This window comes from Pseudomonas sp. LM13 (genome assembly GCF_041381355.1).
GTDB classification, from domain to species: domain Bacteria; phylum Pseudomonadota; class Gammaproteobacteria; order Pseudomonadales; family Pseudomonadaceae; genus Stutzerimonas; species Stutzerimonas frequens.
Window position 1 is genome coordinate 1 of sequence record NZ_JACBXH010000034.1, and the last position, 50,489, is coordinate 50,489.

41 protein-coding genes are annotated in these 50,489 nt (G+C 58.5%); 32 read left to right on the forward strand and 9 right to left on the reverse strand.

Annotation, left to right across the window (positions count from 1 at the left end; all coding sequences use genetic code 11):
• The 8 genes from HZR81_RS18110 to HZR81_RS18145 all read left to right on the forward strand — a co-directional run.
• The coding region (locus HZR81_RS18110) for a recombinase family protein (protein WP_500128898.1) at positions 1–1,312 on the forward strand (1,312 nt) is incomplete at its 5' end.
• Positions 1,312–2,223 carry a ParB/RepB/Spo0J family partition protein gene (locus HZR81_RS18115; RefSeq protein WP_374417227.1) on the forward strand — a complete coding sequence of 304 codons (912 nt, stop codon included), beginning with the start codon at positions 1,312–1,314 and terminating at the stop codon, positions 2,221–2,223. The genes HZR81_RS18110 and HZR81_RS18115, both read left to right, overlap by 1 nt.
• On the forward strand, positions 2,223–3,128 hold the full coding sequence (locus HZR81_RS18120) for a plasmid partitioning protein RepB C-terminal domain-containing protein (protein WP_374417229.1): 906 nt from the start codon (positions 2,223–2,225) through the stop codon (positions 3,126–3,128). Before HZR81_RS18115 ends, HZR81_RS18120 begins: the two co-directional genes overlap by 1 nt.
• A gap of 132 nt (positions 3,129–3,260) precedes the next feature.
• On the forward strand, positions 3,261–4,250 hold the full coding sequence (locus HZR81_RS18125) for an AAA family ATPase (protein WP_374417231.1): 990 nt from the start codon (positions 3,261–3,263) through the stop codon (positions 4,248–4,250).
• A 17-nt stretch (positions 4,251–4,267) separates the two neighbouring features.
• Entirely contained in the window at positions 4,268–6,760 is a 2,493-nt protein-coding gene (locus tag HZR81_RS18130; RefSeq protein ID WP_374417233.1) for a S8 family peptidase, read from the forward strand.
• A gap of 37 nt (positions 6,761–6,797) precedes the next feature.
• Entirely contained in the window at positions 6,798–7,160 is a 363-nt protein-coding gene (locus tag HZR81_RS18135) for a histone-like nucleoid-structuring protein, MvaT/MvaU family (RefSeq protein ID WP_301585705.1), read from the forward strand.
• 109 nt (positions 7,161–7,269) lie between these two features.
• Positions 7,270–7,437 carry a hypothetical protein gene (locus HZR81_RS18140; RefSeq protein ID WP_500128899.1) on the forward strand — a complete coding sequence of 56 codons (168 nt, stop codon included), beginning with the start codon at positions 7,270–7,272 and terminating at the stop codon, positions 7,435–7,437.
• Positions 7,438–7,518: 81 nt separating this feature from the next.
• A complete protein-coding gene (locus HZR81_RS18145) occupies positions 7,519–7,821 on the forward strand; it encodes a hypothetical protein (RefSeq protein WP_404717924.1) in 303 nt (100 codons plus the stop codon).
• A gap of 69 nt (positions 7,822–7,890) precedes the next feature.
• Here HZR81_RS18145 and HZR81_RS18150 read toward each other — a convergent pair whose 3' ends face one another.
• The 9 genes from HZR81_RS18150 to dnaA form a co-directional block, all read right to left on the reverse strand.
• Positions 7,891–10,731: an ATP-binding protein gene (locus HZR81_RS18150; protein WP_500128900.1), complete on the reverse strand. Its 2,841-nt coding sequence runs from the start codon at positions 10,729–10,731 to the stop codon at positions 7,891–7,893.
• Positions 10,728–12,446, reverse strand: coding sequence for a GmrSD restriction endonuclease domain-containing protein (locus HZR81_RS18155; protein WP_143508092.1), 1,719 nt, complete (start codon positions 12,444–12,446; stop codon positions 10,728–10,730). The genes HZR81_RS18150 and HZR81_RS18155 overlap by 4 nt, the downstream gene beginning before the upstream one ends.
• A 15-nt stretch (positions 12,447–12,461) precedes the next feature.
• The gene (locus HZR81_RS18160) at positions 12,462–15,362 is read right to left on the reverse strand and encodes a DUF1156 domain-containing protein (protein WP_500128901.1); all 2,901 of its coding nucleotides are present in this window, start codon (positions 15,360–15,362) and stop codon (positions 12,462–12,464) included.
• Positions 15,363–15,372: 10 nt separating this feature from the next.
• Positions 15,373–15,681 carry an NYN domain-containing protein gene (locus HZR81_RS18165; RefSeq protein ID WP_500128902.1) on the reverse strand — a complete coding sequence of 103 codons (309 nt, stop codon included), beginning with the start codon at positions 15,679–15,681 and terminating at the stop codon, positions 15,373–15,375.
• Complete coding sequence (locus tag HZR81_RS18170; RefSeq protein WP_500128903.1) at positions 15,678–19,214, reverse strand: helicase-related protein; 3,537 nt, start codon at positions 19,212–19,214, stop codon at positions 15,678–15,680. Before HZR81_RS18170 ends, HZR81_RS18165 begins: the two co-directional genes overlap by 4 nt.
• A 273-nt stretch (positions 19,215–19,487) precedes the next feature.
• On the reverse strand, positions 19,488–21,902 hold the full coding sequence (gene gyrB, locus HZR81_RS18175) for a DNA topoisomerase (ATP-hydrolyzing) subunit B (RefSeq protein ID WP_500128904.1): 2,415 nt from the start codon (positions 21,900–21,902) through the stop codon (positions 19,488–19,490).
• Positions 21,899–23,011, reverse strand: coding sequence for a DNA replication/repair protein RecF (recF, locus tag HZR81_RS18180; RefSeq protein WP_500128905.1), 1,113 nt, complete (start codon positions 23,009–23,011; stop codon positions 21,899–21,901). Before recF ends, gyrB begins: the two co-directional genes overlap by 4 nt.
• A 9-nt stretch (positions 23,012–23,020) precedes the next feature.
• Positions 23,021–24,124 (reverse strand): DNA polymerase III subunit beta, encoded by a 1,104-nt coding sequence (dnaN, locus tag HZR81_RS18185; RefSeq protein ID WP_500128906.1) that lies wholly within the window; start codon positions 24,122–24,124, stop codon positions 23,021–23,023.
• A 33-nt stretch (positions 24,125–24,157) separates the two neighbouring features.
• Positions 24,158–25,618: a chromosomal replication initiator protein DnaA gene (gene dnaA, locus HZR81_RS18190; RefSeq protein WP_500128913.1), complete on the reverse strand. Its 1,461-nt coding sequence runs from the start codon at positions 25,616–25,618 to the stop codon at positions 24,158–24,160.
• Between the two features lie 506 nt (positions 25,619–26,124).
• Between dnaA and rpmH the strand changes: the two genes are divergently transcribed.
• The 24 genes from rpmH to HZR81_RS18310 all read left to right on the forward strand — a co-directional run.
• Positions 26,125–26,259, forward strand: a complete 135-nt coding sequence (gene rpmH / locus HZR81_RS18195) for a 50S ribosomal protein L34 (RefSeq protein ID WP_003290924.1) — start codon at positions 26,125–26,127, stop codon at positions 26,257–26,259.
• Positions 26,260–26,273: 14 nt separating this feature from the next.
• Positions 26,274–26,669 carry a ribonuclease P protein component gene (rnpA, locus tag HZR81_RS18200; protein WP_063540256.1) on the forward strand — a complete coding sequence of 132 codons (396 nt, stop codon included), beginning with the start codon at positions 26,274–26,276 and terminating at the stop codon, positions 26,667–26,669.
• Positions 26,662–26,907, forward strand: coding sequence for a membrane protein insertion efficiency factor YidD (yidD, locus tag HZR81_RS18205; RefSeq protein ID WP_133455175.1), 246 nt, complete (start codon positions 26,662–26,664; stop codon positions 26,905–26,907). Before rnpA ends, yidD begins: the two co-directional genes overlap by 8 nt.
• Positions 26,908–26,909: 2 nt before the next feature.
• On the forward strand, positions 26,910–28,580 hold the full coding sequence (gene yidC, locus HZR81_RS18210) for a membrane protein insertase YidC (protein ID WP_500128907.1): 1,671 nt from the start codon (positions 26,910–26,912) through the stop codon (positions 28,578–28,580).
• A 72-nt stretch (positions 28,581–28,652) separates the two neighbouring features.
• Complete coding sequence (gene mnmE / locus HZR81_RS18215) at positions 28,653–30,020, forward strand: tRNA uridine-5-carboxymethylaminomethyl(34) synthesis GTPase MnmE (protein WP_316958737.1); 1,368 nt, start codon at positions 28,653–28,655, stop codon at positions 30,018–30,020.
• Between the two features lie 499 nt (positions 30,021–30,519).
• The gene (gene mnmG / locus HZR81_RS18220; RefSeq protein ID WP_230726630.1) at positions 30,520–32,412 is read left to right on the forward strand and encodes a tRNA uridine-5-carboxymethylaminomethyl(34) synthesis enzyme MnmG; all 1,893 of its coding nucleotides are present in this window, start codon (positions 30,520–30,522) and stop codon (positions 32,410–32,412) included.
• Positions 32,412–33,059: a 16S rRNA (guanine(527)-N(7))-methyltransferase RsmG gene (gene rsmG / locus HZR81_RS18225; protein ID WP_500128908.1), complete on the forward strand. Its 648-nt coding sequence runs from the start codon at positions 32,412–32,414 to the stop codon at positions 33,057–33,059. Before mnmG ends, rsmG begins: the two co-directional genes overlap by 1 nt.
• A gap of 18 nt (positions 33,060–33,077) precedes the next feature.
• Positions 33,078–33,866 carry a ParA family protein gene (locus tag HZR81_RS18230; protein WP_003303699.1) on the forward strand — a complete coding sequence of 263 codons (789 nt, stop codon included), beginning with the start codon at positions 33,078–33,080 and terminating at the stop codon, positions 33,864–33,866.
• Between the two features lie 9 nt (positions 33,867–33,875).
• Entirely contained in the window at positions 33,876–34,748 is an 873-nt protein-coding gene (locus HZR81_RS18235; protein WP_102839106.1) for a ParB/RepB/Spo0J family partition protein, read from the forward strand.
• Between the two features lie 133 nt (positions 34,749–34,881).
• On the forward strand, positions 34,882–35,280 hold the full coding sequence (locus HZR81_RS18240) for a F0F1 ATP synthase subunit I (RefSeq protein ID WP_073865897.1): 399 nt from the start codon (positions 34,882–34,884) through the stop codon (positions 35,278–35,280).
• Positions 35,281–35,294: 14 nt separating this feature from the next.
• Positions 35,295–36,167 carry a F0F1 ATP synthase subunit A gene (atpB, locus tag HZR81_RS18245; protein ID WP_063540249.1) on the forward strand — a complete coding sequence of 291 codons (873 nt, stop codon included), beginning with the start codon at positions 35,295–35,297 and terminating at the stop codon, positions 36,165–36,167.
• A gap of 70 nt (positions 36,168–36,237) precedes the next feature.
• On the forward strand, positions 36,238–36,465 hold the full coding sequence (atpE, locus tag HZR81_RS18250; RefSeq protein ID WP_063540248.1) for a F0F1 ATP synthase subunit C: 228 nt from the start codon (positions 36,238–36,240) through the stop codon (positions 36,463–36,465).
• Between the two features lie 92 nt (positions 36,466–36,557).
• Positions 36,558–37,028 carry a F0F1 ATP synthase subunit B gene (locus tag HZR81_RS18255; RefSeq protein WP_003291825.1) on the forward strand — a complete coding sequence of 157 codons (471 nt, stop codon included), beginning with the start codon at positions 36,558–36,560 and terminating at the stop codon, positions 37,026–37,028.
• Positions 37,029–37,040: 12 nt separating this feature from the next.
• Entirely contained in the window at positions 37,041–37,577 is a 537-nt protein-coding gene (locus HZR81_RS18260; RefSeq protein ID WP_063540247.1) for a F0F1 ATP synthase subunit delta, read from the forward strand.
• A gap of 15 nt (positions 37,578–37,592) precedes the next feature.
• On the forward strand, positions 37,593–39,137 hold the full coding sequence (gene atpA / locus HZR81_RS18265) for a F0F1 ATP synthase subunit alpha (RefSeq protein WP_019405952.1): 1,545 nt from the start codon (positions 37,593–37,595) through the stop codon (positions 39,135–39,137).
• A 50-nt stretch (positions 39,138–39,187) separates the two neighbouring features.
• Entirely contained in the window at positions 39,188–40,054 is an 867-nt protein-coding gene (gene atpG, locus HZR81_RS18270) for a F0F1 ATP synthase subunit gamma (RefSeq protein ID WP_011915192.1), read from the forward strand.
• A 30-nt stretch (positions 40,055–40,084) separates the two neighbouring features.
• Positions 40,085–41,461 (forward strand): F0F1 ATP synthase subunit beta, encoded by a 1,377-nt coding sequence (atpD, locus tag HZR81_RS18275; protein ID WP_003284839.1) that lies wholly within the window; start codon positions 40,085–40,087, stop codon positions 41,459–41,461.
• A 75-nt stretch (positions 41,462–41,536) separates the two neighbouring features.
• Positions 41,537–41,965, forward strand: a complete 429-nt coding sequence (locus HZR81_RS18280; protein ID WP_020308359.1) for a F0F1 ATP synthase subunit epsilon — start codon at positions 41,537–41,539, stop codon at positions 41,963–41,965.
• A gap of 144 nt (positions 41,966–42,109) precedes the next feature.
• Positions 42,110–43,474 carry a bifunctional UDP-N-acetylglucosamine diphosphorylase/glucosamine-1-phosphate N-acetyltransferase GlmU gene (glmU, locus tag HZR81_RS18285; protein WP_500128909.1) on the forward strand — a complete coding sequence of 455 codons (1,365 nt, stop codon included), beginning with the start codon at positions 42,110–42,112 and terminating at the stop codon, positions 43,472–43,474.
• Between the two features lie 124 nt (positions 43,475–43,598).
• Positions 43,599–44,381 carry a DeoR/GlpR family DNA-binding transcription regulator gene (locus HZR81_RS18290; protein WP_458991991.1) on the forward strand — a complete coding sequence of 261 codons (783 nt, stop codon included), beginning with the start codon at positions 43,599–43,601 and terminating at the stop codon, positions 44,379–44,381.
• 2 nt (positions 44,382–44,383) lie between these two features.
• A complete protein-coding gene (glmS, locus tag HZR81_RS18295) occupies positions 44,384–46,234 on the forward strand; it encodes a glutamine--fructose-6-phosphate transaminase (isomerizing) (RefSeq protein ID WP_500128910.1) in 1,851 nt (616 codons plus the stop codon).
• A 468-nt stretch (positions 46,235–46,702) separates the two neighbouring features.
• Complete coding sequence (locus tag HZR81_RS18300; RefSeq protein ID WP_017781026.1) at positions 46,703–47,530, forward strand: heteromeric transposase endonuclease subunit TnsA; 828 nt, start codon at positions 46,703–46,705, stop codon at positions 47,528–47,530.
• Complete coding sequence (locus HZR81_RS18305) at positions 47,517–49,604, forward strand: transposase (RefSeq protein ID WP_500128911.1); 2,088 nt, start codon at positions 47,517–47,519, stop codon at positions 49,602–49,604. Before HZR81_RS18300 ends, HZR81_RS18305 begins: the two co-directional genes overlap by 14 nt.
• A partial coding sequence (locus HZR81_RS18310) for an ATP-binding protein (protein ID WP_500128912.1) occupies positions 49,597–50,489 on the forward strand: 893 nt, incomplete at its 3' end. The genes HZR81_RS18305 and HZR81_RS18310, both read left to right, overlap by 8 nt.

Genomic DNA, 50,489 nt, shown 5'->3' on the forward strand with positions numbered 1-50,489 from the left:
CTTCTCAACCATCCTGGTCTACGACGTGAGTAGGTGGGGCCGATTTCAAGACCCTGATGTCAGTGCCAGTTATGAAGTCCGCTGCCGCCAAGCTGGCGTAACCGTCCAGTACTGCGCGGAACAGTTCACCAATGACGGCTCACCTGTTTCCAACATCATCAAAAGCGTGAAACGAATGATGGCGGGCGAGTACAGCCGCGAGCTGTCTGTCAAAGTGTTCGCTGGTCAATCACGCCTGATTGAGCTTGGATTCCGGCAGGGCGGCCCAGCGGGATTTGGCCTTCGTCGACAACTGATTGATGCCGCAGGCTCAGCCAAAAATCAGCTGGGGCAAGGTGAACACAAAAGCATTCAGACAGACCGCGTTATCTTGGTGCCAGGGCCGGAAGATGAAGTTGAAGCTGTTCAGTGGATTTACCGGCTGTTCGTGGAAGAGGGCAGAACCGAGCGCGAAATCGCTGACTGGCTTAATGGCCGGGGCATACTCACTGATCGCGCCCGGCCATGGTCTCGTGGCACTGTCCACCAAGTACTGATCAACGAGAAATACATCGGCAACAACGTCTGGAACCGCACCTCGTTCAAGCTAAAGCAGGAGCATATTCGCAACCAACCCAACCAGTGGGTGCGGGCCGATGGCGCGTTCCAAGCCATTGTCAGCCCCCTACTGTTTCAAGCAGCCCAAGAAATTATTCAGACGCGGTCGTATCGCCTGCCCGACGAAGAAATGCTTCAGCGGCTCAAAGATATCTACCAGCGTCATGGCTACTTATCAGGGCTGATCATAGATGAAGCTGAGGGCTGTCCTTCCAGCAGCGCCTACCAACATCGCTTTGGTAGCCTTCTGCGCTGCTATTCCCTGATCGGCTATACCCCTGACCGTGACTACCAGTACATCGAAGCGAACCGACGTCTTCGAGAGATGCATCCACTGCTGCTAGAGCAGACCATAACCAAAATCGCGGACGTTGGGGGCAGGGTGGACGTCGACCCAGTGACAGACTTGATACAGGTAAACCAGGAGCTGCTGGTCTCACTTGTGCTGTGCCGGTGCCAGCTATCAACCACTGGCGCTAAGCGCTGGAAGATCCGGTTTGACCTGGGGCTATGCCCAGATATCACGGTTGCCGTTCGGATGGCCCCTGGTGAAGAGGCGGCCCTGGACTACTACGTTCTACCCACTGTCGACATGTCCTCACCGCATGTTCGGCTGGCTGAGAGCAACCAGGCCAGCCTGGAAATTTATCGGTTCAATACCCTGGACATTCTTGCCGAATTATCCCGTCGCTCCGCTTACCGGAGGGCCGCCTGATGCCACGCCATGGATATGCGCGTACAGAGCTTCATGTCGCTGAAGCATCCACTGTTCAGAGAATTCCACTGGAACAGATTCGCGTGCTGAATCCTCGCGTCCGGAACAGGCAGGTTTTTGCCCGCCTTGTGGAAAACATTGCAGCTCTTGGTCTGAAGCGTCCGATAACGGTGACGCCGGCAACGCGTGGGCCTGACGCCGTCTTTGAAATTATCTGTGGCCAGGGCCGATTCGAAGCATTCCAGGCGCTGGGAGAAAAAAGCATCCCCTGCATAGTCGTCAGCGCGAACGAAGCGGATCGCTTTCTCATCAGCCTGGTCGAGAATCTGGCTCGACGGAAGCATTCGAACAAAGACCTCTTGTCATCCATTCAGGTGCTATCAGAGCGCGGCTATTCACCAAGAGAAATCGCAGAAAAGACCAGCCTCGATGTGGCGTACATAAATGGCATCCTCATGCTCTTACGTCAGGGTGAGGAGCGCCTGATTGCTGCGGTCGAGAAGGGCTGGCTACCAATTAAAGTCGCTACCGAAATTGCTCGTGCCAATGACTCTGAAGTCCAACAGGCCATGGTCGAGGCATACGAAACCGGCGTACTCAAAGGTGATCAGCTGATTCGAATTCGTCGGCTGATTGACCGGCGCAAAGCCATGGGGAAGCGCTATGGACAGCAACACCATTCTGAACGGATGACTACGCCGCAAAAGCTGCTCAATGCCTATCAAGCTGAGGTTCGACGCCAGCGGGTCATGATCAAGAAGGCCGACATCAATGAACAACGCCTGCTCATCATGGTGACCGCTTTGCGCCAGCTACTCGCTGATGACTATTTCTGCACGCTGCTACGTACTGAAGACATCCAGGATATGCCCAAGCCGCTAGCAGATCGGATCCATGGAGAGATGAGCTGATGGGCCAGGTGAAGCAGGCGTTCAAGTCCGAGATTCTTTCAATCCCGCTGGATCGAATTTTGCCGACTCGTAAGCTCGATAAGGAAATCCACGGCAGCAAAAAATTCTGCACCATCAAGAGCTCAATCCGCGAGCTGGGCGTGATCGAGCCCCTTGCCGTGCACCCAGAGCCCGTCATGGCTTCGGGGATTCCCTCCTACATACTGCTGGATGGCCATTTGCGTTTGGAGGCGCTCAAGGCTCTGGGTGGGACTGAAGCCCTGTGTCTGATTTCAACCGACGACGAAGGCTTTACGTACAACCGACAGATCAACCGGCTAACCCCGGTACAGGAACACAAGATGATCCTGGCGGCCATCAAGAAAGGAATCGAGCCCTCTCGGATAGCGCAGGTGCTGGGGGTCAACGTTGACCGTATTCATGAGCGCCAAAATCTTCTGAATGGCATTGCCCCTGAAGTGGTGGAAATGCTCAAGGTTCGGATGGTCGCTCATGATGTCTTCCGCGTTCTGCGCAAAATGAAGCCCATGAGGCAAATTGAAACCGTCGAGATGATGATCTCGGCCAACTGCTTCACCCAGAGCTATGCGCGCATGGTACTGGCCGCCACCAGGCCGGAAATGCTCGTCGAAAAGAAAAAGAAAGCCGCCAACGAAGCCAGCAGCATCGACATTGCCCGTATGGAACGGGAAATGGAGAACCTTCAGCATGACTACAAGCAGGTCGAGGATACGCTGGGGGAGACCATGCTTGTCCTGGTCGTCGCCAAAGGCTATCTGGCTCGGGTACTTCGCAACGAGGCAATCGCCGGCTACCTACAGCGTCACCACGCCGACCTACTGGAGGAGCTTGTCTCCATCATGGAGTCCGTCAGCTCTGATGCGCGGCACCTTGAGCGGGAATAGTCATTCGGCCAAGACAGCATCAATATGCTCGCACCAGCTCAAAAGACAGGATCATTGGATGATCGGCATGGCATCAAAAGGAACCGAATCGCCTAAGCGGGTTACACTATCAGCACAAACAGGTAGGTAACCATGGCCAGCGGCGAACATCTCAAAGCACTACTGCGCTCGCATATCAAAGGCGACGACAGCCATTTCTTGGCCGTCGCTATGCAGCTGGCCGCGCATGAGGCCAAACAAGGCCATGGGAAGCTCGCGGATGACCTGCGTGCGCTCATTGACTCTGCGAAATCTCGCTCCAAGCAACTACCCAATAGGCAGCCGGTTCCGATTGGCCAGCCAAAGGGAGAGCTCAGCAGCCTTCTATCCGTTGCCCTTCCCCATACACGCTTCTCTGAAATGATCCTTGATGACGGGACACATCAAAGGCTTGCCCGGATCATCAGCGAACAGCGCAATTTCGAGAAAATCAGAGCTCACGGTCTTTCCCCCAGACGAAAGCTCCTTCTGGTTGGCCCACCAGGCACAGGTAAGACCATGACGGCATCTGCTCTCGCCGGTGAGTTGGGGATCCCTCTCTACATAGTCAGGCTCGACAGCTTGATCACTAAGTTCATGGGTGAGACTGCTGCCAAACTGCGCCAGATTTTCGATGCAATCCGAGACACTCGCGGCATCTACTTTTTTGACGAGTTTGATGCCATTGGCTCCCAACGTGGTTTGGCCAACGATGTCGGTGAAATCCGCCGTGTACTCAATAGCTTCCTTCAGATGATTGAGCAGGATCAGTCGAATAGCCTGATCATCGCCGCAACCAATCACCCGGAAATTCTTGATTATGCGCTATTCCGACGGTTCGACGATGTCATCGAGTATGGGCTTCCCAATCAGGAGCAGATTAAAGCGGTATTGAAGAATCGACTCGTCAATTTCGCGAAGCCCATCAAACGCTGGGACAGTCTGTGTAAAGTTGCTGAAGGCCTCAGCTATGCAGAGCTATCGCGAGCAGCTGACGACACTATCAAAGATGCGATCATCCATGATCGCGCCAGTATTTCGGCAGAGGACGTGGTGAAGAACCTTGAGGAGCGCAAGGCTTTCCACGGGAGACAGCGCTCATAAGGCAGTGAAGCCACACAATGGCAGACCAGAACGCAGGACAGCGTCCACACTTTCTTTTTCAGGGAACTGGCAAGGCTGAGCGATTCCAATCTACCGCAGCTGGTGGTGGGGAAAAGCGCATACCACCGCAAGACAGAGCATCCCATGGTGCCGCGCTACTCGGACAGTTAGGCCACATTCGCCAGGACATCGGGAAAGCTGTTCAACTTCAGCGCCAGGCAGGCATCGAAGCCGGTCTAGGGCTTCAAATTGAATTCAAAAGCCAGCCGAGTATTGAGCTCGCTTTTGAAAGTTTGGCTCGCAGCAGACAGCACATCGAACTGCTCAATGTCCGCCATGACGAGGCAGCACAGACTACATTTGCCACCGTTTTTGTCCCCGATGGCCAACTGAAAACCTTTGAGAATCTGGTTACTCAGTACCTCGAAAATGACACAGGCAAGGGGCAACCCCGCAATGCCCCGCTGTTGAATACTATTCAACAGATCCGAGTTGCGACGTTTGAAGCGCTGTGGACAGATGATAAGTCCGCACTACCAGCAGATGCTGAGCAATCTCTCTGGTGGGAGTTCTGGCTTCCAGTTAGAGACGACCGAGAATCTGTGCTCCAGCGCTTCCGGTCTACCGCCGGGGCATGCGGCTTCAAAATATCCCAGCATGTTCTGTACTTCCCTGAACGCACAGTAATTAACGTTCATGGCACGCTTGCCCAGATCACTCAATCGATGGCGCTGCTGAACGAAGTTGCGGAAATTCGCCGGGCCAAGGAAACGGCTGAGTTCTTCGATGCCCTGGAGCCCAATGAGCAGCGCCAGTGGGTTGATGAGCTGCTCGCACGCACGACCATCGCCGACAACGCCCCGGTGCATATCTGCTTGCTTGATACAGGTGTGAACCCTGGCCATCCCCTGCTCGCACCAGGCATCGATGTACAAGACCTTCACACCATTAACACCGAGTGGGGAGCTCACGACAATCATGGCCACGGGACAGGACTAGCGGGTGTAGCTCTGTATGGTGACCTCGTAGGCCCACTTACTGACAATGGGCCATTGGCGATTAATCATCGATTAGAGTCGGTCAAGGTTTTACCTGCTGCGGCAGGGAATCAGGATGAGCCTTTTGGTGCACTGACCATCCAGGCAATAGCTGAGCCCGAATTTGCCCAGCCAGAGCGAAAGCGCATTTTCAGCATGGCCATCACCAGCACTGACGGTCGTGATCGGGGCAGGCCCTCAGCTTGGTCTGCGACAGTGGATGCTTTGGCGTTCGACGTATTGGGCGAGCGGCTCACACCTCGTTTAATCATCATCTCCGCAGGTAACGCGGATAAAGATGAATACCTGAAGTACCCTGATAGCAACCTCACCGACGCGATTCATGATCCTGGCCAAGCTTGGAATGCACTTTGTGTTGGTGCATACACTCAGAAGGCCAGAATCGATCCGCCGCTCCCCGGATATCAGCCCCTAGCTCCCGCAGGGAGTCTGAGTCCGTTTAGTACCACATCACTTAATTGGACAGGCTCTCCCTGGCCCCTCAAGCCTGATGTGGTATTCGAGGGAGGAAACCTGGCCAAGGATTCTCAGTGGGCTTGTACGCACTCTTCCCTGTGCTTGTTAACCGCCAATCACCTTCCCCATAAAAGTCTCTTCTCGACCACCTGGGCCACCAGCGCAGCCTCAGCTTTAGCTGCACGCATGGCAGCCCAGATACTCGCGGTCTATCCGCAGTTATGGCCCGAAACAGTTCGCGCACTGGTGGTTCACTCTGCGGAGTGGACGGAGCGTATGCAGCAAGATTTTTTGACCGGGGCCAAGAAGGCAGACTATGCCGGTCTGGTTAGAACCTGCGGCTTTGGTGTCCCCGACCTGGGGCGAGCGCTCTGGAGTGCAGCGGACTCACTGACATTGATTGTTGAGGATGAGCTCCAACCCTTCATGAAGCAGGGCCCGAAGAGCCCTACAGCACGAGATATGCACCTGCATCTCTTGCCATGGCCCAAACAGGAACTCCTTGACCTAGGCGAGACAGACGTCGAGATGCGCGTCACCTTGTCCTACTTTGTTGAGCCGAACCCAGGTGTGGCCGAGCGCGGTGTCAAAGGGCGGTATCGCTACGAATCGCACGGGCTTCGCTTCGAAGTCAGTCGTCCAGGCGAAGATGAAACGGATTTCCGCCAACGTATCAATCAGCGCGCTCGGGATGAAGAAGAGGGTATTTACCAGGGGGGCGGCTCTGATACACGCTGGCTACTCGGCACTCGCTCCCGTCATCGCGGATCACTGCATTCGGATATCTGGAAAGGTACAGCAGCCGACTTGTCCGGCCTGGGTATGCTCGCGGTTTATCCCGCCCTGGGCTGGTGGAAAACCTTGCTGAAGGAGGGCCGCGTCAACAATCGCGCCAGATACAGTCTGGTGGTATCGATCAAGACGCAGCAAACCAAGATCGATCTGTACAATGCAATTGAAACCCAGATTGCTGTTCCGGCACTTATTGAAACCTAAGCCCATCGAATGACGACTCAAGGGCCCCGAGGAATTTATGTCCAAACTCGCTGAATACCGTGCTCTCGAAAAATCCCTGCAAGAGCAACTGGCTCAACTTGATGCCTTGAAGAACGACGAAGCCCTGAAGCATGAGATGGCTTTCGAAGACAAACTGCGCAGCTTGATGGCCGAATACGGAAAATCCCTGAAGGACATCATCACGATCCTGGATCCACAAGCTCGCACCTCCCAGGCTAAACCGGTAACCACCAGCGGTCGCCGCGCTCGCCAAACCAAGGTCTATCGTAACCCCAACAATGGCGAGGTTGTCGAAACCAAGGGTGGCAATCATAAGATCCTAAAACAGTGGAAAGAGCAGTACGGGGCTGAAGCTGTTGAAGGCTGGCTTCAACACTGATCTGCGGCTCCAGGGCCTACCTCAACCGAGATAGGCCCCACACAGTGCCACTAGGCGCTGCATCCAGAATGACCTGTAAGGTCGGCTCTTTGCCTCGGGAAACCATTAAATGATCACCCTTGATCTCAGCAGGAACGACGCAGAAGCACTCCTGCACCACTGCAAAGAATTCAAACCCCAGAGCGGCGACCAGCGCCATGACTCTCGGCTAGAGGATGCGCTGGCAGAGTTGGCTGAAGCTATTGAGGCCCACTTCGCTGAGGACAGCCGCACCTAGCCATCAAACCAGGAGCTGCTGATCTTTGTTTACCGTAAGCAGGGTAAACCCTGTCCCAGACACGCCATTACCGTTATTCGAATGAAACTGCTCAATACCTACGACGACCGCGATGAAGCGGAGGCAGCCGCTGAACGGATCTCCGGAGAAAAACGCCTGGCAAGTGAGCGCGACTCAACCGTCGTGATCTACAACCTGTTCGGCATGCCCACTTGGGGGAATTTCCACAGGCTAGGAATGTACAACCTCGGTGAACTGAAGCTACTGCTGGATCGACGCTCTGCCTGGCAACCTGTCGACCAAGCCCGACATGCTGAGATCATGAGTACGCTGAGCATCGTGGCCAAGAACTTCCAGATCGAAATTCCTCCTCACTGGCTCTGATTCCTGATGCAAAAAAACCCCGCTGCTCATCGCAAACGGGGCTTTTTCAGTCTCTCAAGTTGGCGTGTCCTATTCGAACTCCGCCGAACTGAATTTCAAGACGTTGCAGTTTTCCTTAACGGCTCGCTGCAATCCATCATCGAAGCCAGCTTTGCTGGTCGCCTGAATCTCAACAGAGATCTTCACATCCACACCCAGCTTGGCGGTGAACTGCTGTACGACCTCGTCAACAAGCAGCGCAAAGTCCATTTTTGCCTTCACAGGATCTAAGCTGGTGGACGCATAGAACTGCGTGGCCAAGGCTTTGCTGATTTCTTCAACAGGATCATTTGAGCCACTGCTCCCGCCCTGTGGCTCAGGCTCAGCGCCACCATCTCCCTTCGAGTCCGGCTTATGCACATCGCTCTCTTCCTGAGTTTTGCGTCTGGCCAGCTCAGCCTCTTCCTTCTCCTTCCGAAGCTTTTCGGCATAGGCAGCAGCTGTTGATGGCTCAATGATCTCGCAAGCATCCAGGGTAACCAGGGCGGACTTGGCGAAGACAAAGCCCAGGTAGCGATCACCATCCTTACCTTGGGCAACGCCGAAGAAATCACCGCTCTCCAAGCCAACACTCAAGGTGTTAAGAAATACCGTGCTGTCACGCAGTCGGGGGAGATACAAGTAGCAGCAACTCTTCTGCCACACCTCCTGAGCAACCACTTCCTTGGTCTCATCCTTCCAGAACCAAGTCTTCAACATGTTGGCGAGGTGGTAGGGCGCCCACTCAGTAATCAGCAGCTCATTCTCTTTGAGTACGCGCTCAATTTCCTGAGTCAGATTGGCTGCACCTGGATTGACGGGGAAATGCTCCCACTGAATGTCAGACAAACCACGACCTGCCACGGCTGTCTGGACAGGTGCCAGCAACCACTTATAGGTTTCGCGGATCATGCGCTTAAGCGCTTCCTTGGCCTGATCGAGGCTGGCTGTGGCGTTTCTCGCCATCAGGTTATCCAGGGTGATGCGATTGTCCTTGTAGTCGTTGACGATGGACTCCCATGCCAACATGGTGCGCACCTGATCCTTCAGTCGGCTGACGTTGTCCTGCTCAGCGGCCAAGAAAATCAGTCGATTCTGCTTACCACGAGGCTGGTCGCCACGGTTCTTCAGGATCTCACCGGCCTTCACAATGGCTTGGCTTGTACCACTTTTGCTGTACCCCGCATCCGGCGACAGCACCACCAAACGCAGCTGCCAGTCATCCGGTACATCCACGCTGTCGGTGAACACATGGATGCCACCAAACAATCCGCCAGCAAAGCTCTCTTGGGCCCGCTTGCGAATAGCAGGGAAGACATCTTCCTTGTCCTTGTAGCGCTTCTTGCGCTCCTCCATTTCACGACGCAGGTTCGGGCGCGTATCGAACCAGTAGTGGTTATTGGAGTTGTTCAGGTAATGCAGCTTGTCCAGCAGGCTGCGCAGAGCATCCTTGAACAAACCAACCTGTTGGCCTGGTTGTACAGTGCCCAGCATGATTCGCATCAGCTCGATACCACGCAGTACCTGACCTGAAGTAGTCGGAGCGCTACCCAGGAAAATGGTGCGTGCAGTACGGCGGCAGGCTTGAACACTACCAAGGCGTGCGTTTTGATTTTCAATAGCAACGGTCTCGGCACGCGGGCCGTCGATGTCACGCTCCATCACCGGATCCCAGCCAGGCGGGAGGTAATAGGTGACCTCGTTACGCGAATCAGGATCGGCCAACGGCAGACTACCCGGCATGATCAGCGGATCGTTGTTCCCGTCCTTCCACAGGCTGAAGATCATCTTGGCCATCATCTTCAGCACGCCACGGGTACGCTGGAAATTCTCCAGCGTTGACCAGTCCTCGTAGAGGCGGTCAAAGACTTCAGGGTGGATCGGGTAGGCGTGCAGCAGGCGCTCGTAGTAGCGGCTTTCCTGAGTTTCCGCAGGAAACTCAGCGCTGTTCGCAATGTAGTAATCGGCGAAGGTACGGCACACCTTCTCCGCAGCCAGGCGATCCGAGATATTGCTAAACAGCCTGCGCCGAACAATTTCGAAAGCTTCTTCTGTACCAACCGGCTTCCACAGCGCCTGTACACGACCGAAGTAATGGGACAGCGACTCCAAAGCACGAACACCACGCTGGCTGCCCGCCTCTTTTTCTGACTCCGGCAGCGAAGCCAGCATCACCGCAGTGGGCACCGCTTTCAGGGCTTCGGTTAGTGCTTGGATGAAGCTCAAGTTGGAATCGAAGGTGCCACCGCTGAGAGCCTTGCCTTCTTCGAACTGACGAATGTAGGCCACCAGCTCGTCGACCAGGATGACGCAGGGGGAATGGAGCTTCAGCACCTGCTCTAGAACATCTTTACCTGGAGAGGTGCCGGACTGATCTGCACTGGCCACCAGTGCATAACCCTCCTCACCACCCAGCTGCCAAGCCAGATCACCCCACAGGGTATGAACCTGAACGGAGCCATGCTGAACCGGCTGGTTTGGCGAAGCCTTGATCCCATCGAGCACGGCAATACGTGCACGCGGCAATTCGCTGACGCCAGCCTTGTCGATAATGTTGGGGATGCCAGGCATTTCACTGGCGGGCACCTTGCCACTGGCCAAGTGATAAACCGCCAGCATGGTGTGAGTCTTACCGCCACCGAATGCGGTTTGCAGCTGAATGACAGGATCACCGCCTTTGCCAGCCAAGCGCTTAACCACAGAGTCCAGCAACAGCGCCATACCCTCGGTGATGAAGGTGCGCTCGAAGAACAGCGCAGGGTTCTGGTACTCCGGTGAAGCCGTGCCGGTATGCACACGGGTGATGTCAGCCGCGAATTCAGCCTGAACGAAAGTGCCTTTGCGCACATCTTCATGGGGCTCGGCAATCTCACGCCAAGGTTTAAGGGTCATACATGGTCTCCCTGAGCGGTGCGCAGCATGTAGCTGAACTTGTCCTGGATTAACTGCTTACGCGCCTCAATAAACGCTTCGAAATTCTCAAGCTTCCACAGCTCGGGATCCTGAGGGATGAGGTGCATAGCCAGGTACTCCTCATGCTCCTCATCGCTTTTGAACCTGCCACGATCAAACCACTCGTGCGGCGGAATCGCACACTTGCCGTCAAAACCGTTTTCATCCGCTGTCAGCAGCATGCAGTTGGCAATCTGATCCCGATGCTCGGAGCGATAGCGCAGGATATTGCGCTTGCCACTGTCCGGGTTGATGTCCTTGACCGACTTCAGCAGGCTCTGCGGGAAGATATGGTCAACTTGCGGGCCATTGGCGCCCAGTGCCGGCGAGTAATTGAAGTCGCGATACCACAGGTTGAAGAACAGGTGGATCGAACGGGAACCATAGTACTGGTTGAAGATGACTTCCGGTGTGATCTCCAGGCTGCGGCCATCGGCACGAATCACCCCAAAGATCTCACTGACCACAAAATCTTCGTGCTCTTGGATGTTGCGCACGAGCTTGTCGATCAACTGGTCAGGGTTGCCACCAAAGGCGCCACTCACCAGTGAACGCAGCAAGTACTCAGGCAGCCCTGCCTTAGCTTTGAACTGAGCCGGGTACTGGTAACGGAAATAGATCAGCGGAATGAGTGCCAGATAGGAGGGCAGGGCCTTGTCGCTGCGGATATACGTCTTGCTGACTACAAAATCCCGTACGTCCTTAATGGCGTCGGCGATCAGCTGCCATTGGGCAATGATCTCTTCCTTGGTCTTACCATCTCGGAATTTTTCTACCTCGTAGCGGGCGCCTTTGTTCAGGACGGTCAGGCAACACTTGAGGACGAAGTCACGGTCAAAATCAAAGCCGCCCTGGTTCAGGTCTTCCAGCAGTGCTTCGATTTCACCATCAGCTTCATCCCAGCTGGAGGTCAGCAGGGAGAACAGCAGATCCGACTTACCAAGCTTGGTGCCGCCCGAGTTGGCTCGGATGAAAATTTCGACAATGTCATCCACCCGATAAGCGTCCGGGTTATCAATCCCGTCGAGCTCCTGGAAGGTGATGTTGTCGTCGTTGACGAACTCCTTGCGCACACGCCCTACGTTCAGCTGCAAGGTCATCTGCTCATCTGCCGAAAGCTCACCTGGGGCTAGCTTGGCAAGCTCTTGGGCGATCTGGAGATCGAGCTTGTTGTTGATAAACACCATGTCCTTGAAGCGCACCCAAGGCCAGCTGGCGGAACCCTTTTCCTTGAAAGCGAAACGGTAACGAATGTCCTCAGGAGCGGCCATGTCACCCCCGCTGAGCACATCGAAGTACAACTCACGCCCGCTGTAGCTACCTTTCAAGCCGATAAACAGGCTTTGCAGGCGTTGCTGACCATCGAGCACCATCATCTTCGAGCGCGTGTTGTCCGGAACCCGGTAATCGGTCAGCTTGATGTCGCGATGGTAGTTGTCGATGAACTTGCGGTGCTTGACCTCTTCGCGGGTCTTCCAAACCAGCAGGGTGCTGATCGGGTACTCACGCATGATGGAGTCAAACAGGCGACTGATCTGTTCCTCGCTCCATACGAAAGGACGCTGAATATTGGGCAGCCAGAAGCCACCGCCCTCCGATTCAGCATCATTCAGATAGGAAACGATTTTGCGGATCGACAGCTTCCGGTTCTGCATTCGTTACTTCCTTGATCAGATATCCATTTGCACTTGCGTATTCGAATGACCAATTTCTTGGGAGGCCAACTCAATGCCTGCCCAAGCACCTTGGAGTTCATTGTAAGCGCGGGCCTCTTCGGCCCAGCCCTGACGCTCACACAAGGTGTAGAGACGGTACATCAGCGAGTTCAGACTGGCTGTCTTATCGGGCATACGGGCCAGCAGGGCTCCCGCAGCGGATTCGCCATCCTGGTTTAGGGCGCGGATCAGCTGATGAAGACCTTCCCACACAGCCAGGCGGCTATCGTTCTCCGGAGCCCAGTCCCGAGGCATTTCAGCCCACTTCAGTAGTCGTAAATCGCCCCCCGCACTGTCCACTACACCAGCTTCGATCAACCCACCAACGCTGGTGCCCTTAGCCCGAGCCAGAACGTCGGCATCACCATACTTACCTTCGGCCCAGCCATGCTGCTCGAACCAGGCTAGGCAGAATTGGGTGTCATGATCGAAGTCATCCTCGCCGATAAAGCGGTTGATCAGTTGCAGCGCCGTCCGCACGCTCATCGGCTTACCGTTGGCCTCAATCACTGCGCTGTACTTGCTGAATACCTCCATACCAGGGCCAATAATGGCCTGGGACAGATCCACTGGAGCAACCGGCGAGTTAATACCGCCACGGGTCATGTCGGCCAACGCTTCTGGCAGGGTGGCATTTAGCTCTCGGATAAAGTCGCGGCGAGAAACAGTTGGCGCCTCGGTAGCGCGAGGACGGCAGACCAGTACGATGCTGGAGGCTAGAGCATTCGTACCAGCGCCAATCATGCGGTTACTCAGCTCAGTACGCATTGGCCAAGTACCAGTCAGGGCAAAACCTGCCTTGAGCACAGCGGCAAGGAAAGTTTCCCAACCAGTACTTGAAGTACCAGCCTCGGCCTTGGTCTCGGCCTGCTTGAAGGCATAGTAGATGGTCACAGGAAAAGCTGGGTGCCCCTGCTCGGCCAAATTGTGCATGGCGGCAGTCATACCATCGAGGAAAAAGATTTCGGCCTTGTCTTTGCTGCCATGTCGGTGCGTAGTGGCTACCAGCTCCTCAGCCTTGGGTACTGCTAATGTTGCATATAGGCTGGGATAGATAGACCTAAGCGAACGGCGCAGCCACACATAGAAGAAATCGGACAGGTCGGCATAGCCGATATTGTCATAGTAGGGAGGATCGGTAGAGATCAGTTTGTTCTGACTTACGCTTTGGGTCTGAGCATCAGCTTGCATAGCAAGCCCTGCATCTCCGTGAGAAAGTCGATCAAGCACTTCCCAGAGAGAATAAACCGTACCGAAAATGTCTCCGCCGGCTCCCCCAATTGGATTCGTTTCCACATAGTCCCAAACCATCGGTAACGCCTGACGACCGAAGGTGTTTCGCATGCGATCCATCTTGGACTCCCATGCGCATAATGTGGTGTTTCGGTCGGCAGCTTTATCTACCGCAAACGCTAGATATACCCCAACTGCCTGCGCATAAGCCGTCGCTCCCACCCCACCCTGATCCAGCCCCAATCCATCATCGACCATACCTGCGAGCATTGCATCCTCACGAACACGGGCAATGGATTCTTTTACTAGATCGGAGAAGGTATCCAGAGCAACAAGCTGGCGTGAAGTGAACAGATCCCCCCAGGTTGTCATTCCATAAGGCGTACAATTACCTCCAGTCATGCGGGTAGGGATATCTCCAGCGGGCTTCCACTGAGGGGCTACGCCACCTGGAACGGCCTCATGCTCGGAAGTAGGAGAAATGTACAAACGCCCGCGCTGCCCCTCAGCAACAATCGCCATCAAACGAGCGCCCATACGGCCAGCCTTGCCTTCCTCTTTAATGTAATCACCACTTATAGGCGTCTGGGAGAGCAGGCAGCTGAAATTTGCGCCTCGTCCAGAAGCCTTAGTGCCATCCTTGGCCGAAGCAGGTGGTGTACCAACCTTGACGGTAAAGCGATAGCTATCGCCATCCACTACCGGTTCTACATAGCTCTCTTTGCCCACTTTGCTGGAGAGAATAAAGGTAGATGCCAGCGGCACTTCTGCATGACTGAACGCTGGGTTAGGGCTCTTCACGGTGCGCGCCCACAGCCAGGCGATCACGGTGAGCTTTTGGCCCTGGTACTGCGCCAGATCTGGACGCTCGGCGACCATCTCAGCGGTAACTTCTATCTGCGGATACAGATGACCAATGCGTTTCTGCGCTTCTTCGCGCATCCAGGAACCGTAGCGACGCACATCCTCAGCAAGGCCCTTGGCACCCGACCAGTCCTCGAAAGCATCCCGAGTTGCACGTTTTTTACTGCCCTTGTTGGCATCAATTTCCGGCCCGACCGGCGCACGTCCGGCAAATTTAGGCGGAATCTCGATCATCGCCTTGTTGATGGTTACCGCCACCGGGTTAAGGTCGGACGCGTAGCTTTCAAGGCCCAACCGCTGTGCCTCAAGCGGCAATGCACCGCCACCGGCAAAGGGATCATGAAAGCCAGGCAGTTTTTCCGGATTGAACAGCTCAGCAGCCTGCGGATGACCTTTATTGAGCTCACAGGTCTCGCGCCAACTCTTCCAGATTTCAGCCCGCGCTCGTTCCAAAACCTCCTCGTTATTGGTGTTCTCCCACTGCACCAACTCTTCGATGATCTTGAATAGACGCTCGCGTTCAGCTGCGGCTTTTTCCTTGTTTACCCCACGGCCTAGATGACGTTCAAATCCCGGGTCATTGACCATCTGCGCAAAAATTACCGCACGTGCTGCGGCCAGGGGACGACGTGCCCACCACAGGTGCAAGGTGCTCGGGTGGCCATGGCGGATTGACTTTTCACGCGCTGCTGCGGCATTGATCGCGTCCAGTGGCAGAGCGACTTCGATGAGTTTCTTGGGGGTCTTAATGGGGTACATCGAAAATTCCTTAGCTCCAGTGGGGTGGGCGATGCAGGGCAAAGCCACTGGAAGTCATCACAGTATTTGTCAGTTGATTTTGACGTAGCTTGTCTTCACCAATGGAGAGGTAACCATTGGCTGCCTTCTTGAGCTGCGCGGATTGGCTATTGGCCGGAAACACCACAATCAACCGCTTGTTCGGGAAGCGCTTGCGTACCTGCTGGATAGGTTTAGTCAGATCGCTATCGCCAGCGATAACATCGCTGGCCCGACGCCCCGGTAGCGAAAGCTCTGGAGCGTCTATCTTTGTTCGCTGGGAAAAATTGCTACTGCTCAAAGGCTGGCCTCTGGTTGAATAGCGCGACCAAGTAGCTCTTGCAGGTCATAGTTGACGCTAGCTACACCGAACTCAGGCTCAGTCTTGAACGGGTGCTTGATGTAGTAGGGGCCATCGACCTGATCACCGTCCACCAACACGATGGCGAGGATGAATTTCTCGCCCTGGTTGAAGCTGGAGAAGATCTCGTTCTTGGTCACTGTGACGGTAGTGGCGCCCTTGACGCGCCCCTTGACTTCGATATGACGATCATCGCGTAGGGCATTATCTGGCCCAACAGGTGGACGGGCCGTGATATCCCAGCCGCACTTCTGTGCTGACACATCAAAAATCTCATGGCCCATGGCTTTCTCAGCTGCAATGACTGCATTCATTGCGGCCCATTCAATGCGTGAACGGGCTTCGGCATCGGCACAGAAGGTAGTTTCGCCTTTACGCTGTGCCAGTAAGCCAGCCGGAATGACCAAGGCACCACCTAGGACAACTGGGGTGCTCGATACCACATTCTTCATCGCCTCCAACTCACTCTTGCGCTGGCTGAGGCGAGCGGTAAGTTCATCTACACGGCGACGGGCATTTTCTGGCTGCATACGCGGCTGTTTACCCGCGCTGACATCCTCGCTGAGCTTGATAAAGCGATCCGACCAGTAGTTGATCTCCTTCACCAGGCGCTCATTCACTGCACCCAGAATCTTATCCGCCTGGCGCTCAAGTCGAACCTTCACCTCTTGGTAATGCTCCGGAACCAAATGTTCGGAAGCATGGTGCAGGGCCAAAGCTTCAAGATTTTGGGTAATCCATGGAGCTGACAACACATCACCAATCAACTGGCGATCCGTGTTCTCGATGGGTAGCAGGTCTAGGTGAGGTGCCCAACCAGCGTTGATGGTGTTGCCATGTTGATCGATCTCGACAAACTGCAAACGGCGGGAAACGGTTTTAGCCTGAGCAGTGTTCTGAGACATGTTCTCCCGAACACTGTGGTCAATCATGAACAGCACCTTGGGTTGAATGCCGTCGTCATTGGGGTCAACGAGAATCGCGCCTTGCTTGAGCTTGCTGCGATGTGCCGAGAGGATCAGGTCGGTGCTGGCCATCATCAATGGATGACCAGGATGAATCAGGTCGGCCATAGGTTTGCCATGCAAGCGGACATGCTGCTTTTCAAAGCAGATTCGCTCGTACTGCTTCAACACGGGTGTACGGCTTTCGCCGATCACACGATCCCGTTCACGTAGACCTGCCGGCACATGGCGGATCTCATAGCGACCGGACTCACGAGGACGCATTTCACCACCTAAAGAGGTGAAAGCCTCGGTGAAGAAGGCGCGGATGAAGTAGGGCTGAAGCTTGCGGGCCTCGGCCTTCTCCATTTCCTCTTTTACTGCGTAGAGGTCAGCCAGGCTCATGTGCTGCTCGACCAAAGCGTTGCGGCGAAGGATCTCCTTCAAGTGGTCGGTATCCAAAGCCCCATCAATGACCTGGGTGAGCTTGGCACGGGTCTCCGGCGCATCACCGTAGCGGATGGCTTCGATCAACAAATCCTTGAGCGAAATATTGTCAAACGCCTCGCCCAGTACATCGAAGACTTTGCCGCCTAGGGCTTGCTTCTCGATCTCCAGCTTTTCGAAAAGCTTCTGGAACACTTCCCCCTCTCGGGTCTCATTGGCAACGATGTTCCACAAGTGGCAGACCTCTGTCTGGCCAATGCGGTGGATACGACCAAAGCGCTGTTCAAGACGATTCGGGTTCCAAGGGAGGTCGTAATTGACCATCAGGTTGGCGTTCTGCAAGTTCACGCCTTCACCTGCTGCGTCGGTGGCAATCAGCACCAGGACATTGGGGTTGTTGCGGAACTCCTCCTGAATCTTGCGCCGTTCATCGCGGTTAGTACCGCCATGGATGGTCACGACAGCCTCGGGCTTGCCCAGCATGTTCCCAATTCGTGCAACCAGGTAATTCAGGGTATCGCGGTGCTCGGTGAAGATGATCAGCTTGCGGCGGCTGCCACTGCTGGTGAACATCTCAGGCGTGTCCTGCAACAAGCAGGAGAGCTGTTCCCACTTCTTGTCCTTGCCCGACTGAACCACCGAAAGCGCCTTCGCTTCCAGAGCCTTCAGTGACCAGATCTCAGCCTCAAGCTCAGGAATGGTTTCCGCAGCAGTGGCTTGGTCTACGACCTGTTCCGAATACAGCTCGTACTCGTCAGCGCTGAGCTCCTCATCCAGCTCGTCGAAGCTATCGGGAAGCTCAATCTGCTTCTTCACATGGTATTCGCCCAGCGTGCTGGCCACTCCTTGGCCACGAGCCAGCAGCTTGGTCTCTTCCAATCGATTTTCCATGCGCTTACGGCGCCGCTGGAGCGACTGGTAGATCGCTTCAGGGCTGGAAGCAAGACGGCGCTGAAGCTGCGTCAGGGCGAAGCCTACGGTGCCCTTGCGCTTCCCATCGAGCTGGTCAGCCCGATTCATTTCGTTGCGAACGTACTCGGTGACTTCGTGGTACAGCGCGGCCTCAAGGTCAGACAACTCGTAGTTGGCCGTATAGGCACGTCGCTCGGGGAAGAGGGGAGTGCCATCGAACTTCAGCAACTCCTCTTTCACCATACGGCGCATCATGTCGGAGACATCGACCTTATGCGCTCCCTCACGGAATTTGCCGTAGAAGCGGTCTCCATCCAGCAGCGAAAGCCAGATCTGAAAGTCTTCTTCCTTGCCGTTGTGCGGTGTGGCGGTCATCAACAGGAAGTGCCGAGTGATGGAACCGAGCAGCTCACCTAGTTCGAAGCGCTTGGTCTTATTCACCTTGCTGCCGAAGTAGTTGGCGGAGAGCTTGTGGGCCTCGTCGACGATGATCAGATCCCACTCAGTGTTCTTGAGCTTCTGCTGGAACTCCTCACTGCGGGACAACTGATCGAGGCGTGCGATCAGCAGATTGGTCTCCTCGAAGTAGTTACCCGAGGCGCATTGCTCTTGCTTCTCACGACTGAAGACTTCGAACTTCACTCCGAATTTTTCCAGCAATTCATCCTGCCACTGCTCGGTCAGGGAGCCAGGTGACACCACCAGGATTCGCTTGGCATCCGAGCGCATCAGGAGCTCGCGAATCAGTAGTCCAGCCATGATGGTCTTGCCTGCGCCAGGATCGTCAGCCAGAACAAAGCGAAGCGGCTGCCGAGGCAGCATGGACTCATACACAGCAGAAATCTGATGGGGGAGAGGATCTACGTTGGACGTGTGCACAGCCATCATCGGATCGAACAGGTGCGCCAGATTGATCCGATAGGCTTCCAATCCAAGCTTAAAGTCAGCACCCGGAGCATCAAATGACCAAGGCCTGCCAGCCTGAGCAAGCTCTAGACGCACCTCGTCCGAGCGGAACAGCATCTGCTCGCCTAAGCGACCCTGGCTGTCCTTGAAGTAGACGGTAATGGCATTGTCGCCAACAGGCTCGACCGTGACGACACGCACGATCTCATCCGCCTGGATCCCCCTGACCTGTGCGTCTTTCTTGATGTCTTCGAGCTTGAGCATTCTCTGATCCTGTTCGTCCTTGGTCGATGCGCGCACATCCCAATTACTGTAGATATTAACAGGGCTAACAGTGCAAATGGCGCCGAAACGGGCGCACCAAAAAACCGCTTTTTCCTCTGTTTGACCTGTGCCGATGTACTCGCATCTGCACAAATAAAAACCCCGCAAGCCCAGAGACTGCGGGGTTTCAGGTCAGCTAGCCGTTGTCGGTTAACTTTGCAGATGTCGGCTAACTTTGGAGAAAGTGCCGATTAACTTCAACGACCTCCAGCATCAGAAGTCCAGATTCGAGACCGCCAGTGCGTTGGTTTCGATGAACTCCCGGCGGGGTTCCACTGCATCGCCCATCAGCGTGTTGAAGATCTGGTCCGCCGCGATGGCGTCCTCGATCGTCACCTTGAGCATGCGCCGCACGTTCGGGTCCATGGTGGTTTCCCACAGTTGGTCCGGGTTCATCTCGCCGAGACCCTTGTAGCGCTGAACGCTGTGTCGACGGGTACCCTCGTTCATCAGCCAGTCCAGCGCTTCCTTGAAGCTGGCGACCGGCTTCTTGCGCTCGCCACGCTGCACGTAGGCACCTTCTTCCAGCAGACTGTTGAGCTTCTCGCCCAGCGCGGTCACCGTGCGGTAATCGTTGCTGCCGAAGAAATCACGGTTGAAGGTGATGTAGCTGGCCAGGCCGTGGGAGCTGATCTCCACCTCCGGGAGCCACAGGTGGCGTTCCTTGTCCTCGCGCAGGCTGAGGTTGTAGACCAGCCCCGAGCGCTCGCCACCCTTGAGCCGCGCGCTGTACTGCTCGAGCCAGGCCTGCATCGCGGAGTGGTCAGCCAGCTGCTCGAGCGTAACCCGAGGCAGATAGATGAAGTGCTCGGTCAGCTCCAGCGGGTACAGCCGCGACAGGCGCTGCAGGGTCTTCATTACCGTACGGTAGTCGTTGACCAGCTTCTCCAGCGCTTCGCCGGCCAGGCCTGGCGCATCATCGTTGACGTGCAGGCTGGCATCTTCCAGGGCCGACTGGGTGAGGTACTCCTCCATCGCCTCGTCGTCCTTGATGTACTGCTCCTGCTTGCCGCGCTTGACCTTGTACAGAGGCGGCTGCGCGATATACACGTAGCCACGCTCGATCAGCTCGGGCAACTGGCGGAAGAAGAAGGTCAAGAGCAGGGTGCGGATGTGCGAACCGTCAACGTCAGCATCGGTCATAATGATGATGTTGTGGTAGCGCAGCTTGTCGATGTTGTATTCCTCGCGGCCGATGCCGCAACCCAGCGCGGTGATCAGCGTGCCGACTTCCTGGGACGAGAGCATCTTGTCGAAGCGTGCCTTCTCGACGTTGAGGATCTTGCCCTTGAGCGGGAGGATCGCCTGGGTCTTGCGGTTGCGGCCCTGCTTCGCCGAGCCACCCGCGGAGTCACCCTCCACGATGTACAGTTCGGACAGCGCAGGATCCTTCTCCTGACAGTCGGCAAGCTTGCCCGGCAGGCCGGCGATATCCAGCGCACCCTTGCGGCGGGTCATTTCCCGCGCCTTGCGCGCCGCCTCACGGGCACGCGCGGCGTCGATCATCTTGCCAACCACAGCCTTGGCTTCGTTGGGATGTTCCAGCAGGAAGTCGGCGAAGTACTTGCCCATTTCCTGTTCCACCGCCGTCTTCACCTCAGAAGAAACCAGCTTGTCCTTGGTTTGCGAGCTGAACTTCGGATCCGGCACCTTGACCGAGATGATTGCGGTCAGGCCTTCACGCGCATCGTCACCGGTGGTGGAGATCTTGTGCTTCTTCGCCAGACCTTCCTGCTCGATGTAGTTGTTCAGGTTGCGCGTCAGCGCGGAACGGAAGCCGGCCAGGTGGGTACCGCCGTCACGCTGGGGAATGTTGTTGGTAAAGCAGAGGATGTTCTCGTTGAAGCTGTCGTTCCACTGCAGCGCGACTTCGACGCCGACGCCATCGTCACGCTGGACGTTGAAGTGGAAGACCTGGTTCACCGCGGTCTTGTTGGTGTTCAGGTAGGCGACGAAGGCGCTGAGGCCGCCCTCGTACTTGAACAGTTCTTCCTTGGCCGTGCGCTCGTCGCGCAGGACGATACCCACGCCGGAGTTGAGGAAAGACAGCTCGCGCAGACGCTTGGCCAGAATGTCCCAGCTGAAATGGATGTTCTGGAAGGTCTCGGCGGAGGGCTTGAAATGGATCTGCGTGCCCGACGTATCGGTTTCGCCCACCGCCGCGAGCGGAGCTTGCGGGACGCCATGGCGATAGAGCTGTTCCCACACCTTGCCTTCGCGGCGGATGGTCAGCAGTAGCTCCTCGGACAATGCGTTCACCACCGAGACACCCACGCCGTGCAGACCACCGGATACCTTGTAGGAGTTGTCATCGAACTTACCGCCAGCGTGCAGCACGGTCATGATGACCTCGGCTGCCGATACACCTTCTTCGTGAATATCCACCGGAATGCCGCGCCCGTTGTCGCGCACGGTAATGGATTCGTCGGTATGGATGGTGATGGAAATATCGCTGCAGTAGCCGGCCAGCGCTTCATCGATCGAGTTATCGACGACCTCGAAGACCATGTGGTGCAGGCCGGTGCCGTCATCGGTGTCGCCGATATACATGCCAGGGCGCTTACGCACGGCATCAAGACCTTTCAGCACCTTGATGCTCGAAGAGTCGTACGTGTGGTTCTCACTCATGCCTTCACTCCCGAGGGGCCGTGGAGTTGGGTTATTTGCCCATGTTCCACGTGAAACATTGAGACTGGTGTCTGTTCACCCCAGCCTTCTTGCAAAACGGTTGAATCGACGCAGGTAATAAACACCTGACAGTTCAGCTGCTCGAGCAACCTGCACAACGCCAATCGGTGCTGCGCATCCAGCTCCGAGGGCAGGTCGTCGACCAGATAAATGCATTGCCCGCGCTTGGCCTCGCTGACGAGATGACCTTGGGCAATGCGCAACGCACACACCACCAGCTTCTGTTGCCCACGCGACAGCACTTCAGCCGCGTTATGAGCACCAACCTTGAGTCGCAGATCCGCACGCTGTGGACCGGACTGCGTATGGCCAATCGCGCGATCGCGCTCCAGTGACGATGCAAGCACATCGACCAATGGCCGATCCTTGTCCCAACCGCGGTAATAGCTCAGCGTCAGGCCATCCAGGTCCAGCAACGCCTTGAGCGTCGTCTCGAAGACCGGTTTAAGCGTTTGGATGTAAGCGCGGCGGTAACCATCGATCTCGTCGCTGGCCAAGCTCAGTTCCCGGCTCCACGCGGCGTCCGAAGCGCCGTCCAGTGTACCATGCCGGAGCCATGAGTTCCGTTGCCGCAGGGCCTGCTGCAGCCGCTGCCAGGCACTCATGAAACGATGTTCCACGTGGAACACACCCCAGTCTAGGAACTGCCTGCGCAGCTTGGGGGCCCCCTCCAGCAAGCGGAAACTGTCCGGGTTGATCAGCTGCAGCGGCAGGGTGTCAGCCAGCTCGGCGGCAGAGCGAACGCTCTGCCCATCGATACGAATCCTGACTTCGCCGCTGCGATCTCTGGAAACCCCCAGGGCTCGACTGTGCTGGTCCGGAAGCTCGACCTGGCCGAACACCGTGCAGGCCGGTTGCTCATAGGTGATCACCGGATTCAGTCGAATACTGCGAAAGGAACGTGCGAGCCCGAGCAGGTGGATGGCTTCCAGCAGGCTCGTCTTGCCGCTGCCGTTGTCGCCGAAGAGGATGTTGATGCGCGGGGAAGGGGTCAGCGTCACCGGTTGCAGATTGCGAACCCCGGTGACGGAGAGACGGCTGAGGGACATTAAGCGGGGTTACAGACGCATCGGCATCACGACGTAAGCGGAATCGTCGTTGTCGAACTCCTGCACCAGAGCGCTGCTGTTGGCGTCGGAGAGAATCAGACGCACCTGCTCGGTGGTCATCACGCCCAGGACATCGAGCAGGTAGCTGACGTTGAAACCGATCTCCAGCGATCCTCCGTTGTAATCGACTGCCACTTCCTCTTCGGCTTCCTCCTGCTCCGGGTTGTTGGCCTGGATCTTCAACAGGCCGCTTTCTAGCTGCAGGCGAATGCCGCGGTACTTCTCGTTGGAGAGGATCGCCGTGCGGCTGAACGCCTCGCGCAACAGCTGGCGATCACCGACCACCAGCTTGTCGCCGCCCCGCGGCAGCACACGCTCGTAGTCCGGGAATTTTCCGTCCACCAGCTTGGAGGTGAAGGTGAACTCGCCAGTAGTAGCGCGAATGTGATGCTGACCCAGCACGATGCTGACTTCGGCATCCTGATCGTTGAGCAGGCGCGCCAGTTCCAAGATGCCCTTGCGCGGGACGATCACCTGATGGCGATCCGGCTGTTCGATGCCGGCCTGCATCGAGCACATGGCCAGGCGATGGCCATCGGTGGCCACGGCACGCAGCATGCCGCTGGACACTTCGATCAGCATGCCGTTGAGGTAATAGCGCACATCCTGCTGGGCCATGGCGAACGCGCTGCGCTCGATGAGCTTGCGCAGCTTGCCCTGCTCGACAGTAAACGACAGCGAGCCAGGACCTTCTTCCACTGTGGGGAAATCGTTGGCCGGCAGGGTCGACAGCGTGAAGCGGCTGCGCCCCGACTTGATGACGACCTTCTGGTCATCCAGGCGAATACTGATCAGCGCATCGCTCGGCAGGCTCTTGCAGATATCCATCAGCTTGCGTGCCGGCACGGTGATCTCGCCAGGCTCGGCGGCTTCTTCGAGCGCGACGCGCCCCACCAGTTCAACCTCTAGATCGGTACCGGTCAGCGACAACTGCTGCCCCTGTACGACGAGAAGAACGTTGGACAGCACCGGCAAGGTCTGACGGCGTTCGACGACGCCAGCAACCAGCTGCAGGGGTTTCAACAGGGCTTCGCGCTGAATGGAAAAATGCATGGTCTGGTCCCTTGCCTATAGATAAGGTCGCACTCAGGTTGTCAAAGTTCGCAGCAGATTTTTGTAATCTTCACGTATATCCGCGTCTGTTTCCCGCAATTCGGCGATCTTACGACAGGCATGCAGCACCGTGGTGTGATCTCGACCGCCGAACGCATCGCCGATCTCCGGCAGGCTGTGATTGGTCAATTCCTTGGACAAAGCCATGGCCACTTGCCGCGGACGCGCGACAGAACGGGAACGCCGCTTGGACAGCAGATCGGAAATCTTGATCTTGTAGTACTCGGCCACGGTGCGCTGGATATTGTCGACGCTGACCAGTTTATCCTGCAACGCCAGCAGGTCTTTCAGCGATTCGCGTATCAGCTCGATGGTGATATCGCGGCCCATGAAGTGGGCATGGGCGATCACCCGCTTCAGCGCTCCCTCAAGTTCGCGGACGTTGGAGCGAATGCGCTGGGCAATGAAAAACGCCGCATCGTGGGGCAGATCCACCTTCGCTTGATCCGCCTTCTTCATCAGGATCGCCACACGGGTCTCCAGTTCGGGCGGCTCGACCGCTACGGTCAAACCCCAACCGAAACGCGACTTCAGACGCTCTTCGAGCCCATCGATCTCCTTCGGATAGCGGTCGCTGGTGAGAATGACCTGCTGGCCGCCTTCAAGCAGCGCATTGAAGGTATGGAAGAATTCTTCCTGGGAGCGCTCTTTCTTGGCGAAGAACTGGATGTCATCGATCAGCAGCGCATCCACTGAACGGTAGAAGCGCTTGAACTCGTTGATCGCGTTGAGCTGCAGGGCCTTGACCATGTCGGCCACGAAACGCTCCGAGTGCAGGTACGCCACCTTGGCATTCGGGTTCTTTTTCAGCAGATGGTTACCCACAGCATGCATCAGGTGGGTCTTGCCCAGGCCCACCCCCCCATAAAGGAAGAGCGGGTTGTAACCGTGCTTGGGGTTGTCCGCCACCTGCCAGGCCGCAGCCCGCGCCAGCTGGTTGGATTTGCCTTCGACGAAATTCTCGAAAGTGAAGGTGCGATTCAGATAGCTGGTGTGCTTTAGACCACCTTCGACCTGGACGGTACGCTCGGTACGCGGCGGCTCGGGCTCTGGGGGCTCGGCAACCACCGGCTCGAACCGGGCCGCTTGCGGTTGCGCCACCGCTGCGGGCGCGACCGGCGTGGTTGCTGCTGGTTGCGGCTGGGCGCGCGCGGCTGCGGCCGCGGAGGGCAGGGCGGCGGACGAGGTGCGCTTGCTACCTATAAGAAGGGAGAGCGCCGGCGCCAGCCCGGTGGACCGTTCGGAAAGCAGCTCCAGCAGTCGCGACAGGTACTTTTCATTGACCCAGTCGAGCACGAAGCGATTGGGGGCATAGACGCGCAGTTCATCGCCGTCGCCCTCCACCTGCAGGGGACGAATCCATGTGTTGAATTGCTGAGCAGGCAGTTCATCGCGCAAAAGCTCAACACACTGCTGCCAAAGTTCCACCGACACGGAAGCTCCTATCGACTCTGTCGAGGTAAGACGGCGGCCATTGTAGCTGTGCACCGGCTGGTTATCCACAAGAACCCGACCCGTGCCACTGCGATCCCGGCTTAGCAGACAGAACGAAAAGCCGCCCTGCAAGCCTGTTGATAACTCCACCTAAGGGCGGGTGTTCAACCCTGTGGGAAAGCGATGAGTTCTGTCCGCTGTGGATATATCCGGATTTCATCCCCAGGCTGCACAGAGGCTCCCTACCCCCGGCGCACCGCTTTTCCACCTGGTTTGCAATCGCTGCAGCCCTTGCTGCGTATAGCCTGCAGAAAGGTATCCACAGATCGTGGTCGGTACATACATAAGCATTACATCTTAAGAGCTTATATTTCTTTTCTTTCTTATCTATTTTCTGGCTCGGCGGAACTGGTTGGAAATTGACCTGGCTGGACAGCTTCTCTACAATCGCCGGTCTCTTAAAAGGGGGCCATTCCGGCCCGCAATGGATCACCAGGTAACCGCACATGAAACGCACTTTCCAACCCAGCACCATCAAGCGCGCTCGTACCCATGGCTTCCGTGCCCGCATGGCCACCAAGAACGGTCGTCAAGTTCTGTCCCGCCGTCGCGCCAAAGGCCGTAAGCGTCTGACCGTCTGATATCGGAACAGGTAGTGAGTCGGGGCTTCGGCCGGGAAAAGCGTCTGCTGACTCCCCGCCAATTCAAGGCAGTCTTCGACTCCCCTTCCGGTAAGGTGCCTGGCAGGAACGTCCTGCTGTTGGCACGCGAGAACGATCTGCAATATCCCCGCCTCGGGTTGGTGATCGGCAAGAAAAGCGTCAAGCTTTCCGTGGAACGTAACCGCATCAAGCGGCAGATACGGGAAACCTTTCGCCACCACCAACTGGAATTGGCGGGCTGGGACATCGTGATCATCGCCCGCAAAGGATTGGCTGATCTGGACAATCCCGAACTGGCGAAGCAGTTCGCCAAGCTCTGGAAGCGACTGTCACGCAACCCAGCCAAGGCCGCCGTCGAACCTGGAGCCGCCAACAGCACCCATGCGTAAATTGGCCATTGCTTCGATCAAGGTCTACCAGTACGCCATCAGTCCGATGATGGCCAGTCACTGTCGTTTCTATCCAAGCTGCTCCTGCTATGCACTAGAGGCCATCGAAACCCATGGTCTGTTGCGTGGCAGCTGGCTGAGCCTGCGCAGGTTGGGGCGTTGCCACCCGTGGAACCCTGGTGGCTACGATCCTGTGCCTCCTCACAATACTTCCAATTCATCTCCGATGGCCGAGTAACCATGGATATCAAACGCTCGATACTGCTCGTAGCTCTGGCAGTCGTTGCCTACCTGATGGTTCTTCAGTGGAACCAGGATTACGGTCAGGCAGCTTTGCCGACCGAAACCGCGCAAAGCCAGCCAGCCGCGCCGGCACTACCGGACAGCCCGAGTGCGACGACCGAAGGCAATGCTGATGACGTCCCGGCCGTGGCCGGTCAGCAGCAGGCCAGCGCCCTGCCAGCCAGCGCACCGAGTAGTCAACTGATCCGGGTGCGCACCGACGTATTGGATCTGGCCATCGATCCGCGTGGCGGGGACATCGTCGAGCTGCATCTGCCGCAGTATCCTCGCCGTCAGGATCGGCCCGATGTGCCGTTCCAGCTGTTCGAGCGCAGCGGCGAGCGTACCTATGAAGCGCAGAGCGGCCTGATTGGCGATGGTCCGGACAAGGCCAGCGGCCGTCCGCAGTACAGCAGCGAAAAAACCGAGTATCGACTGGCCGAAGGGCAGGATGAGCTGGTTGTCGACCTGAACTACAGCGCCGATGGGGTCAACTACACCAAGCGCTTCACTCTGGAGCGAGGCAACTACGCGCTGAAGGTCAACTATCTGATCGACAACCAGAGCGAAAAGCCCTGGACCGGCTATCTGTTCGGCCAGCTCAAGCGCGACAACAGCGGCGACCCATCCTCGAGCACCGCCACCGGCACCGCCACTTATCTGGGTGCCGCGCTGTGGACCAAGGACGAGCCCTATCGCAAGGTCTCCATGGGCGACATGGATGAAAGCAACCTGCGCGAAAGCGTGCAGGGCGGCTGGATCGCCTGGCTGCAGCACTACTTCGTCACCGCCTGGATCCCGCAGGCGGGCGACACCAACCAGGTGCAGACCCGCAAGGACAGCCAGGGCAACTACATCATCGGTTTCACCGGCCCGGCGGTCACCGTGCCGGCCGGTGCTCAGGGTGAGACCGGCGCCACGCTGTATGCCGGCCCGAAGAGCCAGGACAAACTGGAAGAGCTCTCGCCGGGACTGCGTCTGACGGTCGACTACGGCATTCTCTGGTTCATCGCCCAGCCGATCTTCTGGCTGCTGGAGAACATCCACGCGCTGCTCGGCAACTGGGGCTGGTCGATCATCGTGCTGACCATCGTCATCAAGCTCGCCTTCTTCCCGCTCTCTGCCGCTAGTTACCGGTCGATGGCCCGCATGCGCGCGGTCTCGCCGAAGATGCAGGCGCTGAAGGAACAGCATGGAGACGATCGCCAGAAGATGTCCCAGGCGATGATGGAGCTGTACAAGAAGGAAAAGATCAATCCGCTGGGTGGCTGCCTGCCGATCCTGGTGCAGATGCCGGTGTTCCTGGCGCTGTACTGGGTCCTGCTGGAAAGCGTCGAGATGCGCCAAGCGCCCTGGATGTTCTGGATCACCGACCTGTCGATCAAGGATCCGTTCTTCATCCTGCCGATCATCATGGGCGTGACCATGTTCATTCAGCAGCAGCTCAACCCGACGCCGCCGGACCCCATGCAGGCTCGGGTGATGAAGCTGTTGCCGATCATCTTCACCTTCTTCTTCCTCTGGTTCCCTGCCGGTCTCGTGCTGTACTGGGTCGTCAACAACGTCCTGTCCATCGCTCAGCAGTGGTACATTACCCGCAAGATCGAGGCCGCGGCGAAGCCCGCCTGACGCCTCAGATGCCCATGCACAACGCCCCTTGATTGGGGCGTTCTGCTATCTGCGATCCAGAAAGGAGGCCGCATGAATCCAGTTCGCGACACCATAGCTGCCGTCGCTACCGCTCCAGGGCGCGGAGGGGTCGGTATCGTCCGGGTCTCAGGGCCACGGGCCAAGGCCATCGCCATTACCCTGACCGGTCGTGAGCCAACACCACGGCATGCGCACTACGGTGCATTTCACGCAGACGATGGCGAGGTGATCGACGAGGGCTTATTGCTGTTCTTTCCAGGCCCGCATTCGTTCACCGGAGAAGACGTACTCGAACTACAGGGGCATGGTGGCCCGGTTGTCCTGGACATGCTCCTGCAGCGCTGCGTCGAACTCGGCGTGCGTCTGGCTCGGCCAGGCGAGTTCAGTGAGCGCGCCTTCCTCAACGACAAGCTCGATCTGGCCCAGGCCGAGGCGATCGCCGATCTCATCGAAGCGAGCTCCGCACAGGCGGCGCGCAATGCGGTGCGTTCGCTGCAGGGCGAATTCTCTCGCCGCGTGCACCAACTGACCGAGAAGCTGATTCAGCTACGCATCTACGTAGAAGCGGCGATAGATTTTCCTGAAGAAGAGATCGACTTCCTGGCCGATGGGCATGTCCTGGCGCAGCTGAACGCCGTGAAAGCAGAGTTATCCACAGTGCTGCGGGAGGCCGGGCAGGGTGCCTTGCTGCGGGACGGGATGACGGTAGTGATCGCGGGACGCCCGAACGCCGGTAAATCCAGCCTGCTCAATGCACTGGCGGGCCGCGAGGCTGCGATTGTGACCGATATTGCCGGCACCACCCGCGACGTGCTGCGCGAACACATCCTCATCGATGGCATGCCGTTGCATGTCGTCGACACGGCCGGTCTGCGCGACACCGACGATCAGGTCGAGCGCATTGGCGTGCAACGGGCGCTCAACGCCATCGGCGAAGCGGACAGAGTGCTGCTGATGGTCGATGCCAGTGCACCTGAAGCGCTGGATCCCATGGCCCTCTGGCCGGAGTTTCTTGAGTTCAGCCCGGCACCGAACCGGGTGACGCTGATCCGAAACAAAGCCGATCTGAGCGGTGAGCCGATCGCGATTCGCTTTGACGACAGCGGACAGGCAACATTGAGCCTGTGCGCCCGGTCAGGTGAAGGTATCGAGCTGCTCCGCGAACACCTCAAGCAGTGCATGGGCTACGAGCAGACTTCTGAAAGCAGCTTCAGCGCTCGGCGCCGCCATCTGGACGCACTGCGTCTGGCCGACCAGTATCTGCAGCATGGGCATGCTCAACTGACACTGGCCGGCGCGGGCGAGTTGCTGGCCGAGGATCTGCGCCTGGCACAACAGGCGCTCGGCGAGATCACCGGAGCGTTCAGCTCGGACGACCTGCTCGGGCGAATCTTCTCCAGCTTCTGCATCGGCAAATGACTCAGAACGGGCGTTGATCGCGCCCGCTTCACTTCCTCTCCCTTCACCCACAACGCGCAACTTCGCGCTGAAGAAACCCAGCGCAGGCATTCGGCTGCCCGTTGTGCCGTCAATGAGCCCTGTGGAAAAGCCCGCCTGAAGGCAGTAGAAAAGTCATCTTAAAAACGGGTGAAAAATCCATATGTGCATAACTAGGCCTTTAATCCACAGGATGCGCGTCGCGTTCACACGGCTAACACCCAGCCGAAGCACAGGCTTATCCTTTCCTAGAGAGCTAGAGCGACGCGGGCTTCAGAGGGTTATCCACAGGACGGTAGTTCACCATACATAAACATAAAAATAAGCTTCTTATCTATTTCTTCTCTATTTCTATGTTTACCACTGACGTACCCCGTCGAATGGTTGGTCATTTTTTGCTCAGAGCCCTTCTTTAGCTCCAGCTAAATCCCTATACTTCGCGGTTTCCCAAACTCCCATCTAGACAGGCACGAGGTGCGTGGTGGACTTCCCTTCCCGTTTTGACGTGATCGTTATCGGCGGCGGCCATGCCGGCACCGAAGCTGCGCTGGCAGCGGCACGCATGGGCGTGAAGACCCTGCTGCTCAGCCACAACGTGGAAACCCTCGGCCAGATGAGCTGCAACCCTGCCATCGGTGGCATCGGCAAGAGTCATCTGGTCAAGGAAATCGACGCTCTAGGCGGCGCCATGGCAACCGCCACCGACAAGGGCGGCATCCAGTTCCGTGTGCTCAACAGCCGCAAGGGACCTGCCGTGCGTGCCACCCGTGCACAAGCCGACCGGGTGCTTTACAAGGCTGCAGTTCGCGAAGCCTTGGAAAACCAGCCCAACCTGTGGATATTTCAGCAAGCGGCCGACGACCTGATCGTCGAGCAGAACGAGGTCCGTGGCGTCGTCACGCAGATGGGGCTGCGTTTCCTCGCCACGTCAGTGGTGCTGACCACCGGAACCTTTCTTGGCGGACTTATCCACATAGGTCTGCAGAATTATTCAGGCGGACGTGCAGGCGATCCGCCTTCGATCGCCTTGGCCAAGCGCCTGCGCGAACTGCCGCTGCGCGTCGGTCGGCTGAAGACCGGCACGCCGCCACGCATCGACGGCCGTTCGGTGGACTTTTCGCAGATGACCGAGCAACCTGGCGACACGCCGCTGCCGGTGATGTCCTTTCTCGGCAGCCGGGAGCAGCATCCGCCGCAGGTCAGCTGCTGGATCACCCACACCAACGCGCGTACTCACGAGATCATCGCCGCCAACCTCGATCGCTCGCCGATGTATTCCGGCGTGATCGAAGGCGTGGGACCGCGCTACTGCCCTTCGATCGAAGACAAGATTCATCGTTTTGCCGACAAGGACAGCCATCAGGTCTTCCTCGAGCCGGAAGGCCTGACGACTCACGAGCTTTATCCCAACGGCATCTCCACCTCGCTGCCGTTCGACGTGCAGCTGCAGATCGTGCAGAGCATTCGTGGCATGGAAAATGCGCACATCGTGCGGCCGGGCTACGCCATCGAATACGACTATTTCGATCCACGTGATCTCAAGTACAGCCTGGAGACCAAGGTCATTGGCGGGCTGTTCTTCGCCGGCCAGATCAATGGCACCACCGGTTACGAAGAAGCCGGTGCTCAGGGCCTGCTCGCCGGCGCAAATGCGGCGCTGCGTGCTCAGGGCAAGGACAGCTGGTGTCCGCGTCGCGACGAGGCCTATCTTGGCGTGCTGGTCGATGACCTGATCACCCTCGGCACGCAGGAACCGTATCGCATGTTCACCTCGCGCGCCGAGTACCGGCTGATTCTGCGCGAGGACAATGCCGACCTGCGCCTGACCGAGAAGGGCCGTGAGCTCGGGCTGGTGGACGACGCCCGCTGGGCGGCGTTCTGCGCCAAGCGCGAGGGCATCGAGCGCGAGGAACAGCGCCTGAAGAACAGCTGGGTGCGCCCCGGCACGCCGCAAGGCGATGCCATCGCCGAACGCTTCGGCAGCCCGCTGGCCCGCGAGTACAACCTGCTCAATCTGCTTGCGCGTCCCGAAATCGATTATCAGAGCCTGATCGAACTGACCGGGCCGGGCGAACCGGATCCGCAGGTCGCCGAGCAGGTCGAGATCAAGACCAAGTACGCAGGTTACATCGAGCGGCAGCAGGACGAGATCGAGAAGCTGCGGGCCAGCGAGAGTGTCGCGCTGCCGGCAGATCTCGATTATGCCACCATCCCGGGGCTGTCCAAGGAAATCCAGCACAAGCTCGGCCAGGCTCGCCCCGAGACGCTTGGCCAAGCCTCACGTATTCCCGGGGTCACTCCCGCTGCGGTGTCTCTGCTGATGATCCACCTGAAGAAGCGCAGCGCTGGCCAACAGCTGGAGCAGAGCGCCTGATGAATCTGGTCAGCGAATCTCACGCCGAAGAACTTGTCCGCGGCGCCAGACAGCTCGGCATCCCCCTGGACGACCGCCAGCAACAACTGCTGCTGGCCTACCTGGCGCTGCTGATCAAGTGGAACAATGCCTACAACCTGACCGCCGTACGCGACCCGGACGAGATGGTGTCGCGGCACCTGCTCGACAGCCTCAGCGTGGTACCCTTCGTCGCCGAAGGTGGGCGCAACTGGCTGGATGTCGGCAGCGGTGGCGGCATGCCTGGCGTGCCGCTGGCGATCATGTTCCCCGAGCTGGCCTTCACCCTGCTGGACTCGAACGGCAAGAAGACGCGCTTTCTCACCCAGGTGAAGCTGGAGCTGAAACTGGCCAATCTCGAGGTGGTGCACAGCCGTGTCGAGCAGTTCCAGCCAGCCATCGCTTTCGACGGCATCACCTCGCGTGCCTTCAGCTCGCTGGAGGACTTCGCCAGCTGGACACGCCATCTGGGCGATACCGAAACGCGCTGGCTGGCGATGAAAGGCGTGCAGCCGGACGACGAGCTGCAGCGGCTGCCAGCGGACTTCCGCCTCGATGCCTGTCACGTACTCAAGGTTCCCGGTTGCCAAGGCCAGCGCCATCTGCTGATACTGCGCCGCACTTCATGACCCGGACAGACACTGACCATGGCTAAAGTCTTCGCCATTGCCAACCAGAAAGGCGGTGTCGCCAAGACCACCACCTGTATCAACCTGGCCGCTTCGCTGGTTGCGACGCGCCGGCGCGTGCTGCTGATCGATCTCGATCCGCAGGGCAACGCCACCACCGGCAGCGGTGTGGACAAGCTCGGCCTGGAATACTCGATTTACGATGTGCTGATCGGCGAATGCAGCCTGGTTGATGCCATGCAGTTCTCCGAGCACGGTGGCTACCAGTTGCTGCCGGCCAACCGCGACCTGACCGCGGCCGAGGTGGCCCTGTTGAATCTGCCGGCCAAGGAAAAGCGCCTGCGCGAAGCCCTGGCGCCGGTCCGCGAAAATTATGACTACATCCTCATCGACTGCCCCCCGTCGCTGTCGATGCTGACTATCAATGCTCTGGCTGCATCGGACGGAGTGATCATCCCAATGCAGTGCGAGTACTACGCGCTCGAAGGGCTCACCGACCTGGTCAACTCGATCCAGCGCATCGGTCAGGCACTCAATCCGAGTCTGAAGATCGAAGGTCTGCTGCGCACCATGTACGACCCGCGCAGCAGCCTGACCAACGATGTCTCCGAGCAGCTCAAGGCGCATTTTGGCGACAAGCTCTACGACACCGTCATCCCGCGCAACGTCAGGCTTGCCGAGGCACCCAGCCACGGTATGCCGGCGCTGGTCTACGACAAGCAATCCAAGGGCGCACTGGCCTACCTGGCCCTGGCCGGAGAACTGTCGCGACGCCAGCGCCAGTCGGCGCGTGGCGCCCTCGCATAAGGACTACTCATGGCGACCAAGAAAAGAGGCCTAGGCCGTGGACTCGATGCCCTGCTCGGCGGCGCCAGTGTTTCGGCCATGCAGGAAGAGGCTGCCAAGGTCGATACCCGCGAACTCCAGCATCTGCCGCTGGAGCTGATCCAGCGCGGCAAGTACCAGCCGCGACGTGACATGGACCCGCAGGCACTGGAAGAGCTGGCCCAGTCGATCAAGAACCACGGCGTGATGCAGCCGATCGTGGTGCGACCGCTGAGTGGTGGTCGCTACGAAATCATTGCTGGCGAGCGGCGCTGGCGGGCCAGCCAGCAGGCCGGGTTGGAGAAGGTGCCAGCGCTGGTTCGTGAGGTCCCGGACGAAGCGGCGATCGCCATGGCGCTGATCGAGAACATTCAGCGCGAGGATCTCAACCCGATCGAAGAGGCGGTGGCGCTGCAGCGTTTGCAGCAGGAGTTCCAGCTGACCCAGCAACAGGTCGCCGATGCGGTCGGCAAGTCGCGTGTCTCCGTCAGTAATCTGCTGCGACTGATAGCCCTGCCGGACGAGATCAAGACGCTACTTGCCCATGGTGATCTGGAGATGGGCCATGCGCGCGCCTTGCTGGGTTTGCCGGGTGACCAACAGGTCGAGGGCGCGCGGCATGTTGTCGCACGTGGTCTGACGGTCCGCCAGACCGAGGCCCTGGTACGTCAGTGGCTGAGCGATAAGGAAAAGCCGAAGGCCGAGGTCAAGAGCGATCCGGATATCAGCCGCCTGGAACAGCGCCTTGCCGAACGGCTGGGCTCGCCGGTGCAGATCAAGCATGGGCAGAAGGGCAGGGGCCAACTGGTGATCCGCTACAGTTCGCTGGACGAATTGCAGGGCGTTCTGGCGCACATTCGTTGATACAAAATCCATGTAGTGCCGGTCGGAAAATACTACCGGAGAGTTGAACCCCGGCTGGCCTGCTCCTATACTCGCCGCGCTTTTTTGACTGCGGACAATTATTTACGCGGCCCGCTGCAGCGATGGAAATCCGGTGAACATACGCAACAGAACACCCTTCCATCGCCTCCCGGCTTTTCGCGTATTGCTGATGCAGGCGATGGTCGTGGTTGCGACCGCTGTGTCATGTGGCCTGGTATTTGGTATGGTCGCCGGCTACTCCGCGCTGTGTGGCGGTCTGATTGCGCTGTCGGCGAACGTGTATTTCGCGTACAAGGCCTTTCGGTACTTTGGCGCACGTTCGACTCGGGCAATCATCCAGTCCTTCTGGTCTGGCGAGATGGGTAAACAGATTCTGGCAGCAGCGCTGTTTGCGTTGGTGTTCGTGGGAGTGAAGCCGCTGGACCCGATTGCCTTGTTTGCCGGCTATCTGCTGGTTCTGGGTGTCGGAGCAAGCGCGCTCCTGCTGATGAAAAACAATCCGAAGCATTGAGCATTGAGGCGTTTATGGCGAGTACCCCCGCTGAATATATCCAGCACCACCTGCAAAACCTCACCTACGGCAAGCTGCCGGCAGGTTACGAGCGTGCTGATGGCTCCGTTCTCGATCAGGCCACCTGGACCATCGCTCAGACGGGTCTGGAAGCTCGTGACATGGGCTTCATGGCCTTTCACCTGGATACCCTTGGCTGGTCGCTGCTGATGGGCGCCATCTTCATCCTGCTGTTCCGCAGCGCCGCCAAGTCTGCCACCGCCGGCGTACCGGGCAAGCTGCAAAACTTCGTCGAGATGTGCGTCGAGTTCGTCGAAGGCGTGGTCAAGGACACATTCCATGGCCGCAACCCACTCATTGCTCCGCTGGCGCTGACCATCTTCGTCTGGGTGTTCCTGATGAACAGCCTGAAGTGGATCCCGGTCGACTACATCCCGGGCATCGCTGGGCTGCTCGGTTTGCCGGCCTTCAAGATCGTGCCGACCGCCGATCCCAACGGCACCTTCGGTCTGTCGCTCGGCGTGTTCATTCTGATCCTGTTCTACAGCGTCAAGGTCAAGGGTATCGGTGGTTTCAGCAAGGAACTGGCTTTCACCCCGTTCAACCACTGGTCGCTGATTCCGTTCAACCTGTTCCTGGAAATCCTCGGTTTGCTGACCAAGCCGCTCAGCCTCGCGCTGCGTCTGTTCGGCAACATGTATGCCGGTGAGGTGGTGTTCATCCTTATCGCGCTGCTGCCATTCTACGTGCAGTGGACCCTGAATGTACCCTGGGCGATCTTCCACATCCTGGTGATCCCGCTTCAGGCGTTCATCTTCATGGTTCTGACCGTGGTGTACCTGAGTTCTGCTCATGAAGATCATGGGCACGCCGAGCTCACGCCGTAACAGCTGAACCGTTACAACCGTTTTGCTTTACCCAAGAAAACCTTAACCCCCTTAGCTTCAGGAGCTTTACATGGAACTCGTCTACATCGCCGCCTCCATCATGATCGGTCTGGGTGCCCTGGGCACCGGTATTGGCTTCGCCATGCTGGGTGGCAAGCTGCTGGAATCCACTGCTCGTCAGCCGGAGCTGGCTCCTCAGCTGCAAACCAAGACCTTCCTGATGGCCGGCCTGCTCGACGCCGTACCGATGATCGGCGTTGGTATCGCGATGTACCTCATCTTCGTTGTCGCCGGTTAATCACTTTCCGGTTTGAGATGGGGTTCGCCGGGCGGACCCCGTCGCCGTGGAATGACTCCCGCGTTGAACGAGATAGCACGAGGTAAATCGCTGTGAACATTAACTTGACGCTGTTCGGTCAAACGCTCGCCTTCGCTATCTTCGTCTGGTTCTGTATGAAGCTCGTATGGCCGCCAATCACGGCAGCCATGGCAGCGCGCCAGAAGAAGATCGCCGAAGGACTGGATGCGGCAGGCCGTGCGCAGCAGGACCTGAAACTGGCTCAGGACAAGGTGTCCAACACCCTCCGCGAGACCAAGGAGCAGGCAGCCCAGATCATCGAGCAGGCGAACAAGCACGCCAACGCGATCATCGAGGAAGCCAAGCAGCAGGCACGTGTGGAAGGCGAGCGACTGGTCGCCGGCGCCCGCGCCGAGATCGAACAGGAAGTGAACCGTGCCAGGGACCAACTGCGCAGCCAGGTAGCGGCTCTTGCCGTCGCCGGTGCAGAGAAGATCCTGGAGTCCCAGGTGGACGCCAAGGTACACAACGAACTGGTCGAAAAACTGGCCTCCCAACTCTAAGCGAGGCAAGCGATGATCAATACCCAGACGCTTGCTCGGCCTTACGCGAAAGCCGCTTTCGAGTTCGCCAGCGCCGCAGGACAGACCGATTCCTGGTCGAAAATGCTCAACCTGGCCGCCGTCGCTGTTGAAGTCCCAGAAGTCGCAGCGTTGCTGAACGATCCCCGTCTGACCAGCGAAAGCAAGGTCCAGGCGCTGGTACGCGTACTTAGTGACGATGCCGACGAAGCGTTCCGCAACTACGTTCAGACCCTTGGCGAAAACGATCGCCTGTCGGTCCTGCCGACCGTATGGGAGCTGTACGAGGACATCAAGGCGCAAGCCGAGAAAACGCTCGAGGCAGAAGTTGAAACCGCCTTCGAGCTCAGCAACGCGCAACTCCAAACTTTGGCTGCCGCCCTGTCGAAGCGGCTAGATCGCACCGTCAACCTCCAGCAGGTCGTGAATCCTGCTCTGATCGGCGGCGTGTTGATTCGCGCCGGTGACGTGGTTGTCGACGGTTCGGTCCGCGGCAAACTGAGCCAGTTGGCCGAATCGTTGAAATCCTGATTTGAGGGTCATGGCATGCAGCAACTGAATCCTTCCGAGATTAGTGAAATCATCAAGCAGCGCATCGAGAAATCGAATGTCGCTGCTCAAGCCCGTAACGAGGGCACCGTCGTCAGCGTTTCTGACGGTATCGTACGCATCTACGGTCTGGCCGACGTCATGTACGGCGAGATGATCGAGTTCCCTGGCGGCATCTTCGGCATGGCACTGAACCTGGAGCAAGACTCCGTAGGTGCCGTGGTTCTGGGTAACTACCTGGGCCTGACCGAAGGCATGAGCGCCAAGTGTACCGGCCGTATCCTCGAAGTTCCTGTTGGTCCGGAACTGCTGGGTCGCGTGGTCGATGCGCTGGGCAACCCGATCGATGGCAAGGGCCCGATCAACGCTCAGGCAACTGATGCGGTCGAGAAAGTCGCACCGGGCGTGATCTGGCGTAAGTCGGTCGACCAGCCGGTGCAGACCGGTTACAAGTCGGTCGACGCCATGATCCCGGTAGGCCGTGGCCAGCGTGAGCTGATCATCGGTGACCGTCAGATCGGCAAGACCGCCCTGGCCATCGACGCCATCATCAACCAGAAGAACAGCGGCATCCGCTGCGTCTACGTGGCTATCGGTCAGAAGCAGTCGACCATCGCCAACGTAGTGCGCAAGCTGGAAGAGCACGGTGCCCTGCAGAACACCATCGTGGTGGCTGCTTCGGCTTCCGAGTCCGCTGCGCTGCAGTACCTGGCTCCGTACGCCGGCTGCACCATGGGCGAATACTTCCGCGACCGCGGCGAAGACGCACTGATCGTCTATGACGATCTGTCCAAGCAGGCTGTGGCCTACCGCCAGATTTCCCTGCTGCTGCGCCGTCCGCCGGGACGTGAAGCCTACCCGGGCGACGTGTTCTATCTCCACAGCCGTCTGCTGGAGCGCGCTTCCCGCGTTTCCGAAGAGTACGTCGAGAAGTTCACCAACGGCGCCGTGACTGGCAAGACCGGTTCCCTGACCGCTCTGCCGATCATTGAAACCCAGGCTGGCGACGTTTCCGCGTTCGTTCCGACCAACGTGATCTCCATCACCGACGGTCAGATCTTCCTGGAATCGGCCATGTTCAACGCAGGCATCCGTCCGGCCGTCAACGCCGGTATTTCGGTATCCCGCGTGGGTGGTGCGGCGCAGACCAAGATCGTCAAGAAGCTGTCCGGTGGTATCCGTACCGCACTGGCTCAGTACCGTGAACTGGCTGCATTCGCCCAGTTCGCTTCCGACCTGGACGAAGCGACCCGCAAGCAGCTGGAGCATGGTCAGCGCGTTACCGAGCTGATGAAGCAGAAGCAGTACGCGCCGATGTCCATCGCCGACATGTCCCTGTCCCTGTATGCCGCCGAGCGTGGCTATCTGGCGGACGTGGAAGTGGCCAAGGTTGGCGCCTTCGAGCAGGCCCTGATCGCCTTCTTCAACCGCGAGTTCGCCGACCTGATGGCGAAGATCAACGTGAAGGGCGACTTCAATGACGAAATCGACGCTGGCCTGAAGGCTGGTATCGAGAAGTTCAAGGCCACGCAAAGCTGGTAAGCCGCAGCGGGAGCCGCGAGGCTCCCGCCTGCTAACCCGATAGGTGTCAAATGGCAGGCGCAAAAGAGATTCGCAGCAAGATTGCGAGCATCAAAAGCACGCAGAAGATCACCAGCGCCATGGAAAAGGTGGCGGTCAGCAAGATGCGCAAGGCACAGATGCGCATGGCTGCCAGCCGCCCTTATGCGGAGCGGATCCGGCAGGTAATCGGCCATCTGGCCTACGCCAACCCGGAATACCGTCACCCGTTCATGGTGGAGCGTCCGGTCAAGCGTGTCGGCTATATCGTCGTGTCTACTGATCGTGGTCTGTGCGGTGGCCTGAACATCAACCTGTTCAAGGTCCTGATCAAGAACATGAAGGAGTGGCACGATCAGAAGGTCGAAGTCGACCTCTGCGTGATCGGCAACAAGGGCGCGAGCTTCTTCCGCAGCTTCGGCGGCAACGTCGTCGCGGCGATCGGCAACCTCGGCGAAGAGCCATCGATCAACGATCTGATCGGCAGCGTCAAGGTCATGCTGGACGGCTTCCACGAGGGCCGTATCGATCGCTTGTACCTGGTATCCAACAAGTTCATCAACACCATGACCCAGAAGCCGACGCTCGATCAGCTGCTGCCCCTGGCTGCAGACGACAGTGCCGAGCCGGTGAAGAAAGGTCAGTGGGACTACCTCTACGAGCCGGACGCCCAGCAGCTGCTGGATGCCCTGCTGGTTCGTTTCATCGAGTCCCAGGTCTATCAGGCCGTGGTTGAGAACGGCGCAGCCGAACAGGCCGCGCGGATGATTGCCATGAAGAACGCAACCGACAACGCCGGTGAGCTGATCAGCGACCTGCAACTGGTCTACAACAAGGCCCGTCAGGCTGCGATCACTCAGGAAATTTCGGAAATCGTCGGCGGCGCTGCCGCGGTTTAAGAACGGTTCAAATATTCAGAGGAACCAAACATGAGTAGCGGACGTATCGTTCAAATCATCGGCGCCGTTATCGACGTGGAATTTCCGCGCGATCTGGTACCGAACGTCTATGACGCACTGAAAGTTCAGGGCGCCGAGACCACCCTGGAAGTCCAGCAGCAGCTGGGCGACGGCATTGTCCGTACCATCGCCATGGGTTCGACCGAAGGCCTCAAGCGCGGCCTGGACGTCGTCAACACCGGCACCGGTATCTCCGTACCGGTCGGCAAGCAGACCCTGGGTCGCATCATGGACGTCCTGGGTAACCCCATCGACGAAGCCGGCCCGATCGGCGAAGAAGAGCGCTGGACCATCCACCGCGCTGCGCCGTCCTATTCCGAACAGGCTGGCGGCAACGAGCTGCTGGAAACCGGCATCAAGGTTATCGACCTGGTCTGCCCGTTCGCCAAGGGCGGTAAGGTCGGTCTGTTCGGTGGTGCCGGTGTAGGCAAGACCGTAAACATGATGGAGCTGATCCGTAACATCGCGATGGAGCACAGCGGTTACTCCGTGTTCGCCGGTGTGGGTGAGCGTACTCGTGAAGGTAACGACTTCTATCACGAGATGAAGGATTCCAACGTTCTGGACAAGGTGGCCCTGGTCTACGGCCAGATGAACGAGCCGCCAGGAAACCGTCTGCGCGTTGCGCTGACCGGTCTGACCATGGCCGAGAAGTTCCGTGACGAAGGTCGTGACGTTCTGCTGTTCGTCGATAACATCTACCGTTATACCCTCGCCGGTACCGAAGTATCCGCCCTGCTGGGTCGTATGCCTTCGGCGGTAGGTTATCAGCCGACTCTGGCCGAAGAAATGGGCGTTCTGCAGGAGCGCATCACCTCCACCAAGAACGGTTCGATCACCTCCGTGCAGGCCGTATACGTTCCCGCGGACGACCTGACCGACCCGAGCCCGGCGACCACCTTCGCCCACCTCGACGCTACCGTCGTACTGTCGCGTGACATCGCTTCCCTGGGTATCTACCCGGCGGTCGATCCGCTCGACTCGACTTCCCGTCAGCTGGATCCGCTGGTCATCGGCCAGGAGCACTACGACACCGCTCGCGGCGTTCAGTACGTGCTGCAGCGCTACAAGGAGCTGAAGGACATCATCGCGATCCTGGGTATGGACGAACTGTCCGAGACCGACAAGCAGCTGGTATCCCGCGCTCGTAAGATCCAGCGCTTCCTGTCCCAGCCGTTCTTCGTGGCCGAAGTCTTCACCGGTTCGCCGGGCAAGTACGTTCCGCTGAAGGAAACCATCCGTGGTTTCTCCGGCATCCTCAATGGCGACTACGACCATCTGCCGGAACAGGCGTTCTACATGGTCGGCAGCATCGACGAAGCCATCGAGAAGGCCAAGAAACTGTAACTGGCGCGCCCGCTTGCGGGCGCCAATCCAGCCTGACCGGCCGCTGCTGGTCGGGCTGATTACCGAGGCATGAACATGGCTATGACAGTCCATTGCGACATCGTCAGTGCGGAAGAAGAGCTGTTCTCGGGGCTGGTGGAAATGGTCATCGCCCACGGAAACCTTGGTGACATCGGCGTCCTGCCGGGTCACGCGCCGCTGCTGACCGATCTCAAGCCCGGTCCGGTGCGGGTGATCAAGCAGGGTGGTGAGGAAGAGATCTTCTACATCTCCGGCGGCTTCATCGAAGTTCAGCCGAACATGGTGAAGGTCCTCGCCGATACCGCTACGCGCGCCAAGGACATCGACGAGGCTGCTGCTCAGGCCGCCGTCAAGGCTGCCGAGAAGGCCCTGCACGAGAAGGGCGCGGATTTCGACTACGGTTCCGCGGCCGCACGTCTGGCCGAGGCCGCAGCTCAGCTGCGTACCATCGAGCAGATGCGCAAGAAGTACGGCCGGCACTGATCGGCTAGCGACTTCATCGCGCACGAGTAAAAGGGTAGCCTTGGCTACCCTTTTTCTTTGTCTGCCATTTGTCGGCGCTGATACAGCTGCACCCTGACTACCTACAGGTGAGCTGTCGGGCCGAACCCGTTCAGGAATCGCTTCATGTCCCTCGATATCGTCATTCTCGCCGCCGGTCAGGGCACCCGCATGCGTTCGGCACTGCCCAAGGTGCTGCATCCAGTCGCTGGCCAATCCATGCTCGGTCACGTCATAAGCACGGCGCGTGCGCTGCAGCCGCGCAGTATTCAGGTGGTGATCGGCCACGGTGCCGAGCAGGTGCGCCAGCGGCTGGTCGGGGACGACCTTAACTACGTGGTTCAAGCCGAGCAGCTGGGTACCGGGCATGCGGTGGCCCAGGCGTTACCGAATCTGTCGGCCGAGCGCGTGCTGATCCTCTACGGCGATGTGCCGCTGATCGAGGCCGAGACCCTTCAGCGTTTGCTGCAGAAGGTCGGACCTGAGCAGCTGGCATTGCTGACGGTGACCCTGGATGACCCGACTGGCTACGGCCGGATCGTCCGTGACGCGCACGGCGAAGTGCAGGCCATTGTCGAGCACAAGGATGCCAGTGCCGAGCAGAAGGCGATCCGCGAGGGCAACACCGGGATTCTCGCCGTACCGGGCAGCCGCATCGGCGAATGGCTTGGCCGCCTGTCCAACAGCAACGCCCAGGGCGAGTACTACCTTACCGACGTGATTGCCATGGCCGTGGCCGACGGCCTGCGGGTGGCCACCGAACAGCCACAGGACGCCATGGAGGTGCAGGGCGCCAACGACCGCATCCAGCTTGCCGAACTGGAGCGCCACTACCAGCTGCGTGCTGCGCGCCGGCTGATGGCCCAGGGCGTCACGCTGCGCGACCCGTCGCGTTTCGATCTGCGCGGCGACGTGAGTGTCGGCCGGGACGTGCTCATCGACGTCAACGTGGTGCTCGAGGGCGAGGTCGTCATCGAGGATGATGTACAGATCGGCCCGAACTGCGTGATCAAGGACAGCACCCTGCGCCGCGGCGCTATCGTCAAGGCCAATTCTCATCTGGACGGCGCAGTGGTGGGCGAGGGCGCCGACTGCGGGCCGTTCGCCCGGCTGCGCCCCGGCAGCACACTCGGCGCCAAGGCGCATGTCGGCAACTTCGTCGAGATGAAGAATGCGAGCCTCGGCGACGGCGCCAAGGCCGGTCATCTGAGCTACCTCGGCGACGCCGAGATCGGCGCGCGGACCAATATCGGCGCCGGGACCATCACCTGCAACTACGACGGCGCCAACAAGTTCAAGACGGTGATGGGCGAGGACGTGTTCATCGGCTCCAACAGCTCGCTGGTGGCGCCGCTGAATCTGGGCGACGGCGCCACTACCGGCGCCGGGTCGACCATCACTGCGGACGTACCGGCGCATACCTTGGCACTCGGTCGCGGGCGTCAGCGCAACATTGATGGCTGGCAGCGACCGGTGAAAAACAAATCCTGAGGAAAAAGGACCTTGGCCGGATGGCTTGTGCCGACTGCCGACTGCCGACTGCCGGGCAGGGCTTGCGATCGCCTCGGGCATATGTTTTGATTCGCGCCGTTAACTTTCGAATCGAAACATATAAATGTCGAAGCGCAATACGCCACAACGTCGTCACGTTATCCTGGCGCTGCTCAACGAGCGCGGCGAGGTCAGCGTCGATGAGCTGTCGCGGCGCTTCGAGACGTCTGAAGTCACCATCCGCAAGGATCTCGCCGCCCTGGAAAAGAATGGCTTGCTGCTGCGCCGCTACGGCGGTGCGGTGTCGCTGCCGCAGGAGCTGATCGGCGACACTGCACAGCCCGTCTCGCCCTACAAGCAGGCGATCGCCCGCGCGGCTGTCGGCTGCATTCGCGAGCACGCGCGGATCATCATCGACAGTGGCACCACCACTGCGGCGATGATCCCTCAGCTCGGCTACAAGCACGGGCTGGTGGTGATGACCAATTCGCTAAACGTGGTCAATGCCCTGCGCGAGCTGGAGCACGAGCCGGTGCTGCTGATGACCGGCGGCACCTGGGACCCGCACTCGGAGTCTTTCCAGGGCCAGGTGGCCGAACAGGTGCTGCGATCCTATGACTTCGACCAGCTGTTCATCGGCGCCGACGGGATCGACTTGAAGCGCGGTACCACCACCTTCAACGAGCTGCTTGGGCTGTCGCGGGTGATGGCCGATGTTGCGCGCGAGGTCATCGTGCTTGCCGAGGCCGACAAGATCGGTCGGCGCATCCCCAATCTGGAGCTGCCCTGGAGCAGCGTGCACACCCTGATTACCGATGAGCGCCTCAGCGACGAGGCGCGCACCAGCATCCTGGCCCGCGGTGTGAAGCTGATCTGCGTGGCCATCGAACCCCATTTGGAGACCTGAGTATGTGTGGCATCGTTGGCGCCGTCGCCGAACGCAACATCACCGCGATCCTTCTCGAAGGCCTCAAGCGCCTGGAATACCGTGGCTATGACAGTGCCGGCGTTGCCGTGCTGGACGAGAACGGCGCACTCGAGCGCCTGCGCCGCAACGGCAAGGTTGCCGAACTGGAGCAGGCTCAGCAGCAGACGCAGCTGGCCGGCCGCCTGGGCATCGCTCACACCCGCTGGGCCACCCATGGCGCGCCCTGCGAGCGCAATGCCCATCCGCATTTTTCCGGCGATGACCTGGCGGTGGTGCATAACGGCATCATCGAGAACCACGAGGCGTTGCGCGCTCGGCTCAAGGAGATGGGTTACGTATTCGTCTCGGATACCGACACCGAAGTCATCGTCCATCTGCTACACCACAAGCTCGATTCGCTCGGTGACCTCACCGCTGCACTGAAGGTAGCGGTCAAGGAACTGCATGGCGCCTATGGTCTGGCAGTGATCAGCGCCAAACAGCCGGATCGCCTGCTCGCCGCACGCAGCGGCAGCCCGCTGGTGATCGGTCTGGGCCTGGGCGAAAACTTCCTCGCATCCGACCAGCTGGCACTGCGGCAGGTCACCGACCGCTTCATGTATCTGGAAGAGGGCGATATCGCCGAGATTCGCCGTGACGCCGTGCAGGTTTGGGATGTCGATGGCCAGCCGGTGAAGCGCGAGGCCGTGCAGTATCACGAAGGCGCCGAGGCGGCGGACAAGGGCGAATACCGCCACTTCATGCTCAAGGAGATTCACGAGCAGCCCAAGGTCGTGCAGCGCACCCTGGAAGGCCGTCTGGGCGACCGTCAGGTGCTGGTCGAGGCCTTCGGTCCGCAGGCCGGCGAGCTGTTCGCCAAGGTCCGCAACGTGCAGATCGTCGCCTGCGGCACCAGCTATCACGCCGGCATGGTGGCGCGTTACTGGCTGGAAGAACTGGCCGGCATCCCCTGCCAGGTCGAAGTCGCCAGCGAGTTCCGTTACCGCAAGGTGGTGGTGCAGCCCGACACCCTGTTCGTCACCATTTCCCAGTCCGGCGAGACGGCCGACACCCTGGCGGCGCTGCGCAACGCCAAGCAGCTGGCCAGCGGCGAGGGCGGCTATCTCGCCAGCTTGGCCATCTGCAACGTCGGCATCAGCTCACTGGTGCGCGAGTCGGACCTGACCCTGCTGACCCAGGCCGGGCCGGAAATCGGCGTCGCCTCGACCAAGGCGTTCACCACCCAGCTGGTCGGGCTGATGCTGCTGACACTCGCCCTGGGCCACGTCCGCGGCACGTTGAGCGCGGCCCGCGAAGCGGAGCTGGTCGACGAACTGCGGCGCCTGCCGACCCGCCTGGGCGAGGCGCTGGCCATGGATGCCACGGTGGAGAAGATCGCCGAGCATTTCGCCGAGAAGCACCACACGCTGTTCCTCAGTCGCGGCGCGCAGTACCCGGTGGCGATGGAAGGCGCGCTCAAGCTCAAGGAGATCTCCTACATCCACGCCGAGGCCTATCCGGCTGGCGAACTCAAGCACGGCCCGCTGGCCCTGGTGGATGCCGACATGCCGGTGGTCACCGTGGCGCCGAACAACGAGTTGCTGGAGAAGCTCAAGTCGAACCTGCAGGAAGTGCGCGCCCGTGGCGGCGAGCTGATCGTCTTCGCCGATCGCGAGGCGGGTTTCGACAATGGCGAGGGCATCTTCCTGGTGAACATGCCGCACATCCACGATGCGCTGGCGCCGATCCTCTACACCCTGCCGTTGCAGCTGCTGTCGTACTACGTCGCCGTGCTGCGCGGCACCGACGTCGACCAGCCGCGCAATCTGGCCAAGTCGGTAACGGTGGAGTAACACCGACCTTGCAGGGTTCTCGGCTGTGGGATGCGAATAAAGTTTCATCCGTACTAATAAAGTTTCATCCCAATAAAGCGGCTTCTGGTGGCGTTCAAACCGTGCGATCCGGTAGGGAATTAGCAAGATCACAATAGAAATCAATGGCTTATGCTTGCGGCCTGTGTGCAGCAAAATGCAGGAAAGGATGAAACTATATTTGCATGGCTCCGTGGTTTTCAGACCGTTTGAAGGCCGCTGCGAGGCATTAGGATGAAACTTTAGATGCAGGCCGGGCAGGGTGCTTCCCAGCCAGTCCAGCAAAATCGTTCGCGTTAGGGTGAAACTTTATTTGCATCCAACATCGGCTGTGGGATGCAAATAAAGTTTCATCCGTACAAATAAAGTATCATCCTTACAAATAAAGTTTCATCCTAAGCCTGTATCCGCTATGTTGAGGTCATCGACACGGTGGATGCAGGCTTTTTCATGTCTGGAACATTCAAGGGCCTGACCCAGGCACAGATTGATAGAAGGCTCAAGGAGGGGCGTGGCCAAGGCCAGGGACGGGACTACAAGCCGTTCATCTACACCAGGGATGTGTCCTCGTTGGGGCGCTCCCACCGCCTGCCTGGCAGCAAGACCCGGCGTCTGCACCATCTTTTATCCGATCTTGAACTGGCCATTTTCCTGACCTTGGATCGGTCTCCCCAGGTCACTGATATCCGTGAGCAGTTCCCGATGCGGGCCGAAGATACGGTGCGCATCGCCGAGGAACTTGGCCTTGCTCACGGTCGCTACAAAGGAATCCCTCAGGTTCTGACCAGCGATTTCCTGGTGGATTTTGATGACCCCCAGCGCCCATCCGTCGCGATCCAGGCCAAGTACAGTGCCGATCTGCAGAAGCCGGAAGTCATCGAGAGACTTGAACTTGAAAGGCGCTACTGGCAGGAAAAAGGGATTCCCTGGTTCATCATCACGGAGCGCGAGGTATCCAGAGAGGCATTTGCCAATATCCAATGGCTCTATCCGGCCCATGCTGAAGACGACATTGCACAGGATGATCTCGCACACTATCAGCAGCTGTTTTTGCTCGAGTTTCAGCGTCACCCAGACCGGAAGCTGACCGCCATTGCCCAGGAAATGGATACTTCCGGCCAACTGGAGGCTGGTCAAGCACTCTATTGGCTACGCCAGCTGCTGGCTCGGCACTGGTTTCTCTTCGATCTTGACACCCCTTACCGCGTGCTGAAGCCGAAGGATCTAGCTGCCAACCCTCATCAGATTCATCAGGAGCTGATCAGTGTTGTCCGTTAATCAGGTGTTCCGTATGGGAGAGCTCCGAAAGCGCCTGCTCTGGTCCGGTACCGAGCAGGCTGTCTGGATTGATATCGATTTGGACACGGCGCTGCCCGAATCGATATCGGTTGCAGAGCTGGAGCGTCTGATTATTGAGGGTGAGCTGGAGAGCATTGGCGATCCCTTCGAGGAGACGGTCCTTCGGGAGGTGGAGGCAGGCTCCCCTGAACAGCTGAAACGTGATGAGGCGTGGGCGATGCTGGCGGATTATATGCACGATCCCCAGCTTTTCGTGCGGCGCCCCAGAGGGCTCATTGTCGGAAGCATCATGCAACGCCATGGTGTCACCAAACAGACGGTGTACAGATTACTGAGGCGCTACTGGCAACGAGGCATGTGTAGGAACGCCCTCTTGCCGGACTATGTCAACTCGGGTGCCCGTGGCAAGCGCCGAAGGCCGAACAGAGCCAAGCTGGGCAGGCCAAGAGTGGTGATGGCGGGGAAAGGGCGTAATGTCACGCCGGATATCGAGCGCATTTTTCGCCGGGTCATCGAGGAACGCTTGCTCAAGGAAAAACATCCGTCCATTCCTGATGCCTACGCCTCCGGGCTGAACCTGCTCCGTGCTGTTCAGCCGGAGCTGCCGACCTCCGAACTGCCTACATTGGGGCAGTTCCGGTACTTCTATGGGCGCGAATATCATTTCACCGACACCTTGCCGCGCAGGATGTCCGCAGTGGACTTTGCCAAGGACTTCCGGCCGCTCAACAGCACATCGACGACTGAGACCCTGGGTCCAGGATACCGTTACCAAATAGATGCCACCATCGCAGATATTTATCTGGTTTCAGAGCATGACCGCAGCCTTATCGTCGGCAGGCCTGTCGTTTACATGGTGCTCGACGTGTTCAGCCGCATGGTCGTTGGTATGTACGTCGGATTCGAGGGGCCCTCCTGGGTCAGTGCCATGGTGGCATTGGCCAACACGGTCGCCGACAAGGTCGAGTATTGTCGCCAGTATGGTTTGGAGATCGATGCCAGCGATTGGCCGGTCAAGGGTTTGCCGGATGTGATACTGGCCGATAAGGGCGAACTGAACGGCACCAAGGTTGAGGCATTTTCCCAAGCCTTCGGCGTCCGCATCGAGAACGCACCGGCCAGGCGAGGTGATGCCAAGGGCATCGTCGAGCGCTATTTTCGAACGGTGCAGGAGCGTTTCAAGCCTTACGCCAGCGGTGTGGTCGAGGACACTACCAGCCGGAAGCGAGGTGGCCACGACTACAGGCTTGATGCCAGTCTGGCCTTGCCCGAATTCACGAAAATCATCATTGCCGGCATCCTCCACCACAACAATTTCCACACCCTGAGCAAATACGACAGGGCTGCGGGAATGCCGGGCGATCTGCCGGCGATTCCAGTCATGCTGTGGAACTGGGGCTTGGCCAGCTTGACCGGTCGGTTGCGCACTGCGCCGGAGGAACTGGTGTGGATCAATCTCTTGCCCCATGAGTCGGCCACGGTTTCGGAGCTGGGAATCAGGCTATTCGGCTGCTTCTACAGTTGCCCGGAAGCAATCAGGGAGGGTTGGTTTCACCGAGGCCAGGGGCGTCGGCCGACAGGGGTAACGGTCGCATACGACCCGCGTAGTGCGGACCATATCTACTTGCGGCCGTCCAATAGTCTCAAGGATTACTGGGTTTGCGATCTTGCCGACCGTAGTCGACGTTTCAGGGGGATGACCTTCTGGGATGTCTGGATACTGTCCAGAGAGGAACGGCGGAGCGATGTCAATGCGGCGTCAAAAGCCTTGGCGGAAAGAGGCAAGCTTCTGGAGCAGATCGAGTCGATTGTTGCCCAGGCAGAGAACGCCAGTCCGCTCAAAACTGGCATTAGCAAGAAAGATCTGGGCACCCAGATCCGCGAGAACAAGCAGCAGGAAAAGCGCCAGGAGCGCCTGAAAACAGCATTTAAACCTGAGAAAGCACAGCGGGCGAAACCCGCGGAGGTGATCCCACTGCGGGGCGAGAAGCAGGAAGATTATGCCTTTCCGGATCTCAGTGACCTGATATTCAAGGAGGAAGAAGATGACTGAAGAATTACAGCGCGGAGTGATTCCCCTGGCGCGTTATCATGAGCAGCAGCTTCCCGAGTATCAGGACAATCCACTCATCAGTGCATTACCTCCGATTCCTGATCTGCAGGAAGTGGTCGGCCTGATGCAGCAACTTCCCAGTTTCGAGCCGCAGGAGGCGCTTCTGGATGGTCGGCTCCGGGCTCATGCCATTGCCCGTCTGTTGCACGGCTTCTTTCAGCCACTCAGCCACCACTTGGAGCTGGAGAGCAAGATCAGCCTGATGATCCGTCAGGGCTACATCGGTCGGAACCCGGCCAGCGGTGCCTGGTATGCACACCTGCAGAATGGCTATCGCCGGGTGGAGGAGGAGGATCTTGATGCGGCGGTGTACCAGAGTGTTACCTCCACAGCCAACAGTTTGTCGCTGTTCGGCTGCTCCGGTTGCGGCAAGACGCGCACGCTGGAGCGGATTCTGGGTATGTACCCCCAGGCTCTCCATCACCCCGATTACAACATCACTCAATTGGTCTATCTGAAGGTCGACTGCCCCATTGACGGTGACCTGGATGAGCTGTGCCTCAGCTTCTTCAACGAGGTAGACAAGATCCTGGGCACCCACTACAGCCGTAGCCACGGACGCAAGAAGCTGGGTACCAAACGTTTGATGGCATCCATGTGCCAGGTGGCCAACCTGCACGCACTCGGAGTGCTGATCATCGATGAAGTTCAGAACCTCAACGAGGCACGCTCCGGTGGTGCCGAAAAAATGCACAATTTTTTCGTGTCGTTGGTGAATACCATTGGCGTTCCGATCATTCAGGTCGGTACTCACCGGGCCAGCAAGTTCTTCCAGCGCACCTTCCGGGCAGCGCGTCGGGTCTCCGGGCTGGGCAGTATTCGCTG

Bases quoted from the DNA above. Each gene is read 5' to 3' on its own strand.
- HZR81_RS18115 (WP_374417227.1), top strand. From the start codon at position 1,312: ATGCCACGCCATGGATATGCGCGTACAGAGCTTCATGTCGCTGAAGCA.
- HZR81_RS18120 (WP_374417229.1), top strand. From the start codon at position 2,223: ATGGGCCAGGTGAAGCAGGCGTTCAAGTCCGAGATTCTTTCAATCCCG.
- HZR81_RS18125 (WP_374417231.1), top strand. From the start codon at position 3,261: ATGGCCAGCGGCGAACATCTCAAAGCACTACTGCGCTCGCATATCAAA.
- HZR81_RS18130 (WP_374417233.1), top strand. From the start codon at position 4,268: ATGGCAGACCAGAACGCAGGACAGCGTCCACACTTTCTTTTTCAGGGA.
- HZR81_RS18135 (WP_301585705.1), top strand. From the start codon at position 6,798: ATGTCCAAACTCGCTGAATACCGTGCTCTCGAAAAATCCCTGCAAGAG.
- HZR81_RS18140 (WP_500128899.1), top strand. From the start codon at position 7,270: ATGATCACCCTTGATCTCAGCAGGAACGACGCAGAAGCACTCCTGCAC.
- HZR81_RS18145 (WP_404717924.1), top strand. From the start codon at position 7,519: ATGAAACTGCTCAATACCTACGACGACCGCGATGAAGCGGAGGCAGCC.
- HZR81_RS18150 (WP_500128900.1), bottom strand. From the start codon at position 10,731: ATGACCCTTAAACCTTGGCGTGAGATTGCCGAGCCCCATGAAGATGTG.
- HZR81_RS18155 (WP_143508092.1), bottom strand. From the start codon at position 12,446: ATGCAGAACCGGAAGCTGTCGATCCGCAAAATCGTTTCCTATCTGAAT.
- HZR81_RS18160 (WP_500128901.1), bottom strand. From the start codon at position 15,362: ATGTACCCCATTAAGACCCCCAAGAAACTCATCGAAGTCGCTCTGCCA.
- HZR81_RS18170 (WP_500128903.1), bottom strand. From the start codon at position 19,214: ATGCTCAAGCTCGAAGACATCAAGAAAGACGCACAGGTCAGGGGGATC.
- gyrB (WP_500128904.1), bottom strand. From the start codon at position 21,902: ATGAGTGAGAACCACACGTACGACTCTTCGAGCATCAAGGTGCTGAAA.
- recF (WP_500128905.1), bottom strand. From the start codon at position 23,011: ATGTCCCTCAGCCGTCTCTCCGTCACCGGGGTTCGCAATCTGCAACCG.
- dnaN (WP_500128906.1), bottom strand. From the start codon at position 24,124: ATGCATTTTTCCATTCAGCGCGAAGCCCTGTTGAAACCCCTGCAGCTG.
- rpmH (WP_003290924.1), top strand. From the start codon at position 26,125: ATGAAACGCACTTTCCAACCCAGCACCATCAAGCGCGCTCGTACCCAT.
- yidD (WP_133455175.1), top strand. From the start codon at position 26,662: ATGCGTAAATTGGCCATTGCTTCGATCAAGGTCTACCAGTACGCCATC.
- yidC (WP_500128907.1), top strand. From the start codon at position 26,910: ATGGATATCAAACGCTCGATACTGCTCGTAGCTCTGGCAGTCGTTGCC.
- mnmE (WP_316958737.1), top strand. From the start codon at position 28,653: ATGAATCCAGTTCGCGACACCATAGCTGCCGTCGCTACCGCTCCAGGG.
- rsmG (WP_500128908.1), top strand. From the start codon at position 32,412: ATGAATCTGGTCAGCGAATCTCACGCCGAAGAACTTGTCCGCGGCGCC.
- HZR81_RS18230 (WP_003303699.1), top strand. From the start codon at position 33,078: ATGGCTAAAGTCTTCGCCATTGCCAACCAGAAAGGCGGTGTCGCCAAG.
- HZR81_RS18235 (WP_102839106.1), top strand. From the start codon at position 33,876: ATGGCGACCAAGAAAAGAGGCCTAGGCCGTGGACTCGATGCCCTGCTC.
- atpB (WP_063540249.1), top strand. From the start codon at position 35,295: ATGGCGAGTACCCCCGCTGAATATATCCAGCACCACCTGCAAAACCTC.
- atpE (WP_063540248.1), top strand. From the start codon at position 36,238: ATGGAACTCGTCTACATCGCCGCCTCCATCATGATCGGTCTGGGTGCC.
- HZR81_RS18260 (WP_063540247.1), top strand. From the start codon at position 37,041: ATGATCAATACCCAGACGCTTGCTCGGCCTTACGCGAAAGCCGCTTTC.
- atpA (WP_019405952.1), top strand. From the start codon at position 37,593: ATGCAGCAACTGAATCCTTCCGAGATTAGTGAAATCATCAAGCAGCGC.
- atpG (WP_011915192.1), top strand. From the start codon at position 39,188: ATGGCAGGCGCAAAAGAGATTCGCAGCAAGATTGCGAGCATCAAAAGC.
- atpD (WP_003284839.1), top strand. From the start codon at position 40,085: ATGAGTAGCGGACGTATCGTTCAAATCATCGGCGCCGTTATCGACGTG.
- HZR81_RS18280 (WP_020308359.1), top strand. From the start codon at position 41,537: ATGGCTATGACAGTCCATTGCGACATCGTCAGTGCGGAAGAAGAGCTG.
- glmU (WP_500128909.1), top strand. From the start codon at position 42,110: ATGTCCCTCGATATCGTCATTCTCGCCGCCGGTCAGGGCACCCGCATG.
- HZR81_RS18290 (WP_458991991.1), top strand. From the start codon at position 43,599: ATGTCGAAGCGCAATACGCCACAACGTCGTCACGTTATCCTGGCGCTG.
- glmS (WP_500128910.1), top strand. From the start codon at position 44,384: ATGTGTGGCATCGTTGGCGCCGTCGCCGAACGCAACATCACCGCGATC.
- HZR81_RS18300 (WP_017781026.1), top strand. From the start codon at position 46,703: ATGTCTGGAACATTCAAGGGCCTGACCCAGGCACAGATTGATAGAAGG.